This is a genomic window from Acinetobacter sp. 102, from assembly GCF_037028485.1.
GTDB lineage: Bacteria > Pseudomonadota > Gammaproteobacteria > Pseudomonadales > Moraxellaceae > Acinetobacter > Acinetobacter higginsii.
In genome coordinates this window covers 403560-461230 of sequence record NZ_JAZEZK010000001.1, presented here as the reverse complement: position 1 = coordinate 461230, position 57671 = coordinate 403560, and the positions used below count along the sequence as shown (strand labels likewise).

The following is a 57671-nucleotide window of genomic DNA, read 5'->3' as shown; positions in this document are numbered from 1 at the left end:
ACAATGCCAAAGTGCTGTTGTGATCTCATTCAATTGAGCATCAGACAAGCGATTTTTGACTTGACCAATTTTTAAGATCAATAACATCAATGCTGCAAGTTGCGTGGTAAAGGCTTTTGTTGACGCCACCCCAATTTCAGGACCAGCAAGCGTCAGTAAATGATGATCTGTTTCACGAACCATTGATGAGGTTGCAACGTTACAAATCGTCATGGTACTGATGTCAATATTGCTTGCCTTGGCACGTTTTTGGGTTTCACGTAATGCGGCTAAGGTATCAGCTGTTTCACCAGATTGTGAAATACAAATATACAGTGTATTTGCCACAATCACCGGTGTGCGGTAACGGAACTCACTGGCAATCTCAACTTGGCAAGGGACGCCAATCAGTTGTTCAAACCAATATTTAGCAATCATCCCTGCATGGTAGCTGGTCCCACAGGCAATGATCTGGATTTGCTGAATCTTGTCAAAATCGGCATTGGCATGATTGAGGAAATCTTCACGTAAGCTATTGCCGTTCAATGCTTGAGAAATGGTTTGCTGAATCGCTTCAGGCTGCTCATAGATTTCTTTCAGCATGAAGTGCTTATATTCGCCCTTAGATGCATTGCTGACCGTTGCATCTAACTCTTTGACTGGACGTTGTACAGGCTCGCCGTTGACAAAAACTTCAATACTGGTACGGGTTAAACGCGCAATATCACCTTCTTCTAGATAAACGAAGCGATTGGTGACTGGTAATAAAGCCAATTGGTCGGAACTGATAAAGTTTTCACCAATACCGACACCAATCACCAGTGGCGAACCTTCACGAACCGTAATCAGCTCGTCTGGATGTGCTGTGTGCACAATCCCAAGTGCATAAGCACCCTTAAGGCGTGGTGTAATCTTTTGTACCGCTTCCAACAGGCTATCTGTTTGCTTTAGCGCATCGTTAACGAGGTGCGCAACAACTTCAGTGTCGGTCTGCGAGGTAAACACATAACCTAAAGCTTGCAATTCATCTTTAAGGTCTTGGTAGTTTTCAATGATCCCGTTATGAACCACTGCAACATCACCCGAAACGTGCGGGTGTGCATTATTTTCTGTCGGTTTACCGTGAGTTGCCCAACGTGTGTGTGCAATCCCGACATTTCCAGTTAAGTGCTGTTCTGACACGGCTTCAGCTAAGTTGGCAACTTTACCAACACGACGTTCACGTAAGATTTTTTGATTATTGAGTAATGCTAAACCAGCAGAGTCATAGCCACGGTATTCAAGGCGTTTTAGTCCTTCAATCAGAATATCGGTTACACAACGTTCAGCAACGCCACCAACAATACCACACATAATTTTATCCTCTTATTTTTTCAGCTTTTGGGGACGTTGATAATTTGCTTTTTCAAACTGTTTTGATCGTTCGACAGCCAAACTATGCTCAGCTACATCTCGAGTGAGGGTTGATCCTGCACCTGTTGTAGCACCTCGACCAATTTTAATTGGTGCAACCAAGGAGTTATTGGTTCCAATGAATACATTGTCTTCAATAATGGTACGGTGTTTATTGGCACCATCATAATTACAGGTAATGGTACCTGCACCAATATTACAGCCCGCACCAATATCTGCATCACCTAAATAAGTAAAGTGATTGGCTTTTGAGCCTAGACCCATATTTGTATTCTTTACTTCAACGAAGTTGCCGATATGTACGTCATTGGCAAGGTTTGCACCTGGGCGTAAACGTGCGAAAGGCCCAATTTGGGTGTTTTCGCCGACAATCGCATTCTCAAAAATACTATAGGGCTGAACTTTTGTACCAGCAGCAATACGGGTATTTTTTAGAATACAGCCTGCGCCAAGTTGTACGTTATCGCCCAGTTCACAGTCGCCTTCGATGATAACATTGACATCAATTTGTACGTCTTGCCCACAGCTTAAGGTACCACGTAAATCAAAACGATTTGGGTCAATTAAGTGAACACCTTGTAGCATCAATTCTTTGGCTTGCTGCTGTTGGAACTGACGTTCCAAGGTCGCAAGTTGTAAGCGGTTATTCACACCTTCAACCTCAAACGCAAGCTCTGGTTCAACTGAGGCAACTTCTAAGCCATCCGCAATTGCCATCGCGACAATATCAGTGAGGTAATATTCACCTTGCGCATTTTCATTAGAAAGTTGAGGCAACCATTCATGAAGTTTTGCATTGCTGACACAATAAATGCCAGTATTAAATTCTTTAATTTGGCGTTGTGCTTCGTTGGCATCTTTATGTTCAACAATGGCCTGAATTTTACCATCTTGGCGAACAATCCGGCCATAACCTGTTGCATCATCGACTGTGAGTGTCACTAAGCCAATGCCTGTTTGAGTGGATGCATCCAATAATTTTTGTAGCGTATCTGCCTGAATACAAGGTACATCGCCTGATAAAATCAGTGAAACACCTTCTTGTGGTAAAACAGGTAAGGTCATTTGTACTGCATGGCCTGTGCCTAATTGTTCTGCCTGCTCAACCCATTCAATCTGTTCTGCTGCAAAGCTTTTTTTAACCAGCTCACCGCCATGTCCATATATGGTAATAATGTTTTGGGCATTGAGTTTTTTTGCGGTTTGAATCACATGTCCAAGCAGAGGACGACCTGCAAGTGGTTGTAATACTTTTGGTAATTGTGAACGCATCCGCGTTCCTTTCCCAGCTGCAAGAATAATAACAGTTGTTGACATAACTAACTCTAATAGTGGCTTAAGTCAAAAGATAAAAATGAAAAATAAGAATACAGAGTGCTGCCCAAAGGCCAGCAATGATGTCATCCAGCATGATCCCTAAGCCGCCAGACACTTTTTGGTCAGCCCAGCTAATTGGGAATGGTTTCCAGACATCAAATATACGGAATAAGATGAATCCGACAATGACCCACAGCCAATTCATTTGCTGTAAATAGAGCAAAGGCAGGAGGGTAATGGATTGTCCTGCAAACTCATCCCAGACAATGCGACCATCGTCATGCACATTGATGACTTTTGCAGTATGTCCACAGATATAAATGCCAATTAAGGACATTAAAATAACCACAACGATACTGGCCGACAGACCCAAATAGAGCCATAGTGGTACAAATAACAGTGCAAAGGCAGAACCAAAGGTTCCAGGGGCTTTGGGTGCTAAACCAGAACCAAAACCGACACCACAGAATACGATGAAGCGGGCAAACCAAGTCATTTGGCTAAAGTGAATGGGAGGCTTATGCAAAGTGTTGGTATCCATGAACATGTAATGGGTGTGCTTTGCCCATATACTCAAATAACAATCCAGTTTGTTGGGTAATTTCGCCGATTATTGTAAGCGGAACATCTAATTGTTGTCGCGACAGTTCTTTGAAGTTTTGCGGTGATATTGTAAAGCATAATTCGTAATCATCACCACCTGCAAGCGCATAATGCCAAGCTTGTTGCAGATCAAGTTGTTTCAGTGATGCATCTAACGGAAGTTGCTCAAGCTGTAATTTTGCACCGACATTGGATGCTTTTAAAATATGACCTAAGTCTTGCGCCAATCCATCTGAGATATCAATCATACTCGATGCCAACCCTTTGAGCTGTTGACCCAAATGACAACGTGGGGTTGGATAATCTAAGCGTTGTTGTAGTGCATGCCCTAGATGCTGTAATCCAAATGCAGCATCGCCAATCTGTCCACTCACACAAATATAGTCACCAACTTGTGCACCTGCACGGGTAATGGCCTGACCCTGTTCAATCCAGCCTAGTGCAGTCACACTAATCGTGAGTTGAGTACTTTGGGTGGTATCACCACCAATCAGGCTAACACCGAACTGATCGCAGCAATCAAACAAGCCCTGACTAAATCCAGCCAGCCAGTCATGATCAACAGTTGGGAGACTCAGTGCGAGTAAAATACTATGAGGTTTTGCCCCCATTGCTGCCAAGTCAGATAAATTGACTGCAACGCTTTTCCAGCCGATGGCATGGGCAGCGGTGTCTAAGGGGAAATGACGACCAGCAACCAGTGTATCTGCACAGATCACCAGTTGTTGTGAAGAAGGTGGGGTAATAATGGCTGAGTCATCACCGATGCCTAAACTGACATCCGTATTGGATGTGCGTTTAAAGTAATGCTCAATAATTGAAAACTCAGCCATTTAACATAAGCCTATTATTTTGCTTGCTGTTTTTCAGCTTCACGCAGCTTTGATGAAAGACGGTCTAATACACCATTGATGTATTTATGACTGTCTGCACCACCAAAGTGTTTAGCTAGCTCAATCGCTTCATCAAGTACAACGCGGTATGGAACTTCAAGATGATCTCGGAGTTCATACGCACCGAGTCGTAGGGTTGCAAGCTCGACACCATCCAATGCGCTTAATTCACGATCAAGCACTGGAATGAGCAACTCATCTAAAGCTTCATGTTGAGCAATCACTTGAGTAAGTAATTCATGGTAATAGTTAAGGTCAACTTTGTGCATGGCATTTTCTACACGCGTGCGTGCTTCAATTTCATGTACTGGGTTCTGACTCATTTGCCATTCATAAATCCCTTGTACAGCAAAACGACGTGCTTTGCGTTTCGCTGCATAAGCGGCCTGAAGTGTTTGCGACATGCTTTAAATTGCCTTTAATAAGTTAACCATTTCGATTGCAGTCAATGCAGCTTCGCTACCTTTGTTTCCTGCTTTCGTACCAGAACGTTCAATTGCTTGCTCAATGCTGTCTGTAGTTAATACACCATTGATTACAGGCATTGTGCTTTCAAGAGCAACTACGCCTAAGCCTTTTGCACATTCACCTGCAACAAAGTCAAAGTGAGGTGTGCTACCACGAATCACTGCACCTAATGCAATGATGGCATCAAATTTATTTGAAGCTGCTAATTTTTTCGCAACAATCGGCAGTTCCCATGCACCTGGTGCATGAATAACAGTAATCGCTTCTTCTGCAACGCCATGGCGTTTTAAAGTGTCGATTGCGCCTTCAAGTAAATGTTCAACAACGAAGCTGTTGAAACGACCGACTAAGATCGCATAACGACCTTCGCTTGCGAGATGTAATAAACCTTCAATTCGGCGAATTGCCATAGCAACCTCGATTATTTTGCTGTGATTTGATCGGCAGTGATGTATTCCACTACCTCTAAATTGAATCCGGATAAGGCATTGAAACGAAGTGGAGAACTCAACAACTTCATTTTCTCAACGCCTAAATCACGTAAAATCTGTGCACCCACACCAATGGTTTGATATTGGTGAGAAAGTGCGGCATTGGATTTCAGTGGTTTTGGCTGATTTAAATTCTGCAATGCAGGACCAAGATCTTCTAATTGACCCTGACCAATCCATACCAGTACACCGCGATCACTTGCAGCAATCGTTTGCATAGCAAGGTCTAAGTTCCAAGCAGGAGAACCATCGGCTTTATTAAGTTTTAATAAATCACGAATCGGGCTGAAACCATGAACACGTACCGTAGTGACGCCTTGTTTTGGTTCACCTTTAACTAAGGCAACATGAATATCAGGATTGCCGATTTCACGATACTTATACAGCTCAAACGTTCCGTATTCAGTCTCAATGGTTTCTTGAGACAAGCGTTCAACGGTTTGTTCATTGGTCATGCGGTAATGGATCAGGTCCGCGATGGTGCCAATTTTTAAGCCATGTTTTTCTGCAAATACTTCTAAATCAGGACGACGTGCCATTGTACCGTCATCATTAATAATTTCACAGATCACAGACGCTGGCTCTAGACCTGCTAAGCGGGTGAGGTCACAACCTGCTTCGGTATGACCTGCACGGTGTAAAACACCACCTGGTTGTGCCATTAACGGGAAAATATGACCCGGTTGAACAATATCACTTGGTTTGGCATGTGCCGCAACCGCAGTACGAATAGTATGCGCGCGTTCTGCAGCTGAAATACCTGTACTGATGCCTTCTGCAGCTTCAATCGAAAGCGTGAAGTTGGTTGCGTGTTGCGCGCCGTTCTGATCAACCATCAATGGAAGGTTGAGCTGTTTACAGCGGTCGCGACTGAGTGTTAAGCAAACCAAACCACGTGCATGGGTAATCATGAAGTTAATATCTTCAGGGCGAACATGCGTTGCGGCGATGACTAAGTCACCTTCATTTTCACGATCTTCATCATCCATCAGGATGACCATTTTGCCTGCACGAATATCTGCAACAAGCTCTTCAACATGACTCAGCGGCATTCGCTTTCACCTTTTATCTTGCCTTTTTAGGCACTAGTATTCGATAAATCTGGCATAGTTTACCGCATTTTAAAAAATTTCGCCTGTGCTTCTTTATCAATAAAAAGTCAGGCCAAACAAATTATCTTGCAACACATTATCCTGCCCAGCTTTGCCACTTTAAAAGACAGTGTGATGCGATTATAAGCTTTATATCTATGGGCTAAACAAAAAAACACAAGGCTTTGTATCTAGACAAAGCCTTGTGTTTTGAATGACTCTATTCGCGTAGTCTAAATGCTATTTATTCCAGCTCTGTCGATGCTTTGGCTTTTTTACCCATTAAAATTTCTGTACGTAGCGTTTGCGCCAATGTTGCACATTCTTCATTCATGCCATTAATCATAAACGCATGGCGGGTCATGATATTACTTGGGTTTGGCATTGCCACCAATTCATAACTGTTTTGAATGCTTTTGAGCTGCTCATGATTTAAATGCAACGCTGCTTCTTTGGCATGTAAATGTTGTGCCAATCGTTTCGCTGCTTCAACTGCATCTAACTGCATTGCATCGACTGCACTTGCAACCGCACCACGGGTTTGCAAGGCAAAACGTTTATCTTCACGATAACGTTTATACAGTACATCGGCCAATAATTGGAAAACAGCTCCGACCATCATCAGACATTCAAGGGCATGACTGTTTTCAGACGTTGTTGCTAAGCTTGCACCATCAGCATTGAATTCTTGAACCACCTGAATCTGAGCCGCGTCGATCTGGTAATGCTTGGCACAGAGCGCAATACTTTTATCTAAAAATAATTGGCATAGCTTGAAATACGGGACTGAAACAGACTGGTTCACACTATTCAATAACTGCTTAGGATCATAAAACTGAATATTGAGCGCCAAAGCTTGATTATCCAGTGATACGGATTCAGCTGGATTTTTTTCAACACGCGGTTTGGCTTGAACTTGTGCCTGCTGTTGTGCCTGAGTAACCAAAGTCACGGCATTTTGTTTTTCAAGGGCAAGAGCTTGGGTTAAACGTTGAATCTCATGCTTGAGATGATTCTCTTGATTGATACGTGCCAAGTATTCGCTACGTGTTGGGCGTGCGATGGCGCGATAAGCCAACCAAATCAAGCCATGAATGAACAGGGAAACTAAAATCGCTAACCATTGAGTTCGCAAAATCTCACCGATACTTGGTTGGATTAAGGTAATTTCAACGGTACCGACTTTCTTTTCATTTTGTAGCGCATCGCGAACAAATACTTCACCTTGGCGGGTTTTAGCCATCCCACTGGTTGCAAGCACTTGTTTATTGGCATCTAAAATACGAATGGATGCAACACTCGGATTGGTTGCATAACGATTCGCCACCAATGCCAGCGAAACGGTATTGGCTGGTTCCAACTCGGCAAGACTATCTGCCACTAACTGACTGGTCATCAGTTGTCCTTGGCTAGCGCGATTTTCATTGAGTTGATGTGTCGTTGCAATCACCAATAAAAAGGTATGCAATGCAAAACTTACGATCAGTAGGCTAGCAAATAGCCCTTGGCGAGGCGCATTCAAGTTAAATTTCCAAGGCAAATAGATTCATGGGTTATGTTATGATTCTTACAATAGTTGTCGCTCAACCACGAGTCAATTCATGCGAGAAATCATTCTTATATCCTTTCTAGGACCAGATCAACCGAATCAGTTTACTCGATTAATGCAGGTACTATCCGTACATTCTTTGCAAATACTCGATGTGGGGCAGGCAGTTATCCATAATCAACTGACCCTTGGGATCGTTGTTGCATCGGATAATGAGACTGCAACTGCATTAGCAATGAAAGAGATTTTGATTTTAGCACATGATATTGGCTTAACTGTGCGATTTAAACCAATCTCCAACGCAGAATATGATCAATGGGTAAGTGAAGGTGGTCGAACTCGCTATATCGTGACTGCGCTTGCACCTGAACTTACCGCTGCACATCTGCAAGCCGTGACTAAAATTGTGTCAAGTCAAGGCTTTAATATTGAAACGGTCACTCGTTTATCTGGGCGTTTAGATCTGGATGCAGAAAGCCAATTTCCACGTCGTGCCTGTGTGCAGTTTGGCCTCAGCGGACAGATGTTGGATGCTCAAGCGATGCGTGCAGCATGTTTAAGCCTATCTGGCGAGTTAAATATTGATGTCGCTGTACAAGAAGACAATGCATATCGCCGTAATCGTCGTTTAGTTTGTTTTGATATGGACTCCACCTTGATCGAGCAAGAAGTCATTGATGAATTGGCATTAGAAGCAGGCGTTGGCGCTCAAGTTGCTGAAATTACTGAGCGTGCTATGCTGGGTGAACTTGATTTCCAACAAAGTTTCCGTGCCCGTGTGGCGTTATTAAAAGGTTTGGATGCTTCGGTATTGCCGAAAATTGCAGAACGTTTGACGGTGACAGAAGGGGCAGAGCGTTTGATCTCTACCTTGAAGGCCTTGGGGTATAAGACCGCAATCCTCTCTGGCGGTTTCCAGTACTTTGCTGAGTATTTACAAGCAAAACTGGGAATTGATGAAGTACATGCCAACATTTTAGATGTCGAAAATGGTGTGGTGACAGGTGAGGTCAAGGGTGCGATTGTTGATGGTGCTCGTAAAGCAGAATTACTGCGTCAACTGGCGGAAAAAATGGGGATTTCACTAGAACAGGCGATGGCCGTGGGTGATGGTGCCAATGACTTACCGATGCTTTCAATTGCAGGTCTAGGCGTTGCATTCCGTGCTAAACCTTTGGTCCGTCAAAATGCCAATCAGGCAATTTCAAGTGTGGGTTTAGATGGCGTGCTGTACCTATTAGGTATGCATGATAAGGATTTAAACCGCGCTTAGAGTAACATTTATCGCGTTTCAATAAGGTCGCTTTTACTGCGGCCTTATTCATTTTTTGTACGTCATTTATTCGTCATAATTATGTCTAAATGTATAGAAAAACAACGATAAAAAAATTCCGAAAAAAGTTTTTTTGCAGCAAAAAATAGGCATAGTTTTTTGTAATGACACGCTGTAATTGATGCTATATGGACATTCAAGACTTTTATATGTTTTAAAAATGTAATGACAAAAGCATATTGCGACAGCTTGTGTCGTAAGGTTAATTTCAGGCTCTTTTTTTCTAAAAAAAACGCTCCATAATGCATAAAGACGTTAATGCAATACGAAGTACTGTTAGAGATTACAGAACAAATATAGAGGTCTGAATTAAATACAGACCACCCCTTTTAAGACGGAGGTTTCTATGGAAGCAGCGAATTTCACCATGTGGGTTGGATTTGGCTTAATCGCTGTCGCAGTTATTGCTGTTTTCTTTTCTCCTTATCGTCGTTGGTTAGGTTTTATGTTGGCGGGTATGCTGTGCTGGGGACTGTTAGAAGTGGTGCGCTTTGGTGCGCAAACCATATTCGAGATGTCCGTCGCCTATAGTTATTTGACTGCGTTAAGCCTTGCGATGATAACGGTTACATTTATCCTTTTACGTGAAGACAAACAAGCACAAAAACAGCTGGCAAATCGTCAGTATATTGAACATACACCTGTATATAAGGACGACCAGCAGCAATGTTCTAGCAGATAAATTATAATAATTTGAATAACATCAAAGGCATGCTCAGCATGCCTTTTTTGTACTAATTTTCTGCAACAAAGCTTTTACAGACCCATATACAATTGTGCTAGGATACGGTTGTCTTAATTTTCATCATAATACTGTAGGCATAAATGTCATGAAGCTTTCTTCTTTACCTGTGGTTAAGTTACCTATCGTTGATGTAAGCACTGATCCACTTGATTTATTAGTGGCAGGTTTGGCGTTACGTATGAAGCAATTGGCACGTACGAGCCCAAAGTTTATTGAATTGGTTCATGACCGTGAATTTCGTATTCAGATTGGTACAGATTTAGGTTTGGCACGTCAGATCATTGTGAACCGTGGCAAGATCGAGACAGTGGCTGGTAGCCCAGAAAAAGCTGATTTTATTTTACAATTTGCATCGAGTGAGCAAGGTGTAAAAACGTTGCTAAAAGGCGACCCAACTGCATTTATGACCGGTATGCAAGATGGCAGCATCAAAATGGAAGGTGACTTTAGCCTGCTAGTTTGGTTTAACCAAGCGGCGAAGTTGATTCCACCTAAAGTACCAAAACCAGTCAAAGAAAAAATTCGTCAAGCACGTGCCTTTATTAAAGAAAAAACTGGCAAATAAGCTGTCATAAAAAACTCCCAAATCGGGAGTTTTTTATTGCCTAGAATTATTCAATCTCTAAATTGAAAGTGACTGGTCCATCATTAATTAAATGAACTTTCATATCCGCTGCAAAAATACCTGTTTGCACATGGTCGAATTGTTGTTGCGCATATTCAACCAATTGTTCATATAGGGCTTTGGCTTCTGCTGGAGGCATGGCGGGTCCAAAGTCAGGACGTAGGCCTTTTTGAGTTTGTGCCATCAAGGTAAATTGTGAAACCAATAAAACCCCACCATTGGCTTGGCTAACATTCCAGCCCATTTTGCCTTGCTCATCATCAAAAATACGATACTTCAAAATCTTATCAATCAGCTTTTGGCCTTTTTCTAATGTGTCTTCTTTGCCTAGACCTAAAAATACCAATAAGCCGTGTTGAATTTCGCCAGTGATTTGCCCTTCAACCACAACTTTGGCTTCGAGGACACGTTGAATTAATGCGCGCATAAAAATGAAGATCGGTATTGAATCAGCGCAACAGTCTAACAGATTTGGTTGTTCTACACCGACCCCAGCAAGATGCTTGGTTGGCCTTAATCTTATTTTTCGATTTATTTTATTAAAATTATCTTTTTTATCTATTGTTCAAATCTTTGTATAGTCCTCGTGCAGGAAAGGTATTTAGATTTTGGATTTAATAGCATGTTTAAGCGAACTTTTTTATTTACGATAATGGCAGCAACGCTTGGCACCGCGTATGCAGCGCCTTTAACAAAAGACAATGGTGCACCTGTAGGTGATAATCAAAACTCAATGACAGCAGGTGTGAATGGCGCAACGCTACTACAAGATGTACAACTGATTCAAAAATTACAACGTTTTGGTCGTGAACGCATTCCCGAGCGTGTTGTGCATGCACGGGGTACAGGTGTTTATGGTGATTTCGTCGCAACAAAAGATTTGTCTGATTTAACCGTCGCTTCTATGTTTAAGGCAGGTACCACAACCCCTGTTTTTGTTCGCTTTTCAACGGTGATTCATCCTAAAGGTTCTCCAGAAACTGCACGTGATCCGCATGGTTTTGCAGTGAAATTCTATACGCAGCAAGGGAACTGGGATTTGGTCGGCAATAACCTACCCGTATTCTTTATCCGAGATGCGATCAAGTTCCCTGATTTTGTCCATGCGATGAAGCCTGATCCTGTTACCAATGTCCAAGATCCGAACCGAGTTTTTGATTTCTTAAAAAGTCAGCCATGGTCAATCAATATGTTGACCTATGTCTATTCAAACTTGGGCACACCTGAAAGCTACCGTACACTGGATGGCTTTGGCGTGCATGCATTCAAGTTATACAACGAGAAAGGTGAGTATAAGTACGTCAAATTTAACTGGCGTTCGAAACAAGGCGTGAAAGGTCTGAATCTGGATCAGGTACGAGAAGTACAGGGCCGTGACTGGAGCCATTTGACCAATGATATGTACAAAAATGTCTATGCCGGAAACTATCCGAAATGGGACTTATACATTCAGGTGCTTGATTCAAAAGATCTGGACAAATTTGATTTTAATCCATTAGATGCAACCAAAATATGGCCAAATGATCTAGTCCCTGAAGTGAAAGTCGGAACCTTGACACTGAATCGTATGCCGAAAAATTTCTTCCAGGAGACAGAACAATCGGCATTTGCTCCAGGTAACTTAATTCCTGGGATTGAGCCATCGGAAGACCGTTTATTACAAGGTCGTATCTTCTCTTATTCGGATACACAGTTATACCGTCTAGGTGCGAACCATCAGCAGATTCCAGTTAATCGTCCACATGTCGCGGTAAATAACAATAACCAAGAAGGCTTTATGAACATGGGCCAGACTGAATCCCATGTGAATTATGAGCCAAGTACGATTGAGCCTAAACAATCCACTGAGATTGCCAGAGCTGTACAAACGCCGTTGCAAGGTACAGTGATGCAGCATGCGATTCAAAAAGAGCAGCCATTTAAACAGGCAGGCGAGCTTTATCGCAGCTATTCAGCTGTTGAAAAGAATGACTTGATTCGTAATCTTGCTGCAGATTTAGGAGCAGTAAAAGACATTGAAACCAAGACCATTATGCTGTCTTACTTTTATAAGGCCGATGCCGATTATGGGACACGTCTTGCCAAAGTGCTAAATGTGAATCTAAAAAATGTACAGGCCAAAGCATCTCAACTAAAAGACGAATAAACGTTTTCATGATGTGGTAACAGGTGCCTGAATGTTACCCCCAGAAAGTCCTGTAACCTCAATAGCCTTTCCTGCACCTAGGGCGAGTGTTACAGGCATTCCTTTTTAGGCTTTTAATTGGATGTGAATAATGCTTCATTTTCGGTCTTTATTATTTACGATCAGCTTACTTTGTGGCAGTTTCTCTGTTTCTGCCAATACAGACACACCATCTGTCACAGACAAAGGATCAGAGGAGGTGGTTGAGCTATTTTTCTCCGCAGCCAAAGTCGGCAATATCGAGGTCTTGCAAGAGTTTTTAAAGCAAGGGTTCCCCGTTGATATTCAAGATCATTCTGGTTATAGCGCATTGATGATGGCGAGTTATTATGGGCAGAAAGATGCAGTAAAAACATTGTTGCAACACAATGCCAATCGTTGTCTACGAGACAAACGTGGACATACCGCTTTAATGGGGGCGATTGTCAAAGCTGAATGGAGTATTGCCAAACAATTACGTCAGGTCGACTGTGACATTAATGCAGAGAAAACTGGACAGCTCACTGCTGAACAGTTCGCAATTCAATTTGGACAACAGCAACGTTTAAAACAGATTCAGGCTGAGCTATCCAACTAAGCTTTGCTATTACTCTAAACTATTGAATTCTAAAAGACGCTGAATCAAATGATTTCGAGAACAATATCCATCGTCGTAGACAGACTCATTTCTGCGTAAAAGTATGCTTTAATGCTTGAAATAGAATAGATCCTAATTCAGTCATGTCTACACCAATTATTCAATCTTTACTGGATACCGACTTATATAAATTCACCATGTTACAGGTGGTGTTGCATCAGTTTCCGCAAACGCATAGTGTGTATTTATTTCGTTGTCGCAATTTAGAAGATACGGTTTATCCCTTAGTTGATATTTTGGATGACTTGAATCAGCAGCTGGATTTGCTGTGTGAACTACGTTTTGCCGAAGATGAATTACAGTACCTGCGTTCATTGCGTTTTATTAAAAGTGATTTCGTTGATTATCTGGAATTGTTCCAGCTCAAACGTCGTTTTATCCAAGCCAGTATCGATGAGGCTGGGCGCTTAGATATTCGCATTGAAGGCCCGATGGTTCAGGCGATGATGTTTGAGATTTTTGTCTTGGCGATCGTGAATGAATTGTATTTCCGCCGTATCCGTAATGATGAGGTTTGGGTTGAAGGTGAGCGACGATTGCAGCAAAAGCTGGTGCAGTTGCAACAATATGAGCAAGAACAACAAGAAAATGATCCACCATTTTTAGTGTCTGATTTTGGCACCCGTCGTCGCTATAGTTTTGAGTGGCAAAAGCATGTCGTGCAGGCATTTCAGGCCGCTGCACCTAAAGTATTCCGAGGCACCAGTAATGTGCTGTTGGCAAAGCAATTGGGGATTAGCCCGATTGGTACCATGGCACATGAGTTCTTACAGGCTTTTCAAGCACTTGATGTACGTTTGCGTAATTTCCAAAAAGCAGCACTTGAGGCATGGGTACAAGAGTATCGTGGTGATTTAGGTATTGCTTTGACCGATGTGGTGGGAATGGATGCCTTTTTGCGTGATTTCGATTTGTATTTTGCCAAGTTATTTGATGGTTTGCGTCATGACAGTGGCGACCCGTATGAATGGGGTGATAAAGCTTTCGCGCATTATCGCAAACTCAAGATTGATACCAAGACCAAGATGTTGACCTTTAGTGATGGTTTAAATTTAGAAAAAGCATGGTCATTGCATCAGTATTTTAAAGACCGTTTCCAAGTGAGTTTTGGGATTGGCACCAATTTGACCAATGATATGGGGCAGAAGCCGTTGAATATTGTGCTGAAATTGGTGGAGTGTAATCGTCAGTCGGTGGCGAAGATTTCAGATAGTCCAGGTAAGACTATGACGGATAATGATACCTTCTTGGCGTATTTGCGTCAGGTGTTTGATATTGAAGAGAACGAAGTTAGCGTCTAAGCAAACAAGTTTAGAGGATGGTGATGGCGGTATCTTACTGGGCATTTTTTAAATATTAGGTTCAACCTTCGGTTCGACCTACTTTTCTTTCGGGAAAAGTAGGCAAAACCATTGTCATCCACAAAACCTGTTCATTTCTTTCTTCTATTTTATATTTCGCAGAAACAATATCTTGTAGATATTTCGCAGGTTGTGGATGACGTTTTCGAGTATCCAATTTCATGTGATAGCTTATATTAAATCTCAAAAGCATTATGGATATTCGTCAGACGGTATATCTACTTTTCTGCTAAATGAATGCAAAAAATCAGACAAAGATAAAAAGTCGGCTATGTTAATATCATCCCCAATGCGGATGATAAAACAGCATAACCATGACTGACGTAGATTTTAAACTGGGTTTACTGATTGAACCTGAACAACTAGTGCCTTATTTAGGCAGCGAGTTGATTCGTATTGTCGATTTAAGCCGAGCTTCGGTTTATGAACAATTGCATATTCCTCATGCGATTCATTTACAACCTAAATACTTGGTTGCACAACAAGAACAAGCCAATGGGGTATTGCCTGATTTAGCAGGTTTACACGCTTTAATCGAAAAATTAAATATTTCACCTCAGCATCATGTCGTGGTTTATGACGATGAAGGTGGGGCTTGGGCAGGGCGTTTAATCTGGAATTTACATTGCCTTGGTTTTAACCGCACCAGTTTGATTAATGGTGGCATTCATGGCTGGTTGGGGGCAGGTTTGCCGACTACCGCGGAAGTTGATCCCGTAAAACCTGTTGCGGATCTGTTCCAGATCGATTTAGACACGGTACAACAGCATCGAATTGGATATCACGAATTGTTACAACAGGTCGAACAAGACAATATTCAGCTCTGGGATTGCCGTACCAACGAGGAATATACAGGCTTGCGCCTCGCTGCGCGACGCGGCGGTCACATCCCAAATGCACTGCATTTTGAATGGAGTACTGCCCTAAACCGTGAAAATCATCTAAAATTACACCCGCTTGAACGCACACAACAACGTTTAGAACAATTAGGCTTTAATTTACAACAACCTGTAGTGGTGTATTGTCAGTCTCATCACCGTTCTGGCTTGGCGTATATTTTAGCAAGATTGCTCAACTGGCAAGTTAGGGCCTACGATGGTGCGTGGAGTGAATGGGGCAATCGCCTCGATAGTCCTATTATTTCAGGGGAGTCACCGTCTTGAGTTTTGCAGCAGATTTAAAAAAACAATTATTTATCAAAGCACAGAATCTTGTGCCGCAACATCAACTCAGCCGTGTTGTCGGTAAGGTTGCCGCAAGTGAAAATCTTTTGGTAAAAACTGCTGTTATTCAAGCGTTCAAAGCAAAATACGGAATTGATATGAGCATTGCTGAACAAAGCAATGCGCAACACTATAAATCTTTCAACGAATTTTTTACCCGTGCATTGAAAGATGGTGTCCGTGGTATTGATGAGCAAGCGGATAGCATTGTTTGTCCTGCGGATGGTGCGATTTCGCAATTGGGTAAAATCGAAGCGGGTGATATTTTTCAAGCCAAAGGCCAAAGCTTTTCCGCTGAAAAATTGATTGGTGATCCGCAGCTGGCGAAACCATTTATTGATGGTCAATTCGCTACCGTGTATTTATCGCCGAAAGATTATCACCGCGTCCATATGCCATTGGCGGGGACATTGACCGAAACCTTATATATTCCGGGCGAGTTATTCTCAGTCAATCAAACCACGGCTGAAAACGTACCGGGCTTGTTTGCACGTAATGAACGTATGGTGTGCTTGTTTGATACCGAACTGGGTCGTATGGCGGTCGTTCTAGTGGGTGCAATGATCGTGGCTGGTATTGAAACGGTTGCAACGGGCAAAGTAAAGCCTTCTGGCAAAGTTGAATTGCAGCATCACCAAATGAAATTGGATAAAGGTGCCGAGTTAGGTCGTTTCTACCTAGGTTCAACTGCTGTGGTTTTATTTGAAAAAGATAAAATGGTCTGGGAAGAACAGTTTAAAGCCAATTCGACGGTGGTGATGGGTGAGCGTTTAGGTCATTCGGTTTAATTTAGATATGATTTTAAAAAGCTCCAAAATTGGGGCTTTTTATTTATAGTTTAATTCTTATATATTTTGTATGACGTGAAATAGTCTTAGATAATTTAAAATAAAGGCAAATAATGATGAAATTTTTAATACCACAACTCTCATTTTTTGAATTTTTAGGAATGCTTACTTTTGCAACAATATTCAGTAATTATTTTTTGGATCGACCATTGATTAATATGACGGTTTTTATACTGTATTGTATTTTTGCAGGGATATTATCCAGTTTAAATTTGTATATCCGTTATAAAAGAAATACTACTATTTCTGATTAATTACAATTGCTGTGTATGGACTCATCTTCGGTAGATCAAACATATGATTGAAGATATAAGATATTTAATTATTTTTGCAAAAATTGCAGAGTTTGGTTCAATTTCAAAAGGTGCTAAAGCATTAGGCTTATCTACAACGACAGTGAGTATGCATTTAGCCAAGTTAGAAAAGAATTTGGAATGTGCCTTATTTTATCGAAATACACGGAAAATGACCTTAACTCATGATGGTCAAAAACTTTTAGATACCGCCCAAGTCATGTTGGAAACCTATGAATCAGGTATTTTAGATTTTAAGCAACGTTCTATTCTTAGAAAGACACAGCTGCATATTTCTATTCCTGCGGTTTTTATTCACAGTGAGTTGATGCGCTGTATCACGACATTTTGTGAGGCATATCAGGACTTAACTGTGCATATTACTTGTGATGATAGTCGGACAGATTTGATCGCTGAGAATGTGGATATTGCTGTTCGAATTGGTGAGCTTCCAGATAGTTCATTTAAAGCTCGCTATTTATTTCCTTTAGCCCGAAGTATTGTTGCAACACCTGAATTTTTAAGCCAACAGCAATCCATTACTCATCCTAAAGAGCTGATCAATATGAAATGGATTGGTTTGAGTATGAGAAAAAATAAAAGAATATTGCGGCATCAACACACAGGTGAGGAAGTCGAAATTTCCTATCAGCCTCATATTTATGTGAATAATGTTGAAGCCGCGTATCGATTGGCAAAATTAAATGCAGGGTTGGCAGCGCCTCCTGATGAATTAATCCAAGCTGATCTTGAACAGCAAAATATTGTGAAAGTTCTACCGAATTGGACACTTGAGCCATTGAGTGTGTATGCGGTTTGGCCTGCCAATATTCCAATCAATAGTATTGCACATGCTTTGATTGAGCGAATTTATCAATCATTTAACTCCAAAATAGTTTAATGAGCATGTAGCTTGATAGAATGATTAACGACCCACCCATTATGGTATTCAGGATTTTGAGCTGGCGTGAGTTGGTTAATATTTTAGCGAGTTTATGCCCAGAAATTCCCCAAAGCATTAAACAGATATAGCAGGTAATGAAATAGATGAGAGTAAACAGAATCAAGGGATGATAACTCACGGGGGAGGAAAATAATGAGATACCAGAGAGGCAGGCAATCCATGCTTTGGGATTGAGCCACTGTAAGAGAAATCCATCCATAAAATTGCCTGCCGCAATATTGTTTGATATTTCAACTTCTGCTTTTGAACATATAATTTTTTGCCCGATATAGAAAATAAATAAGCTGCCTAAAACCTCAATGATCATAAAAAATGTCGGGTAATGCATGATGGTTTTAGATATCCCAAAGCCTAAAAATATAAGCAGTAAACTAAAGCCAATGCTTGCACCTGAGATAAAGGGCAGTGTTTTTCTAAATCCATAGATTAAGCTGGATGAGAGAATGGAGATATTGATGGGTCCTGGTGAGATGGACATCGTGAATGAAAAGATAAACATACTGAAAAGAATGGAAAGCTGCATTGTTATGGTCTTTTGAGATCAATCTTAAAAGAAGATGATACAGCGTGGTTTAAATAAGATTAGTCTGGTTTTATCAAAAGCAGATTTTGATTTTTTGAAGGTTTAAAGCCAATTCGACGGTGGTGATGGGTGAGCGTTTAGGTCATTCTGTTTAATTTAGATATGATTTTAAAAAGCTCCAAAATAGGGGCTTTTTTTATCACTGTGAATAGTGTAGTAGGTTCATTAGATCTTTATCTAAATCCTTTAGAAAAGATATTCCATATCTATTTTCTTTTAGCATTTCAAAAAGATGATTTGGCAAATCATCTTTGTATTCTTTAAAACAAGTAGCTAGACCTATAGCTATAGACGCAACACTATCCGTATCTCCACCTAATTCAATACATGCTTTCAAAAGAGAACTCATTGAGTTATGTTTTACTAAACAACTAAATGAGGCACTAACGGTATCATATGCACTTAAAGAAACTCTTTCTTGCCAGTTAAAATTCCATCCATTAAAGCCTTCATTTCCTAAAAAGCTTTCCAATTCTGCTAATGTGCCTCTCTCTTGTAAGCCATAATATGCGGCTAAAGCTACAGCACAACTTGAGGCTACCCCTAAGCTACTATTATGCGTTATTTGTGCTTGTAGTGTGGCAAAAGCAACAACATCATTTTTATTTTTTAAAAATCCGATAGGTACTGAACGCATAGCAGCACCATTTCTTTCACTAGTTGATATCAGCGTCTTAACTAACTCTTTCCCTGAGCTAACTTGGGTTAACAAATTATAAAAACCTTCGGAATATCCAAGCCTAATATCTCTTTGGAAACACTCTAAGAACTTAGCTGCTATATTTTCTTTATTCCATTCTGCTCCAGACAAGATAAATTCAGCTATAGCAATTGACATTTGAGTATCATCTGTATATTTACCTGAAATATCATATAGCTCATGTTTACAATATGATTCTAAGTTATTATGAAGACTAATTTTTTCTATAGCACAAAATTCGAATCCTGCACCATATACATCTGCAATAGCTATTTCAGTTAACATGCAAATGTACCCTCTTTTAAACATGTTTTAATCAGTTATTAGAATCTACGCATGCAACTCCATTTACAGTATTTTATTTAAATATATGGAGTTAAAAAATACATTTCTAAAACTTACCTTGAAAAAGCATGTTGAATAATTTTTGAGATCAAATGAATCTATAGAAAAATGACTTGATTAAGAATCAGATAAAGAAACTTTTCTAAGTCTAATTACTTTATCATTAAATAAACTAATCCGAGTACATATTTTAAAAGTATTCTTATTTTGTATAAGTAATTTTCATTTAATTAATAAACTAAAAAGTCATGTACGTTTTTGCTTACATCGATTAGGGGCAATGTCCCATTTTCAGCCAAGGCTGAATTGCCTAATATGAACTCATCAGGAACAGGAAGTTCCAAAACATAAAACAAGAATGATAAGTTTGCGCATCAGGATGTGAGATATGACAGGAGTTGTATCTAGTGAAAGGAATACGAAAAAGCCCGACAGGATGTCGGGCTTTTTTTCATTTGAGCTGAAACATAGTCAATTCTTTAGTTTATTTGTTTGGCACTGTAATAGGCATGAATCGATGCTGCACAACGCTCAACGATTAGATCATCATCCTTTTTCCAGATGAGCTTCACTTCACTGAGGGTATTCTCGTCCTGAATTGGAATCAGTCTGACATTGCTGGGCAAAATCACTTTAAACTCTTCAGGCACAATACAAATGCCAAAACCATTAGCGACCAGTTCCAGTTGAGATCTTTTCCTTGAGTAGATTCTGGTTCTTTTGGGACTAAAACCATTCACCAAACATAAATTGGCGGCCAAATAGCTTAAACCACCACGGGCTTTATGTGGTACGGAAACAAAATTTAAAGGTTCTAACTCACGGATCGATATACTTTCTTTTTCACTTAATAATGGGTCTGAAATATGGGCAGCAACATATAAAGGGGCAGTGTATAAACTGATCGAATTGACATCATTTAAATTGTGATAAATCGGGGGGCGAATAAAACCCAGATCAATTGTCCCATTCAATAAATATTCGAGCTGTAATTCAGAAGATAGAGTGTTCATTTCGATATCAATGTTATGGGTATCACAGAGTTGCTCAAAGATTTCCAACTTGTTTTGATCCAACACAATACTACTGGAATGGGCAATTTTAATGATTCGACCTTCACCACGGCTGATGCTTTGGGCACTGACAATTGAACTTCTTAAATGATCGATATTGGTTTTTAAACTTTTATACAGTGCTTCCCCTGCAGGTGTGAGTCTAATTTTCTTCTCAGATCGATCAAAAATTTCAAAACCTATTTCTTCTTCTAAATTTTTAATTTGTCTGCTTAGGGCGGATTGAGCAATAAATAGCTTTTCCGAGGCAGCAATAAAGCCCCCAGTTTCAACAATTGTGATTAGATAATTGAATTGTTTGAATGTCCACATATCTCAAAATTAGATCAGTGCTTGTTTTTTATATATTAGATTAGATGGAAGAAATCTTATACCTTTTTTTATAGATCCTCGATTTAGGTAGCTGAACATGACTATGAAAAACAAGATGTTGACCTTGATTGCTGCTGTAGTGATTTGTTTACTGGCTCAAAGCTACGATCAGTATATGGGCGTGATGACAAAAGAGCAGACTATTGATTTATTGGGAGATTGATAAATTCATCCTACTTAGTTTCATACGATTACTGACTTTTTAAGGGTGAGAAGGCTCAGCGATGTACGCTTTTTCTTACACCGATCAACGGCAATGTCCCATTTCCAGCCTCAGTCGAATTGCCTAATATGAACTCATCAGGAACAGGACGTTCCAAAACATAAAACAAGAATGATAAGTTTGCGCATCAGGATGTGAGATATGACAGGAGTTGTATCTAGTGAAAGGAATACGAAAAAGCCCGACTTGGATGTCGGGCTTTTTTATTGCAAATCTAACAAGTGATTGAGTGTGTTGGCTTATTGTTTTATAACCAACAGAATTGGAGTGAATAGGTGTATCACTGAACCTAAGGCTTAAGATTGAATCTTATGTCTTTTACCTTAGCCACATAATGTTAATTTAATCAACAATGAGTAATTTAGCTCCATTCAAACTGAAGGATTGGTGTGGTTCAGCATGATCACCAACCTGATAGCTCATTCCTTGGGTTAAAATAAACGTCCTTCCATCTTTTAATCTGCTTTCAAGTTCGCCTTCTAAACAAAATAGAATATGTCCTTTTTCACACCAATGATCAGCTAAGTAATTAGCTGAGTATTCTACAATTCTTACTCTAATTCTATTTCCTTCTTCACCAAAGTATTGTGTTTTCCAATACGCATTTCCAGTTTCTCCACGGTATTCTACTGTTTCTATTTTATTCCAGTCAGTTACTTGAAATGGAAAAGGGAAAATATTCATATACTGTTCCAAAACTTTAGATTTATTCTATAAATATAGATAAATTTAGTTTTTGCAATACTCTTATTTAAGCGAAGAGCTGTAATGCGAAGGAAAATTAATTAAAAAATTTAAATACTTACTTGGATCATATTAAGAAAATTAAAGAAGCCATTGATTTAAAATAAGATAGCTTCTTTGTGAATAGCTTAGATATTTCTTGTCAGATTTTTAAACATAAACCATGTACGCTTTTACTTACACCAATTCAGGGCAATGTCCCATTTTCAATCAAGGCTGAATTGCCTAATATGAACTCATCAGGAACAGGAAGTTCCAAAACATAAAACAAGAATGATAAGTTTGCGCATCAGGACGTGAGATATGACAGGAGTTGTATCTAGTGAAAGGAATACGAAAAAGCCCGACTTGGATGTCGGGCTTTTTTTATGTGCGATGGATTTGTTTTTCCCACAGTTCAATCAAGAGTTGCATGGATTTGCTCAGTGGCTTATAAGCTGGCCAAATGGCATGAATCGGCATATCCAGCCCATTGGTGGTATCGAGAAAGGCCAAGCGCACCAGGCTTTGTTTGGCAAAATGTGTTTGTACGACGGAAAGGGGGAAATTACCCCAACCCAGACCTTGTTCCACCATATCAATGGCCATAGATAAATTGTCGCTATACCAATAAGAATCCGAGACCAAAACCCGACTGTCAGGTAGAGGGTAATGTTTGCTTGCAACAATAATCTGTCTGAGTTCAGATAACATGGTGAGTTCATTCTTATTATGTGCTTTGAGCTGTTGTGCATCTTTCGGTGAAACCGCAGCAACGAATTGTTCCATCCCCAGTAAGCGGAAACGCTCATTGTTATCGAGTTGTGATGAGCTATACGCGATATAGAGATCAATTTCGTTATTGTGTAGCCGTGTTTTGAGCTCTTGTTGTGGTGCACTGACTATTTCAATATTTAACAAGGGATAGCGTTGAGTCAGCTGTTCAATCCCTGCCAATAAAAACTTTTGATTCACATCTGCAGCGATGCCAATGCAAAGACTAGTTTCTAATCCCGTTGAAAGTTCGGTCAAATGCAGGTCGAGCTGACGTAATTTGGTCACAATCAGTCGGGCATGTGGTTCGATTGAAAGCGCGACTTCTGTCGGGGCGAGATGATTTTTACTACGTTCAAACAGTTTTAAATTTAACTCTGCTTCTAGGTTGGCAATCGCCATGCTGACTGCTGAAGGCACTCGATTTAGTGCGCGTGCTGCTGCGGAAAAATTACCACGATCAATAATTTCAAGAATCAGTTCAAGCTGTTCGCTACTGAGTTTCATGGTCATTCCCTTGTCAGTAAATCTGATGACGATTGACTTTTTTTATCAAATTTAAGGCGTAAAATCCACTCATTATTGATTTTAAGGTGTGGTCATGCAAGGAACCAAGAGAAGAGTCACTTACGTATTTTTCTATGAAGTTTTGAGCTTTTTTATCTGTGCGATGGTGTTGGCGGTGCTTTCAGGCACGACCATCAGTCATACAGGACCTTTGTCGATCTTGATTGCTGTGATCGCAGTGACAGTCAATTTCTTTTATAACTATGTGTTTGAGATGTGGGAAAAGAAGCAGACATCAAAAAAACGTACGGTACTCAGACGTGTGGCACATGCGATTGGCTTTCAAATTGTCTTGGTGATGATTTTGATTCCTTTGATTGCTTGGTGGATGCAGATCAGTTTAGTTAAAGCCTTCTTGCTAGATTTTAGTTTGATGGTGCTGATTCCATGTTATACCTTTGTTTATAATTACTTTTTTGATCATATTTTTGGTTTGCCTAGTCATTTGCTTGAGCCAGCAGCGATGAGTGCCAAAACCAGCTCTTAATTGACAGTCTTATGCTTAAATTTATAAAAAAGAGTGCATAAAATGCACTCTTTTTTATGTGAAATTTAAATAATTAAAGTCGAATCCAAGTCATATTACGGAAACTATTATTGCTTGGATTTTTGGCATTGATACTCAACATTTTACCTGTTTTGCTGAGGCGTCCATTTAGGTTGTATTTGTGACCATCATAAGGATTGAGCCAAACACCTTGTCCAAATTCTTCATTTTGACTCAACATCTTTAGACCAGTTAGCACTTCCATACCGATAATCTGCTGGTTTTTAAAAGTACCTGTACATGCTGTACATAAGGTTGGCGCAGCCTCCTTGGCAGAAGGATACATTTTGACAATCACCGCACTGTATTGCTCGGTCGCAGAATGTTTGCGAATGACGATATCAGACAGATACGAGCCCGTACGCTCATCGACGACTTTCCACGTCCCAATCAGTGGATCTGTTGGAGCAGCATGAATCGCCAAAGGGGTATTGAGTCCAAGTAAGAGAATACAAGCACGAAGAAAAGGGGTATTGAGCATGAGGAATACATCGAGAAATATAAATAATGAAATGAAACAAAAATTTATTATATTATTTTAGTGGAATGATCACATCATATTTAAGGGAACTTAGCAGTTCCCTTCAGGTTTAAATCATGCGGTATAAGCGTTCTTTCGGGAACACCGCAGTAAAGGTCGAACCTTCATTTTCTTTAGAGGTAATTTCCAAGTGCGCACCGTGTTGCATCAACACGTGTTTCACAATCGCAAGCCCTAATCCTGTTCCACCAGTCTGACGGCTACGTGCGCTATCGACACGGTAGAAACGTTCTGTTAGGCGCGGCAAATGTTTTGGGTTAATCCCGATGCCATTATCCTGAACGGTAAAGTAGGCATGGTCACCATCTTCATGCCAGCCAATGGTGATGATGCCACCTGCAGGCGTGTATTTAATCGCATTGGTAATTAAATTGCTGAATGCACTGGCAATTTCGATATCAGAACCAATCAGGTCGCAATGGCTATCAATATCCAGATTGAGGGTATGACCATAATCGAGATTGTAGGCACGGGCATCATCAAAGATTTGGTTCATCAGATTGGCCATATCAATAATCTGATTCTTTGCGACTTTTTTATTATTTTCTAAATTTGATAATAATAAGAGGTCATTGACCAAAGCATTCATCCGTTTGGTCTGAGATTGCATCTGGGTGAAAGCACGTTTCCAACGCGGGGTAATATCATCTTGATCGGTAAAGGTTTCGATATAGCCACTGAGCACGGTCAATGGTGTGCGTAACTCATGTGAAATATTATCGACAAAGTCTTTACGCATTTGTTCCAGATTATGCACCCGTGTGGTGTCATACGCGACCAGCAGACGGCTTTCTCCACCAAAACGGGTGAGTTTGACCTGTACATAACGTTCTTCATCCATCTGCGCCTGTAAACGGATACCATCAGGAGATTGATCGCTATGGTTGAAATATTCAATAAAATTGGGTTGGCGCAGAATCGACAATAAGTTGCGGCCACGATCCAAAGGGCTAATCCCTAACAATTTTTCAGCGGCAGGATTCCACCATTCGATTTGATGTTGATCATCAATTAAAACCACCGCTTCGGCCAATGCCACCAGAGAGGATTGCGCCCGATCAATCAATCCGACCATCTCCGCTTGAACAATGCGTTCTTGACGTTGTGCACGGTAAACATTGAACAGCAAAGCGCCCCAAATCCCGTTCAGATTGGGTGGGACATCATAAGGGCGATTGGAAATCCATTCATTGACCAGATAAAGCGAGCGTAGCTGTAGGAAAAAAAACAGCACGAAGGCAATAAAAATACAGCTCCAGAAGTAACCCACCCCGAATCCGACTAAGCTTGCAATCAATAAGAAAAAAAGTAACAGTCTTAAATCTTGTTTTGCAAAGGTCCATAAACTGCTGTAGCGAAAACGTTGGTGTTCACGTGCCAGTTCAGGGACGGGGTAAGGCTCATACATAAAGGATTTTTAACCTACTGCTAAATCTGCTCGTGTCGAAAAACGGTAACCTGTGCCACGAACGGTTTGTACAAAACGGTCGACACCAAAAGGCTCTAACACTTTGCGTAAACGACGGATATGCACATCAATAGTACGGTCTTCAATATAGACATTGCCACCCCAGACCTGATCTAGGAGTTGAGCACGGGTATAGGCGCGCTCAGGATGGGTCATGAAGAAGGCCAATAAACGATATTCGGTTGGGCCCATATCTAAAATACTGTTGCCGAAACTCACGCGCTGGCTGACAGGATCAAGTAATAAACCATTGGCATCAATCACTTTTTCACCGCTCAATGCATTGGCACGACGTAATACCGCTTTGATGCGAGAGACCAGTTCACGGGTTGAAAATGGCTTGGTCATGTAATCATCGGCACCTGCGTCCAGACCTTGTACTTTGTGGTCTTCTTCACCACGTGCAGTCAGCATGATCACAGGAATCTCGGCCAAGTTTTCATCGCGTTTGAGGCGACGGCATAAATCCACACCGCTCACGCCACCAGGTAGCATCCAATCCAGCAAAATAAGCGCAGGACGCTGATCAACGATAATCTGATGCGCTTGTTTGGCATCCTCAGCTTGTAAACATTGGAAGCCTGCCATATCCAAAGAGGTATGGATCATTTCGCGGATCGGTAGCTCATCATCGACAATTAAAATATAGTCATCTTTCACAGCGCAATACCCTTAAAATCTGTAACGGTTTAACCGTTTTGTTGTTATGACAGGCTTATTACAAAGATTAATTATGACAATATCATTGCAAAAGAATTAATAAAGTCGAATTTAGCAATAAATTGTGACAAGCATGGGGCAGAGTCGTGACGGATTGATGACAATTTGCCTAGCAATAAAGCAAATGAATTCATTTGCTTAACTTAACTGTAGTTTAACAGCTTTGCGTGTCACAAAACTGTAAAACGATTTTAATTTTTTTGCGAGGTGGTTTCGATAAAAGACAAAAAGACAGCACAGCAGGCGGACAGAACATCTTCCAGAGGCTGTTTGAAGCCTTCCGAGACCCAACGAATAATAATATGGGTGACATAACCATTTAGGCCAGTTGCCATCAACGAGACTTCTTCAGTGCTATGTGGGGCATTGGGCATGGTGATCATCACGAAGCCCTGAATAATGCGATCGAATTGGGTCAGCGTTTCTTGAATGGTGGCTTGATTATGTAAATCCTGCACTAGCATCGCATCAATATAAATAATCCGTGCCATACGAGGATCATCTTTAATCGCGCTCAATAACGCTGACAAACCTGCAGTCACCATATTCTTGGGTTCAGGTGCTGCCATGAGGACAGCTTGGGTTAAGCAGGTTTGCATTTTTTCAATCATTTTTAAGAATACGGTTTGAAATAGTTCTTCACTTTTCTTAAATGATTCATAAAAATAGCGTTCAGTCAGCTTGGCTTCATTACAGACATCTTTGACCGTGACTGAGAAAAAGCCTTGTGTACCGTAGGTTGCAATACCTGCTTCAATCAATTTTTCACGACGTGCTTCTTTGCGCTCAGTTAAAGACAGACCTTTGAATTGCCGTTCTTTCGCTTCTGTATTGTTTTTCTTGCGTGTCGCTTGATCTTGAGTTGCCATTGAGAAAACCGTTCCCTAAAAAGTCTTTAAATCGTATGTCTAAGTCTAATATGTGCATTTCAACCTTGTTGTGCTGCTAGCATAACCATATTTTGAAAATATACCTTGTCTCTTTTAAACATCATCGGTCATGAAATGTAAATAGGCCTATTATGACATGTAGGATGTTGGTTATTGCCATTTGTCTTAAAGCTGTAGTGTACTATATTGACAACACGTATTGTCAAAATTATATTGGTTACAGGTTAAACAGGCCCTTACACAAAGGATAGGCAATGAAAAATTTTAAAAATAAAGTCGCAGCGATCACCGGTGCAGGTTCTGGGATTGGACAACAACTGGCTGTTTTATTGGCGAAACAAGGCTGTCATTTGTCATTGAGTGATATCAATGAAAAAGGCCTGACGCAAACTGTCGAATTAGTGAAGCAGTACCCTGTGACAGTGACCACCAAAGTCCTCGATGTTTCAAACCGTGATGCGGTGAAACAGTGGGCGCAAGAGACTGTACAGGATCATGGCTCAGTCAATTTGATCTTCAATAACGCAGGCGTAGCACTTGGTTCGACAGTGGAAGGCGCAAGCTATGAAGATTTAGAATGGATCGTTGGGATTAATTTCTGGGGTGTGGTCTATGGCACCAAAGAATTCCTGCCATTCATCAAACAAACCAAAGATGGTCATATCATCAACATCTCCAGTATTTTTGGTTTAACCTCGCAACCAACCCAATCGGCGTATAACGCAACTAAATTTGCGGTACGCGGTTTTACTGAATCATTACGTCAGGAATTGGACATTGAGAAGGGTGGTGTCAGCTCACTTTGCGTACATCCGGGCGGGATTCGTACCAATATCGCCAAAGCAGCGAAAATGAATGACAGTTTGAAGAGCTTGGGCATGGACCCAAACAAATCAATCAAGCAATTTGATAAGTTCCTGCGTACCCCACCAGAAGAAGCTGCACGTCAAATTTTAAATGCAGTATTGAAAGATAAACGCCGTTTATTGATTGGGACCGATGCGCGTATTGTGGATTCGTTCCAACGTTTATTCCCGACGGGTTATCAGCGTATTGCAGCGCTTGCAACCAAGATGATGTAAGTCGTTAGCATGAAAAAAGCCATTCTCTGTGAATGGCTTTTTTATATCCGTCAGAAGGTGGTTTTAGATCAGTACCTTAATCTTGGTCTTCTTCCAAAAGAATTGATAATAAAAGGCTTGGAACAGACATAGGCAAACAAAGGACAGCGCATAGGCAATCCAGATGCCTGTTAAGCCCCACAATGAGCTAAACCAATACGCGCACGGCACTTCGATTAGAACAATCGTGAAAATATTGATCAACATTGGAATATTGACCGCACCACTGGCACGCATAATCGATGCAAAAATGGCACTGGCACCAAAGAACAAAATCGACCACAGCACAATAAATAACAGTTGCTGACCCAGTTCAATCACACTGTGATCGGTAATAAACAGCGCCATCAGATATTTTGAGAACAAATAAGCGAGGGCAATTAAACTACCGGTAAATAAGAAGTTCATACCTAGAGCGGTACGGGTGACCTTGGCCAATAAATCAGGTTTACCTGCGCCAATTGCTTGTGCTGCAAAAATCGAAGCGGCAATTGAAATCGACAAGGCTGGAAATTGAATGTAGTTCAGTACCTGATTGACTGCGCCGTAGGCAGCGGTGGCATGCGCACCATAATGGTTAATCAAGCCAATAATCACCAAACCCGCTAAGGAGGTGGTGACCATTTGAATCCCTGTTGGAATACCAAGTTTTAAAATTAATTTACTCAGTTCTGCATCATGGCGAATATGTTGCAGCAATAGACCATCAATTTTCAGCGGATGGTTTTTATAATTTAGATAAATGGCTAAAAAAATCAGCACCGCAGCATAACCGATAATGGTTGCAATCGCAGGGGCAACAATACCTAACGCTGGAAAACCAAAATAACCTTTCAGTAAAACGGGGGTTACGCCCAAACCAATCAAGCTGGTGAGGCTCAGGGCAATCAGTGGCGTCACACTATCACCGACACCGCGCAAGATCGAGGTATAAATAATATAGACGAACAGTAAGGGACTGCCCACCAACATCCATTGCACATAAGGCAAGGACAGGTGCATCACTTTAGGATCGGTACCCAGCAACTCCAAAATATGTTTGGCGAAGATCAGACCCAAGACCGCAATAATGCTGCCGCCGATTAAGGTCATAAAGACGGTAGAACCAATCACTGAGCGAACTTTTTCTAGATTCTGCGCACCCCATGCCTGCCCAATCAACACTGTGGAGCCTGCGGAAATCCCGATTACAAAAGCCAGTAAAAAGAACAGGATGGGGAAGAATACTGATACTGCGGCAATTGCATTGACTCCCATCATTTGACCGACAAAGATAGTATTAATGGTTCCTGACAGGTTTTGTAAAATATTGGTGGCAATCAACGGTACCAGAAACACAAAAAAGGTTTTCCAGAGATTTGGTTGCATGACCAAGGGTTGGCGTGGTGTCATTCAATTTCCTTCACGCTTCATCCTGAAACGATTGTATTTTTGTCAACATAACATTCTCAGTTGTGTTGAAGATGAGGGTTCAGTTTCTTTTTGTTGATCAACATTGTACGAGGATTTCACCTGCACGTTGCAGTGTTTGATCTGTTTTGGCAAAACAGAAACGAATCAGGCGTAATGAGGCTGGTGCTTGTTGATAGAACACCGAAATTGGAATTGCCACAATTTTATGTTGCTCCGCAAGGAATTGGCACATCTCGACATCATTAAGATCAGGGCGAATAGCACTGTAATCCAGATTTTGAAAATAGGTGCCTTGAGATGGGATGAAGTCGAAACGTGAATCTTGAATTTGGGCGTTGAACAGATCACGTTTCGCCTGATAAAAACTTGGCAATTCTTGAATATGCTCAGGGTGTTGTTGCATATAGTTGGCCAGTGCAATCTGGCATGGAGTGGTGCCACAGAAATTGGCAAATTGATAGATCTGGCGGAATAAGCGCATGAGTTGTGGTGCAGCAACACAATAGCCGGTTTTCCAACCAGTGACATGATAGGTTTTGCCGAAAGAACCAATCACAAAACTGCGTTCACGCAATGCTGGAAATTGCAGTGCGCTATAGTGTTTTTGCCCATCAAAAATCAGATGTTCATAGACTTCATCTGAGAGCACCACGATATTTTTATCTTGAATCAAATCAATTAACTGACGCCAATCCTGTTCTGACCAAATTGCACCTGTTGGATTGTGTGGGGTGTTGACAATGATCATGCGGGTATTGGCATTGATACTGTCTTTGACCTTTTGCCAATTCACCTGAAAGCTGGGTGCATCTAAATGGATATGTACTGATTTTCCACCTGCTAATTGAACCGCAGGGGCATAGCTGTCATAGCTTGGATCGAAAATAATCACTTCATCGCCAGCGTGGATACAGGCTTGAATGGCACAGAAAATTGCAATGGTTGCGCCAGGGGTGATGGTGATTTCAGTGACTGGATCGAGTTGCAACTGATCACGTGCCAAGAATTGTGTGGCCAGTTGTTGTCTTAAAGCCAGTACGCCGTCACCCGCAGGGTATTGGTTATAACCTGAAAGTGTCGCTTGGCTGAGGGCTTCGAGCAATGCAGGTGGCGCAGGGAAATCGGGGAAACCTTGGGATAAGTTCAGGGCATTGAGTCGGTGTGCGAGTTCAGTCATGACACTAAAAATGGTGACGCCTTGGCTTGGGAGTTTTGACTGAAGTTGCAACATCGGATGTCCTTTTTAATATCTAATTTCTTTTTTACGATGACTCTGCACAGCCTCGTATGCTGTGAGAAATTATATGTAATTTGCATAGGCATGTTTTACTTTTCAAGGATGAAAAGTAACAAAAATCCTTTGTAGTGCTGATGGCCCATCCTTGAGGCCGCAGCACTACGGGCGGCATCCATGCCGCCGTCACGATAGTTGATCCCAACTTAAATTGAGCTAGAGAACTTTACGATGTGATTTATTTACAAAACATTTTCAACAATGGCACGAATCACACCGAGTGCTAAACCAATAAACGCACCGACAATCACACCATTGACGCGGATCATATGCAAATCACCGCCAACTTCACTTTCAATTTTGGCGATCATTTCCCGAGAATCCCATTCATGAATGCGCTCACTGATATAACGAATGATCTTGTCGCTATATTGCTCACTGAAATTGGTGGCTAAACCGACCATTTTTTCATTCAGTACCTGACGCACTTTTTCATTTTGAATCAGGCTCTCACCCAACTGTTGAATGGCGGCTTGTAAATTGGTAGCAATGCCTGAATCTTCCTGCATTAAATCAGTTTTAATCGCATCACATAGAATGGCCACAGCGCCACTGATAAAGTTCAGCACTTGTGGGCTATCGAGCAGGGCATCTTTGCCACGGTTTAAGCGTTGGCTGGCGTCACTGTCTGTTTCTGCCAGTTCCAGCATCAGGTTATGCGTGGTGGCTTCAATATCTTGACGCCAAGGATGGTCAGGATTGGCCAGCATCGATTCAACTTTTTCAATGAGTGAATCAATAGTGCGTTGCTGTACATCAATGCCGATCCAGCTTGCGCCTTTAGCCAGCTTCCAAACACCGAGTTCTTGGAATAATTTACGTGACAAATCACGTGCTTCTTCAGGGTGAGATACCATCCATTCATGTGCCAGATCCAGTCCACGTTGTAATACATCTTGATGGAAATCATTTTCCAGCACCGCACGCAGCATTTCACTGGCCAGTTTATTGACTTTGGTACTTCTGACCCATTGCACACTGTTATTTTGGACAAAGTGTGCAATCTGATCTTGGCTGACAAATTCAAAGATTCTCGGCACAGCATGCTGAATCATCTGTACCACTTGCTGATTGTTCTTTGGACTGGCCAACCATTGACCCACTGCCAAACTGATATCGGCATTTTGTAAGCTACGTTCCACAATTTGTGGTGATAAGAAATTTTCCTGTACAAAGCGTCCCATTGATTCGGCAATACGCGCTTTATTACGTGGAATAATTTCAGTGTGGTCACGCAACAGTTTGGGTAAGGGCATTCTGCCGAAAGGGTTGCGGAATAAGACGGTGACTGCATACCAATCGGCTAAGCCACCAACCACGCCTGCTTCTGCACCGAGCATGAAAATATGGATGAGCCATTTATATTCAGGCAGAAAATGTGCCGCGACCATTAAAGCGACCCATGACACCACTGCAATAATCAGTGCCATGGTGGCGAAGTATTTACTTCGTTGTAAGCTTGGGACGTGGATTTCTTCGACTGAACTCATTGAGTCATCCTTTTAATTTCATTTCTTGTTTTGAGGTGGTGCAGGCGGCTGCAACACATCTCCTGATGGACTCAAGCCATATTTAGGCCCTAGGGATTGCAAAATCAGTTGTGCATCAAAGGCATCTGGTGATTGCTGTTGTGTCTTAAAGCACTCGATAGTATACGACACTTGAATCGGATCAATATTGACCACTTGTGGGGTATCGTAGAATGGATCAGGCCAAAAGGCAGGATGACGACGATAATAACCATAAGGATAATAAGATGGTGTCGGATAAATTACCGCCTGACGAGGTGTTTTATGACGGGCATTACTTGGATCGTCCACCACACTAAAATAACGGAAACCATTTTTGACCGTGGTTTGCGCTGCTTTGAGCAAGGTAATTTCCTCAGCCGTACCATAACTCAAATTATTATCCGCTTGGAAACCAACGCGGTAAGTTTTGTTATTTAACGGATAAGCGGTGAATTGTCCGAGTTGATCAAAGGTTCTGGGTTTGGAGGGAACCGTTGCACATCCTGCAAATGTCAGTGCGACAAGGAGCGGGGTGCATATTAATAAAGCTTTCATATGCCATTCCTTTATTCAGTGTCGAGGGAGGTCGACTTAAAAACTACTATTCGGTTGAGTTAAAAATTCCAGTTCTTCAGCGCTTGAGCTGCGACCCAAGATTGCATTGCGATGTGGATAACGCCCAAAACGATCAATGATCACTTTATGCTTTTTCTCAAAGTTTAAATTAATTTCATTGCCTAAGCGTTGAAACAATTTTAGGGCAAATTCATGTATGAGTTTGGATTCGCTATGCATAAATGGCATATAAAGAAAGGAACGTTGCTCGGGACTGAGTTGTGCATCCAGCTGCAAGCTAATCGCTTCTTGTGACAGGGTTAAAGCCAAGCTGTCGTAGGCAAAGGCCTGTGCCTGATCTCGATATAAATTTCGTGAGAACTGATCGAGGATAATAATTTCAGCCAAACGTCCTTCAGGTGTTTGGCGCCATGACCACAGCTCTGCCTGAGCAGCTTGTTGATGAATCTCTGCAAAGGACGCACGAATTTTTGCATCAAAATCATCACTTTTGGCAAACCAAAGTGCACGATGATCAGGGTCAAACCAAAAATTAAGAATGTCTTGCGCTTGCATGGTCGAGTATCCATTGGAAGATTTATTTTTCAATAAAATCACAATTTTTGCGTGTCTTATGTAACAAGATTGTGATAAAAATTGCCAAACTAAATCAGATGACTAGATTGTAATTGTCGTTATAATTGGCTGAGTCGAAGGGATTGGCATGCACAGCATGTCTGTAGAATCGACGATGTCGCTACCATGCATGTGGTCGGCTGATCTTGAATAAGCGAGCATAGAATATGAATCAACCCAGCCTTACTTCCTCTGTGATACCAACTTGGGTAGATGCCTCGCTATTAAAGGGGATGTTACGTGGGATTGAGCGTGAAAGCCTACGCATGCAAAGCAATGGATTTTTATCACAACAAAATCACCCAATCGCTTTAGGTTCGGCTCTCACACATCCGCATATCACCACTGATTATTCAGAAGCGTTGATGGAGTTTATTACCACGCCACAAACGACCATTGCTGCCGCTTTAAATGAGTTGAGTGATATCCATAGTGTTGTACATCAGCAGCTTGAAGAGGGTGAGAAACTCTGGCCTTTGTCGATGCCGTGTATGCTGGATGATAATGAAGAAAATATTAAACTGGCACAATATGGCAGTTCCAATATTGGCCGCTTTAAAACCTTATACCGTCGTGGTTTAGGGGTACGTTATGGCCGCCGTATGCAGACCATTTCTGGGGTACATTATAATTTATCCTTTCCAGAACAACTGTTTGCTGTTTTGCAGCAGCATGAAAGCAGTCCAGAATTAAAACAACTCAGCCTACAAGATTATCGTAGTCACCGTTATTTTGGCTTGATCCGTAATTTTATTCGCCTGATTCCTTTAGTGATGTATATGCTAGGCGCAAGTCCATCGGTCTGTCGTTGCTTCCTGACCGGTCGCCAGCATCATTTACAGCCTTTAGTCAAAGGCACGCTCTATTTACCTGAAGCAACAGCATTGCGGATGGGGCGTTTGGGCTATCAAAACTCAGCACAAAAAGAACTTGGTATTCATTATAACGACCTGCACGATTACTTGGATGGCTTACAAAAAGCCGTGCATACCCCCTATCCAGAATTTACTCAGCTCGGTTTAAATGATGAACAGGGCGAGCCGATTCAGATCAATGATCATGTGCTACAGATTGAAAATGAATACTACAGTCTGGTGCGTCCTAAACAGGTGCCACAAGCGGGTGAAACGCCTTCACAAGCCTTAAAAAATCGTGGCGTCGGCTATGTCGAATTGCGTGCAGTGGATGTGAATCCGTATAGCGCGATTGGGATTGATGAGATTTCGGCAGGCTTCCTTGAAAGTTTAGCCTTGTACTGCTTACTCAAAGACAGTCCAGATCTCTTTGCTGAAGAACAAGAACAGATTGATCGTAACCAAACTGAAGTGGTGAATCGTGGTCGTGCAGCAGATGCCAAGATTGAAGCGGGAGACCAGTCGATTGCTTTAAAAGACTGGGCACAAACTCATTTAAATGCAATTCAAGCCTGTGCCAAGGTTCTAGACCAAATGGATGGTACCCAGCTATATCAAGATGCCATTCAAGTGATGCAACAACGCCTAGACCATGTTGAAAACACACCTTCGGCGCACGTCATTGCAGATACCTTGCAACATGGTGGCACATGGAACTTTGGTAGTGTCATGGCGCAGCAACATGTTGATCATTATGACCAGCATCCACTCAGTGAAGAACGCAAACACTATTTTGAACAATTGGCGCAAACTTCGTTGCAAAAACAGGCGCAACTTGAACAAGATAACGACATGAGTTTTGAACAATATCTTGCACAATACCGTTAAAATTTTAGAGGACTTCCCATGCGATGGAATTACCGCTTAGTCAGTGCAGTACTGGTACTGACCAGCATTATTGGTATCTCATTTGCGTTGTATTTAGAGCATGTGCAGGGCTTGGATCCTTGTCCACTCTGTATTTTCCAACGCCTTGGCTTAATTGGGATGGGTTTAATTGCACTTGTGGCATTTATCCATAATCCAGTTTCAAACGGATTTAAACGTTTTTATGCCTTCTTGGCGACTTTATCCATTGGTTGGTCGGTTGGTGTTGCGGCTCGTCATGTTTGGTTGCAAAGCCTACCGCCCGATAAAGTGCCGAGTTGTGGACCTGGCTTAAACTATCTGGTAGATGCTTTACCGATGAAAACCGTACTGCAAGAAGTACTTTCGGGTTCAGGTGAATGCGCCGCGATAGATTGGACTTTTCTCGGTCAATCGCTACCCGTTTGGTCTCTGGTTTATTTCAGTTTGATTTTATTGATCTGCTTATGGCAATTATTTAGAAGCTATCGCGTTACACAAAAATAAGCGAATCGTTGTTCTAAATCCTTTTAAAACCCGAAATATGAATGCATGTTTCGGGTTTAATTTTCTTAAGACTGGATTAGTTCGTATTAAACTAATCCAGAAAGTGATTAGATAAAAATTATTAACGAGATAAATTGGTTTTAAAGGAATTTACGATGAATTTTTCTTATAAAAAATATACATATATTTTCGGCTTGGCAAGTTTGAGCCTCTTACTTTCTTCATGCATGAATACTTTGCAAAAGAGTAGCGAGTCTAATCGTCACAGCCAAACAAAAAACACTATCCCAACATCTATCAAGATAAAAAATGATGATGGTTTCCTGATCACTTCACTTCCTTATAACTCAAATGCACATCTGAATTGTATTTTATCTGCACAGAGAATGAATTGTGGCTCAATTAACTTAATTGATAGTGTTGGTTTGATCAAAGTTTATAAATTTATGAACCCAAGCTATGGCGATTCGGTTGTTTTCCCAGAAACAAGTGCGGGTGTTTTATTGATCGCGTCCCCCTCAACAAGTGAAAGGGAAACGCCAGAAATAAATCTGACGACGGTCAACAGGTTTGGCTTGGTTAAAAGTATTACCTTAGACGCATCTCAAAATATTGTTATTAACCAGAAGTATGAGGTTTTATATAAAGAATATGGAAAAGATCTAAAACTGAAATTAAATGACCAAGGTGAATTTGTTCAGTAAGGGTATTTCTAAGCTGATGAAGTTTGTCACGGATTTTGATCGATAAAAGCTCAGCTAGAACCTAACTGAGCTTTTATCTTTTAGGTCTCAACAATGCCTTCTAAATCATCAAAGGTATAGTTCTGAGGTACGTTGATCATATGGGTTTGTACACCAGCTTCAACTTTCTCTTTAGCATCTGGATATAACCAGCGTGTGATTTGTTCGGCCACACTGGAATGATACTGAATTTCAAAATGATTCAGCCCATAGAAAACCGCTTTATGGGTGTCAGGTAATTTCAATTGAAAACGCGGATTTTGATGTTCACCTAAGGCACTTTTCACACTGACCAGATAATCCCCAATCACAGACAGTGCTTTATTACGTAACTTCTCAAATTCTAAAGTTCCTGCAATCAAGAAGGTATTGATATGGGACGGTAACGGAGCGGGTTTCCGATTGTCGTCGGCAAAACCGATGCGAGCATCATTATGTTCCCAGTCATCATCACGGACACTGCCATAACGTAGATCGAGTATGCCGTTACTACGCACATTCACCAACTGACCAAGCAAGTTGATAAACGGGAATCCACCAAGTTTGTCTTGCAATACAAAACCAAAGCGTTCAAGTACTGCACCATGATGTGGCGAACCGATACAAACCAAATTCTCGACCATATGCACCCATTGATACAGATTCTGTTTGCCATAAAACAGGGCACTACGCGAAACCAAGCCACCCATACTGTGCCCGATCAGGTCAATACTGGTGATGCGTGGATTACGCTGTACCAAATCTTCTAAGGTATTGGCAAAACTACGACCATTGGCGGAAATTCGGCGACCAGTGTTGTAATTCAAATACAGCATGGTGTTGTTATCACGTTGCGCGAGCAAACGCTCACCAATCCCGCCATAACGATGATTAGACCAGGTTAAATGGTTCATACATAAACCATGGGCAAGAATCACCACACGGCCTGTTAGCTCGCCTTGCTGTAAAGAACCATAGTGATCATAAAGCACCATTGGCAAAGCCATTGGATTGTGTTGCTTTAAAAAGAAATCACCAAAAATCCCATTCAACGCACCCACCAAAAAATGTAGAGTTGGGGTTAAGGGCTTGTCATGCAAGACTGGAAATTTTTCAATAATGCGACGTAAATTTGGCGCAAGAAAATGACTGCCATATTTCTGCAGTGCCACATATGAAAACTGATAAAACTTTTGCAGTTGCGGGTGCTTTTGTAATTGTTTGGCTTTTTGTGCACTTAAACCGAGCGTTGTCCTTAATACCTCAGTCTGTACCACTTGAATCAGTTCATGTACACCACTGAGGCTGGTACTGACCAGCTGTGCCAAACCCTCCAAAACATCTGCCTGACTCGGGGGCGTGCGATCCCACTTACAATAGGTTTCATGCAGAGGTGTTAAACTTGGCATATTGATTTCCCCATCCTTGATATATACCGAAGGTTTGAAGTGTTTTTTCTGAATATTGTTTAGATAAACTACAACAAACGCTTACATCTTATGTCTTTCATACGTAATTTTTTTAGAATACTGATGAACGGAGTACAGTATCGTTTTTTGTGTCAGACAATATCTAGCTTAAATGTAATTTATATTGTTATTTGTTTAACTATTAATCAAAATAATGTGATTTATTTCACTTTATGTCAAGTCATTGCCTATTTTGGTGCGTATGCAAATTATCTATCTACATGGTTTTCGAAGCAGTCCGATGTCGATAAAAGGGCAGCAGTTGCAACAATATTGTGCACAGCATGAGGCGATACAGGTGCATTTACCTGATTTAAATCAGCCACCCAATCAAGTGCTGGAACAACTCTCTCAGCTTATCGAAAATTTAGCACAGGATAAAGTAGTTTTAGTGGGAAGCAGTCTCGGTGGTTTCTATGCGACATATCTTGTCGCAAAATATGGCTGTGCTGCTGTATTGATTAATCCTGCTATGCGACCATGGCAATTATTCGAAGATTTATTTGGGGTTGAGCAAATCCCGCTCAAAGTCACTGCATCATGGACGCTTGATGCCGATCAACTGCAGCAATTACAATCGATTGCTGACACGAAGCTCGTTCATGCTGATAAAATTCTGGTGCTGTTGCAACAAGGCGACGAAGTTTTGGATTATCGTGAAGCTCAACGCTATTATAGTGCAGTTCATCCATCCTCATTGATTTTAACCGACGCTAATGGTAATCATGCAATGGATGATTTTGAAGAAAAATTACCTTTAGTTCTCGAATTTTTATCGGCAGCCATCCAATAAGGAAGTCAGACCAAGTGACACAATACACGGCACAATCTCTTGAAGTTCTTTCTGGTTTAGATCCAGTGCGTCGTCGACCGGGCATGTATACCGATACCTCACGTCCAAACCATTTGGCGCAAGAGGTGATTGATAATGCAGTCGATGAAGCGCTTGCAGGTCACGCCAACCAGATTTGTGTCACGGTCTATGAAGACGGTTCATTGTCAGTCGAAGATAATGGACGCGGAATGCCAGTCGATATTCATCCAGAATATGGACAAAGCGGTATCGAAATTATTTTGACCAAGCTGCATGCGGGTGGGAAATTCAGTACCGATAATTATCAGTTCTCAGGTGGTTTGCATGGCGTTGGGATTTCGGTGGTCAATGCCTTGTCGACCCGTGTTGAAGTGGCAGTACAGCGTCAAGGTAATCTGTATCAAATGGCCTTTGAACAAGGCGAGCCAGTTGCACCTTTGTCGGTCTTAGAAGGTAAGGTCGCTAAGCGGGCGACAGGCACCACAGTACGTTTCTGGCCTGAAACCAAATATTTTGATAGCCCTAAATTTGCGCTTAAAGCACTGAAACATAATTTAAAAGCCAAGGCGGTTTTAGCTGCGGGCTTAAAAATAATTTATGACGATAAAATCAATAATGAAAAGATCGAGTGGCAGTTTGAAAATGGTCTGGTCGACTATTTAATGGATGAACTGCAAGATCGAGACATCTTGCCAGATCCCGCTTTTGTCAGTAGTGGACAAGCAGACCGCGCAGCCTGTGAATTTGCAATTTGCTGGAATGTGGAGGGTGGCGAGCAGATTCAGGAAAGCTACGTCAACTTGATTCCGACTGCGCAAGGCGGTACTCATGTCAATGGTCTGCGTTCAGGTGTGACTGAGGCGTTACGTGAGTTTTGTGAATTACGCAATTTATTGCCGCGTAATATGAAGCTTTCTGCGGAAGACGTTTGGGATGGCGTAAACTTTATTCTATCGCTGAAATTCCAAGAACCACAATTTTCAGGCCAAACCAAAGAACGTTTATCCAGTCGTGAAGCCTCTAATATTGTGCTGAACATCGCCAAAGATGCATTTGCTTTATGGTTAAACCAGCATGCCGAGATTGCGACACAACTGGCGGAAATGGCGATTGCCAAAGCAGGACGTCGTTTAAAAGCAGCGAAAAAAGTTGAACGTAAGAAGATTGTCGCAGGCCCTGCGCTGCCTGGAAAACTGGCAGACTGTGTTGGTTTAACCCGTGAAGATAGTGAGCTGTTTATTGTCGAAGGGGATTCTGCGGGCGGTAGTGCCAAACAGGCACGTGACAAGAATTTCCAAGCGATTATGCCGATTCGCGGAAAAATCCTGAATACTTGGGAAGTCTCTTCAGATGAAGTGTTGGCGTCTCAAGAAGTGCATGATATTGCCATCGCAATTGGGGTCGATCCAGGCAGTGATGATCTGTCTGAATTACGTTATGGCAAGATCTGTATCCTTGCCGATGCGGACTCGGATGGTCTGCATATCGCAACCTTATTATGCGCTTTATTCGTGAAACATTTCCCGACCTTGGTTGAGGAAGGTCATTTGTTCGTCGCTATGCCACCGCTCTATCGTATTGATATTGGTAAAGAGGTGTACTATGCCTTGGATGATGACGAGCTTGAAAGCATCCTGAAAAAAGTCAAAGGCAACAAAAATCCTCAGATCACCCGATTTAAAGGTTTGGGCGAGATGAACGCCAGTCAATTGCGTGAAACCACCATGGACCCGAATACCCGTCGTTTGGTGCAGTTGGACTTAGATGATGCGCATTTAACCGCAGGTTTATTGGATAAATTACTTGCGAAAAAGCGGTCGGCGGACCGTAAACATTGGTTAGAACAAAAGGGTAATTTAGCGGATATTACCGTCTAAGCACTTCATCAAATGCATAGATCAAAGCCAAGCGAATGCTTGGCTTTTTTCTTTGACTGAGTTTTTGATCTTTGAGTTGAGCAAATTTGCATCATTTTAGGTCAGCACGTATTTTTTGTATGCAATGTTGTATACAAGATGAAAGAATTAAGACTTAAATTTTATTTAAATTAATTAAAAACAATATCTTATTGTGTTGGCACAGAAATTGAATAACTCCACCCAGTAAAAATCACAATTATTGATGGGTGGAGAAACAAGATGCAAAACAAATTGATGTCGATGTCAGTGCTCATGGCAGCCATGATGGGGATCGGTCTAGTAGGCTGTTCAAAACCAGCAGAAAAAACAGAACAGACCAAAACAGAAGCTAAAACTGCACCTGCAGCGAGTGGCGATACCATTAAAGTCGGAATTCTGCATTCGCTTTCAGGCACCATGGCGATTTCTGAAACGTCACTGAAAGACACTGCCTTGATGACCATTAATGAGATTAATGCCAATGGTGGGGTACTGGGTAAAAAATTAGAGCCTGTGATTGTTGACCCTGCATCGGATTGGCCATTATTTGCAGAAAAAGCCCGTCAGTTGATTACCCAAGATAAAGTGGCTGTTATTTTTGGCTGTTGGACATCCGTTTCGCGTAAATCAGTGTTACCTGTGGTGGAAGAGCTAAATGGCTTATTGTTCTATCCAGTGCAATATGAAGGTCAGGAACAGTCTAAAAACATCTTCTACACGGGTGCAGCACCAAATCAACAAGCGATTCCTGCGGTTGAATACTTGATGGGGGATGAGGGCGGTAAAGCAGAACGTTTTGTGTTACTCGGCACAGATTATGTCTATCCACGGACCACCAATAAAATTCTTCGTGCTTTCTTGAAATCGAAAGGTGTTGCCGATGCCGATATCATGGAAGAGTACACACCATTTGGTCACAGCAATTATCAAACTATTGTTTCTAATATTAAGAAGTTCTCTGCGGGTAAAAAGACTGCAGTGATTTCGACCATCAATGGTGACTCCAATGTACCGTTCTATCGTGAGCTAGGTAACCAAGGCATCAAAGCGTCCGATATTCCGGTGATGGCCTTCTCGGTGGGTGAGGAAGAATTACGTGGGATCGATACCAAACCATTGGTGGGTCATTTAGCGGCATGGAATTACTTCATGTCGGTGAAAAATCCGAAGAACACTGAGTTTGTGAATAAGTTCAAACAATATGCGGTGCAATACAAGCTTCCAAATGCTGACAAAGTAGTGACCAATGATCCGATGGAAGCAACCTATGTCGGTATCAATATGTGGAAGCAAGCAGTTGAAAAAGCGGGCTCTACAGAAGTCGACAAAGTACGTGATGCGATGGCAGGTCAGACTTTTGCTGCGCCATCAGGCTATACCTTAAAAATGGATGAAACTAATCACCATCTACATAAACCTGTGATGATTGGACAGATCCGCGGCGATGGTCAATTCGACGTGGTTTATAAAACTGCACAAACCATCAAGGCAGAGCCTTGGAGCCCGTATATCCCGAAATAATTGACTTTTAGCCTGCTGTATTCACAGCAGGCTTTTCTATTCTGATTTTTTTTGATCTATTTAAAACCGTAATAATAAGGGGAGTTCTATGGCGAAACACTATGTTTTGGCACTGCTCTGCATCATGGCACAGATGATTTTTAGTCCAGCATGGGCAGAAGCCACATCCGCAACAACCGTGACGTCTACAGCTTCTCAAGATGCCATTCAGACCTTTGTGAAGTCCGATTTTGCGACGCGTCGTGCCATGCTCAATCAATGGCCTGCCAGTATTGAACAACTGGATCAACTGGTGGCCTATATTGATCAAAATGAGCTATATACCGATAGCGCAGGCAATACCTATCTGTTAAAAAATGATGACAAGCTGTTTAGTTATCCTGAGCAGCAAGCGCTGGAACAATGGCCAGCAGATTTATCCCAAGTGACTTTGGTGAATACCTTACGCAAGGCGCTGAATTTTGGTCAAGCCAAAGCCAAACTAGATTCTACAGATGCTTCTCAACGTTTAGCTGCAGTTGATATTTTAGAAAATAACTTGGCTGAACTTGATGTCGCGATGGCGAAGCAGCTTTATCTGAATGAAAAAAATGATCAGGTCAAAGCACGTTTAGCACAGCTCAAAGCTCGTCTGGATTTTAACAGTGCTGATGAGTTTACCAAGCTTGAAGCAGTGAAAGTCTTGGCCGATTCAAATCGTCCTGACGTATTCGCCTTAATCAACCAAACTTTAGAACAACCACAAACTAATCCTGCATTGAAGGCAGCGTTGCTGGATGCACACAATCAAATTAAAACCCGCCTACAAATCAGTGAGTGGTCAGGCCATGTCTTTTCAGGCTTAAGTACCGCCAGCATTTTGCTGCTTGCAGCGCTTGGCTTAGCCATTACCTATGGTCTGCTAGGGGTAATTAACATGGCACATGGTGAGCTCATCATGATTGGCGCCTATACCACCTATGTAATCCAGAGCTTTTTTAAGACCCATTTTGCTGGATTAGTCGATTGGTATTTATTGGCAGCAATTCCTGCGGCATTCCTGGTCAGTGCCTTGATGGGCATGTTGATTGAACGCACCGTGATTCGCCCGCTGTATGGCCGTCAATTGGAAACTTTACTTGCCACCTTTGGTGTGAGTCTGATTCTGATGCAATTGGTGCGTATGGTGTTCGGTGCGCAAAATGTCGAGGTTTCTAATGTGGCATGGTTGAGCGGCGGAATTGCGCTAACACCGAGCCTGATGTTGCCTTATAACCGGATCGCCATTATCGGCTTTACTGTTGCGGTGCTACTACTGTTGCTGTTCCTACTCAATAAAACCCGTTTTGGTTTATTTGTACGTGCGGTAACGCAAAACCGTCAAATGGCACGTGCTGTTGGTATCCGTTCTGCACGGATTGACATGATGGCTTTTGGTCTGGGTTCAGGCTTGGCGGGTTTGGCAGGTTGTGCCTTGGCGCAGGTGGGTAATGTTGGACCTGACCTTGGACAAAACTACATTATCGATGCCTTCCTTGTCGTTGTTGTGGGTGGTGTCGGTCAAGTTTGGGGGGCGGTATTGGCGGCACTCGGACTGGGGATTAGCGGTACAGTTTTAGAGATTGGTTTAGGCGCAGTGCTCGCAAAAATTATTCTCTTGGTTCTTGTGATTTTGTTTATCCAAAAGCGTCCACAAGGTTTGTTTGCCATCAAAGGCCGTTTTGTGGAGTAAGCCAATGAAAATCACTTCTTTATTTGCCGACAAGCCCTATAGCGCGGTGGCGATTGCGCTTTGTTTCGGCGTGCTGTTGTTGTTGCCATGGTTACACCTGTTGTCTCCTGACTCGGCATTTTATCTGTCTGCTTATTGGATCACCTTGATTGGCAAGATCATGTGTTTGGCCTTGGTGGCTTTGGCACTGGATTTGGTCTGGGGCTATGCCGGCATTCTAAGTTTGGGACATGGTTTGTATTTTGCTTTGGGGGGGTATGCCTTTGGTATGTACCTGATGCGCCAATCCGCAGGTGATGGGCTGCCTGATTTTATGCGCTTCCTGAGTTGGACCGAGTTACCTTGGTACTGGATCGGCACGGAGCATATTGCGTGGGCCTTGGCTTTAGTCATTCTTGTACCGGGTTTGATTGCATTTATCTTTGGCTTTTTTGCCTTTCGCTCCAAAATCAAAGGCGTGTATTTTTCCATCATTACTCAAGCCATGACCTTTGCTGCAGCGTTACTGTTCTTCCGTAATGAAACAGGTTTTGGCGGGAATAATGGTTTTACGGGTTTTAAAACTATTTTGGGTTTTGATATTACCTCTGCACCGATGCGTGCAACCTTATGCTTTGTCACAGCGTTAATGTTGATGTTGTGCTTCCTTGGCCTGCGTCAACTGATGAATCGTCCTTATGGTCGTGTGTTGGGTGCAATTCGCGACAGTGAAAATCGCCTGCAATATCTTGGCTATCGCACGTTGTGGTACAAGTTATCTGCATGGGTATTGTCTGCGGTGATTGCAGGCATTGCAGGGGCATTGTATGTGCCGCAGGCAGGCATCATTAACCCAAGTGAAATGAACCCAGTCAACTCGATTGAAATGGCGGTGTGGGTGGCTGCGGGTGGACGTGGCACTTTGATTGGCCCGATTTTAGGGGCAGGTTTAATCAATGCAGTGAAAACCTATTTCACTGTGGCTGCACCAGAAGCATGGTTATTGATCCTAGGTGCGTTGTTCATTGTCGTGACCTTGTTCTTACCAAAAGGTGTGATTGGTTTATTTGACCGTTTTAAAAAGGAGCGTGATTAAATGAGTGATGTATTAATAGACTCAGCTCAACATGGCGGTCAACTGGGTGAGGGCTATGGTCGTGCCAAGCCCCAAGGTGCGGATTTTAGCCATGGTATTGCCTTATATCTGGAAAAAGTCAGTGTCTGGTTTGACTCATTTCGAGCCCTCAATGATTTGTCGTTGTACATTGCCGAGGGTGAATTACGCTGCATCATCGGACCGAATGGAGCGGGTAAAACCACCTTGATGGATGTGATTACTGGTAAAACGCGTCCAACCACAGGTACGGCATTTTTTGGGCAAAACTATGATCTTGCCAAAATGAGTACCGAGCAAATTGCCGAAGCGGGCATCGGTCGAAAATTCCAAAAACCAACGGTGTTTGAAAATTTTACTGTCATGGAAAATCTACTGTTGGCAGCACCACGAGATAAACGGGTGAAGAAAAGCTTCTTTTCTCGTTTAGACCCAGAAGCGCAATTGGCTTTGGATGAAAGTCTGGAACAGATTCGTTTAAAGGAGTTTGTACACAAGCCAGCAGGTCTGCTGTCACATGGACAAAAACAGTGGTTGGAAATCGGCATGTTGCTGATGCAACGGCCGAAGTTGATTTTATTGGATGAGCCTGTTGCAGGCATGACCGATGCTGAAACCGAGCGCACCGCTGAACTGTGTCTGGAACTGAAAAAAAATCACACCCTTGTGGTGGTCGAACATGACATGAGTTTTATTGATACCATCAGTGAAAAAGTCACGGTATTGGCGCAAGGGGCGATTTTGGCAGAAGGTACATTGGCAGAAGTTCAGGCCAATGAAGATGTGATCGAAAAGTATTTAGGACGTTAGGAGACGCGCATGTTAGAAGTGAAACAAATTAATCAATTCTATGGTGGCAGTCATATTCTGCGTGATGTGTCTTTTAATGCGCCTGTGGGTGAATGTAGTGTGGTGCTAGGCCGTAATGGCGTGGGCAAAACCACCTTACTGAAATGCCTGATGGGGATACTACCGATTAAATCAGGACAGATTCTGTTAGATGGTAAAGACATTGCCAAGATGTCTCCTGAGCAACGGGTGCGTGCGGGGTTGGCTTATGTGCCGCAAGGTCGCGATATCTTTTCGACTTTAACGGTAGAAGAAAATATTTTAATTGGCATGGCGAAATTTTCAGGGGCTAAGACGCGTAAGGTGCCAAGCCATTTGTATGAAATTTTCCCTGTGCTGGATGAAATGAAACATCGCCGTGGCGGAGATTTATCCGGTGGTCAGCAACAACAGCTTGCGATTGCCCGAGCGTTGGCTTCAGAGCCGAGTGTTTTGATTTTAGATGAACCGACTGAAGGGATTCAGCCCTCGATTATTAAAGATATTGGTCGAGTGATTCGTAAACTGGCGGATCAAGGTGAGATGGCGATTATTTTGGTGGAGCAGTTTTATGATTTTGCTGAAGAGTTGGCGGATGCGTATACCGTGATGGCGCGTGGGCAGGTGATTGCACAAGGGCGGGGGGAGGATATGCCTGAGAAGGGAATTCGGGAGTTGGTGGCGATTTAAAACACTCGAAAGAGATTTTCCATCTACGGCCTGCTTAAATAGTGATCATTGTGGAATCTTATTGTTTTATATCTAATATTAGGATAAACCTGCGGTTCGCCCTACTTTGGTTTCGCCCTGAGAAGCGTTTGAAGCTTCGTAAGGGCAAAGGCATTCTTTATTGCAACCTTTCTTGCGCTTCGCTAAAGCTTTAGTCGCTTTAGCTTGCTCAGGTTGTAGATGACATTTCCGAGTATCATATTTGAGGCTGAATTTTGATGGTTTGTTAACCTTCAACCTTATAAAATGTTCCGCCTGCATAGACATTATGTCCAAAGCCACATGAAGATTCGCCATTTAGCTGTTCAACCTCAATTTTTTGTCCAAGATTCGCATCATTGGCGAATTGAAGTTTGATTTGGCAATCTTCATAGCGATAGCTGGCTTGTTTTGACTTGATTGGCATGCTGGTTTCAAACTGTCCCATATTGGGTCCATAGATCAGGCCACGTTGTCCGAAGTAATAACCATCAAATGCAATCACATATTTATTTTGCTTTTTACTAACCTTGAGGTAATCCCATTGCCCAAAACCGTTGGCGCGGACATAAGTCCCTTGTAGATCAGAAGATAGTTTTGGCTTGGGCAACTGTTTTAAGTTGTATTGACTGGTTTTCGAGTCTTTGTCTCGAAGAAACCAGACTCTGGCCCATTGTGGTTTGTCCAGTTTGGCATAACTCAAGCCGACATTGTTGTTGGCAATTTCAATGTCTCGGTCACTGACCCGAATGCCGCTTTCAGCTGCATTGGCCTGACAGAAATGCGCCCAAGCAGCCTGTTCTTCAAATTGATTGGCGGCATTGAAATATTGCTTTTGATCGTAAAACTTTTTACCTGCTTGTGCATATTGTTTTACTTTGGCACAGCCCTGTTGCAACTCTTGTTCAAAAGAAACTTCGGCAAAGCTCGCGCTTGAAGCGATTGCGATGGAAAGGCACAGACCGAGTTGAGATGTTTTAATCATTTTGGCTATTTTTGAAATCAAGTATTGCTTTCATTCTAAGCCACAATTCAGTCGTAGGACAGTAGGGTAAAAGTGAGCTTTTTATTGAGATTCTGTGAGTTGCAGTTGCATCCAGACCAAATCTCGCCATGTCCCAAACTTTTGTCCCACTTGAGGCATATAACCTGTTTGAATAAAGCCAAGCTGTTCATGTAGCACAATCGAGCCCTTATTTTCACTATCAATCGCAGCTACCATGATATGCATGTTTTGCTGTTTGGCCAGATGAATCAGTTGTTGCATCAACGCTTTGCCCAGACCTTGGCGAGCGTAGCTTGGATCAACAAAAACAGAATGTTCAATACTTTGGCGATAACCACTGATGGTTCGAAATGCGGAGTAATAGGCATAGCCTGCCACTTGATGATTATTCAGGTTTTCAACCACGATCATGGGGAAGTGCTGTTGCTGCATGTCGTGAAAACGTTGCTGATAATCAGCTAAGGAAACCGCCTGATCATTCCAGTTGGCTGTGCCATTCAGGATCTCTGCATTATAGATCGCGAGGATTTGTTCGAGGTCATCGACTGTGGCAAAACGCATGTGGAAATGTGCGGCTAAGGCAGAAGCAGTAAGCGCAAGATGTTCAGACATATGTGCAGGTCATCAAATTGGACAAAATAAACAGATATGATGCTGATCGGACAACAGATCAACAGGCATTTATATTCGGTGATACCAACAAAAACAGCAAGGAAATCCTTGCTGTTTTTTAACATTCTAATCCAATTAGAAGTGGTATTTGATCAAAGCGCTGACGTTGTTTTCGTCACGGTTTTTCATACCAAATTTGTTATTCCAAACAGAATGCTCAACACCTAAATAGAGGCGAGTGTCTGGTGAAATGTGTTTACCCAAGTTCCACTTGTATTGTGTGGTCCAGTTGAGTTCACTGGCGTGATCTTTTTCGCCTGTTGACCAGTCAAGGAAACCGTCCACCAAGAAATCTTCGTTTGATACTTTAAATGGCAAAGCATAAGCAATGGTCATTTGATAGTCATCAGCAGTATTTTCGTTGTTGGCACGGTAGAAGTTTACATTCGCATATTGGAAATATGGAATCGCAAGATCGAAACCTACACCATACAAGAAGTTGTCAAAACTAGCGAAGTCATCATTGTTGCTTTCCCAAGTAGTTGAGATCAGCACATCTTTGATTGGACCAAACGCAAGTTTTTGACCTGAAATTTCACCCAAGCTTAAACGTGGAGAAAGCTCGAAATAAGTGCTTTTATGGTCATCGCTGCCACGCATACGGTCCATAAAGAAGAATACATCGGCATATTTTACTTTTGCCGCATATTCAACGGTGATGGTTGTTTGCTTTTCATCAACAACTTCGTAGTTCTCGCCATACAAACCGGTCAAGCTGAAATCTTGCCAAATCGGCTTCGCTTGAGTGAAAGCTGCTGTAGATACCAATAAACATGTTGCTGCAAGTTGCTTCAATTGCATTTAAAAAATCTCCCCCCAAAAGGCGTGTAAAGGATACAAGGTATTAAGCAAAAATAAAGCCAAATTTGACCAAATGAACAAAAGAATTGTATATGCCAGAAGCCGTCTAAGCGGATGCTAAAGTTGGTCATCTTTTTGTTGAAGATTTCATCAAAATGTCAAAAATCAGCTTGCATATTTTGGAGGAAAGTCAGATATTGGAACTATAGAAGATCTTCTTACATACTGAAAAACAACAGATGCAAAGCGAGGAGACAACACGCATTTACACAATCAGAATATACAACTGCACTGAATGACTGCATGCTCAAAGTGTGCAAAGAAAAAAGTTTTGTAGCACCGTCTCACAGAAAAGAGAGGAAGATATTTATGAATATTGAAATCCGTACAGATAAAAACATTCAAGGTAGTGAACGCTTAAACAGTTATGTTCGTGCAGAACTTACACAAGAATTCCAACGTTATAGCGAGCGTATTACACATTTTTCGGTTCATATTAGTGATGAGAATGGGGACAAAACGGGCGATCATGACAAACGATGTATGATTGAAGCTCGCCCAGCAGGAATGAAACCTGTCGCAGTGACACATAAAGCAGCAAATATTGATAACTCGATTCATGGTGCGATTGATAAATTGAAACGTAGTCTGGAGCATCTTTATGAGAAAAAAGAGCACCATCGTGGCGGTTTACCCGAATTTGTTGATGTCGATGATGACGTAAAAGTGGATGATGAAGCATAAAAATCGACGCATAAAAAAAGCCCTGTTCGGGGCTTTTTTTATGCGTGTATCAAATTTATACATGATTTTTTAGATGGTTTTATAAAATCCTGTCAGGATATTCGGCATAATAGACATATTAAAAAATATTGTGAGAATTGGTCATGTTAAATAAGCAACAGCAGGCCTTGGTGCAAGCCATACAACAACTCGATTTGGACCAAGTGCAATCTTTACTTGCTGAAGGACTCGACCCGAATTTTATTGACCCTGAACAAGGTCCGCCTGTCTCTGTGATTTGCGATGGTTTGTTCGTATGGTGGGAACGAATTTGTGAAGCTTATGAAGCAGGGAAGCCTTTCACTGATGAAGAAAAGCAACAACAACTTAAAGTTTATTTAGATATTTTAGATGTATTGATTCAAGCCAAAGCCAATCTGCATTTATGGGATTCAGAAGAGTTTTATGGTCCATTGTGGGATGCGGCAAGTTCTGCTTGCGTGCCTGTGGTAGAACGGTTATTGGTTGAAAAAGTAGATCCAAATACCCGTGATGAAGAAGGTTTAACGGTTTTATCATCAATCAGCCAATTGTTCTTTGATTGTGAATTTGATGAAATTGATTGGTCGGAGTCATTACCAGAAGAGCGTGCAACACTGGAATTGCTACGTGAACATGGTGCAAAAATGTCAAAAGAGCTCAGCGCATAAGCCAAGCTATTAGAAATAGAACGAGGAATAGAATGAAAACATTGCAAACATTGAGCTTAATTGCTGCATCTATGCTGACAAGTACCGTTTTTGCGGCTGACTTTTCTTTTGACCGCCCTGGTACGGGGATAGGGACTGGTATTACCCCTGTGGGACAGTTGGCATGGGAACAAGGTTTACCGAGTATCAACTACCAAGAAGGTAAGGTAGATGGTGTCAAAGACAAAACCTTAACCCTTAACGGTGACATGTTATTGCGTACCGGTTTGGCCGATGGTTTGGAACTGCAATTGGGTTGGCAAGGTCCAGTGTGGCAGCAATACAAACGTGCAGGTACGAAAAAAGAGACCAATGGTCTGGGCGATGTCAGCATTGGTTTGAAAAAAGCCATTGATCTAAAAGATGATCGTTTATCCATGGCATTGTTGGCTGAAGCGATCATTGCAACGGGGAATGATGAATTCACCAACCATGATGATATCTATAGTCTTACTTCAGCAGTTGCTTACGAATTTAGTGACTTGATTGGAACTTCGATCACGATGCGTTATGAAGCGCAGAACAGTAATTGGGCCGTGACTGCAATTCCAACCATTGACTATAAAATTGCAGGTAAATTATCGGGTTATTCAGAGTTTGTTTATCGTAAAGCCGAGAGCCAAGACTATGAATATGGTCTCGGTACAGGTCTGATTTATGCTTTGAATAATCGCACGCAATTGGATGCCAGCATTGGTGTAGACCTGAATGGCGATCAAAAAGGTTATAACGGTGGCTTCGGCGTATCGGTTTTATTCTAACAATAATGAATACTCCTGAATTCTCTTAAATTCACTTCTGCATAAGTGGGAGGGAGGTTCAGGAGATTGATAGTGAGATAATCATGCAAATGTCTGTTCAGGCTGGGAAATCTTTCCCGCTGATGCGTTACTTTCTTGGGACTTTATTGTTGTTATGTGGGTCTTTGACTTACGCCCAAGAGAATTCATCGGCGCCATTACTTAGCCCCGAACAGGCTTTTGCATTTACGGTTGAGTCGACTGCACAGAATCAAGCACGTTTGCATTGGTCGATCCAGCCAAATTATTATCTCTATCAGCATAAGTTTGAAGTACAGCAGGGCAATCAGCCCGTCGCATTGACTTTACCGAAAGCGGTAGAGCAGTATGATGAGAATTATGGTCACAGCCAAGTTTATTATCAGCAAGCTGAATTTAGTATTCCAACCCAAGCTTCTCAGCATTATCGTGTGACTTGGCAGGGCTGCGCCAAAGACCGGATTTGTTATCCTCCACAGAATATTGAATTTCAGACCGATGCCGATGGTCTAGTCAGTGCTCAGAATGTCAGTGCAAACTCACAAAAAAGCTTTTTAGATGTGGCGCGTGCATCCAATGCCTTAAATACCCAAACGGCAACAAATGATGAAGTGCAAGCCGAGCCAACGGCAAAAAATTCAAATGTGATGGCACAAGACCAAAAGTGGTCAAGTGCACTCGAACAGCATTCGCTGGCTTATAGCATCTTATTATTCTTGGGCCTAGGAATTTTACTGGCGTTTACACCGTGTTCCTTACCAATGTTACCGATTCTGACTTCATTAATTGTACGTGACAATAAAGGCGTCAAAGCTTGGTCAATTGCACTGACTTTTGTCGTGAGTATGGCTTTGGTCTATGCGGTATTAGGTTTGATTGCTTCTGCAGCAGGGCTGAATTTCCAACGCTGGTTACAACAACCCGCAACATTGATCGCATTTAGCTTATTGTTCGTGGTGTTTGCCCTCAATCTATTTGGCTTGTTCGAGTTGAAACTACCACAGAACTGGGTCAATCGACTGGATCAACTGCAGTCCAATCAAAAAGGCGGTACTTTGGTTGGTGCCAGTGTCATGGGTATGATCTCTGCATTGTTGGTTGGGCCTTGTATGACCGCACCTCTGGCAGGGGTATTACTGTTTATCTCGCAAACACAGAGTCAATGGCAAGGTGGGTTGTTGCTGTTTACACTCGGTTTTGGCATGGGTATTCCATTGCTATTGGCCAGCGTTCTGGGGGCAAAAGCTTTACCCAAAGCAGGCGACTGGATGAACCAAATCAAGGTGATTTTTGCCTTTTTAATGCTGGCCTTGAGCATTTACTTTATCCGTCCTTTATTGCCAGAACTCGCGATTCAAATTCTCAGTTTAATTCTTGGTTTGGCCTTTATTATTTATGCAGCATATCGTCTGTTTGCACAGAAAAGTAAGCTGCAATGGCTCTATGCGATCTTACTGATTTTAGCGATTCCAGCATTGGCCTTTAATCAATATCAGCATTTTCAAAGTCTCAGTTCAGTTCAGGCAGATAAGCTGGCCGAATGGCATGTGGCAAAAACAGCAGATGAATTTCAGCAGATCTTAGCCAATGCGCCCAAAGACCGTGGCATTGTGATTGATGTCTATGCGGATTGGTGTGTGGCTTGTCAGCCGATTGAGCATCGCATTCTAAAAGATGCAGAGGTGCAACAGGCCTTGTCTGGTTATTATCTGATTAAAATGGATTTAAGCCACTATGATGCGTCACACCAAGCATTGTTAGCACAGTGGGATATTTTAGGGCCACCGACCTACTTATTCTTAGATCAGCAACAACAAGAAATTCGCTCGCTACGCTTAACGGGTGCATTCCAAAAAGCTGAGCTATTACAGCAATTGGCTTTATTTAAAGGGAAACAATAACAATGTATCAACTCTTTATCGGCAATAAAAATTACTCCACGTGGTCGATGCGCCCATGGATTTTACTTACACAAGCGGGGATTTCCTTTCAGGAGCATGTGATTCGGTTTGATAGTTTTGAACCTGAAAGTGAATTTAAAACAGAGATTCTAAAGCTCAACCCAACGGGTAAAGTCCCCGCGCTTGTGAATGGCGAACTGGTAGTCTGGGATAGCTTGGCGATTTGTGAATATATTGCGGAACAGCATCCTGAGCTTGATTTGTGGCCACAGGAGAAGACATGGCGTGCTCGAGCACGTTGTATTAGTGCAGAGATGCATAGCAGCTTTCAAAGCTTACGTAATCTTTGCCCCATGAATGTGGAAGCGGATCTAGGTCATATTGGTAAACAACTCTGGGCCGAACATGCGCAGTTACGTGCCGATGTGGCTCGAATTGATCAGATCTGGTCTGAACGTCCGAGCGAAGACGGTTTTTTATGTGGCGAGTTTAGTATTGCCGATGCATTCTATGCACCGGTGGTGATGCGTTTTGAATGCTATCAATTGCCACTCTCCGCATCCAGCCAAGCCTATGTGCAAAAAATCTTGTCTTTACCATCGGTACAGCAATGGATTGACGAAGCCAAACAAGAGCAGATGTTTGTGCCTTTTGATGAACCTTATCGTCAACATCGAGAAGAATTTTTGAAAGGCTAATCAACATTGCAATGAAGGCATATTGTGCCTTCATTGTTCTAGCTTGTTGCAAGATCAGTAAATATTTTCACTTGATTACGCCCCGCAGCTTTGACTGCATACAGGGCTTGATCGGCCTGACTGATGATCAAATGTGGCTCATCGGCACTGAGCGAACTACTAATCCCAAAGCTGGCACTCACGCTAAATTCCTGCTTATATTCTGTAATAAAGCGCAGTTGTGATACTGCATGACGACAGCGTTCAGCTACGTTCTGTGCTTGCATCGTCGGCGTGTTGGGCAGCAATAAAATAAACTCCTCGCCACCAAAACGACCAATGATATCCTGATCACGTAGATTACTTGCCAAGCATCGTGCGACTTGGATCAGCACTTGATCGCCCATGCTATGCCCATATTGATCATTAATCGTTTTAAAATGATCGAGATCAAGCAGAATAATCGAATAGAGTGGGTGGGGGTGTTGATGCAACTTATTTAAATAACTACTGATACTACGTCGATTGAGTACATTGGTCAGAGGGTCGAGACGGCTGAGAATCTGAATGGTCATTTCCCGCGTTCGCCATTGCGTCAGTAAAATTTCAAATAAGAATAAACACGCCAATAAAATCGGCAATAAGAAAAATACCATACTGCCGACCCAGAATGGATGCATCGGTACTTCATTTAGGCGCTGCATATTAAACAGAGGCGCATAAGTCAGCATCCCAATCATGCTCAGGTAGTTGCATAGCAATAAGGCAAGTGTTGCTGGAATCAAAGCGCAATACACCATCCTGCGGTCAAACAGCACTAAACCCACACCTACTACACTGACATAACCCACCATAGTCGCTGGGCTAAAACTGCCTGCTAAATAGCCTTTATGGCATAGCATTGCAGTAAAAATCTGCACACTGAGGATAGGTAAAACATTCTGTGCCCAAGTTCGATCCTTAAATACATGGCAAGGAATAATAAGCAGCAACATCACGGTCAGCGTAATCAGGCTGGTCATTAAGTGCGAGCGCACGATCCCAAGATTAACCCATTCAGAATACTGTGGATGTATCAGGACAAAAATATCCCAACTGATCCAAAATAGGCTCATAAATGCAGCAAGTATCAGTAATAAAATACTTTTTTTGAGTATGGTCCAATTGACTACAATATGATGTTCCCAAGAAAGCTTAAAGCCCCATCCTTTTGTGTCAGTTGACCGATTAAAACGAATCTTCACCATTGGCATGCATCCTTTTATGCAATGAGATTCCTAGCAACTGTAGATCTGTCGTCAAAATACCGAAGAACGATTATTGAAATAACAATAACATCTTTAGAATGAGAAAAAAGTCTAGCTCTGGGCTTTTTAATGCAAATCAGGACGGGAAAAATTCTTTGATAAATCAGCTCTTATCAGAATATCCAATCAATTTTATTTTATGATGACCAAAGGGAATTAAGAATGACAATGGTCAGACATAGCTGACCATTTTTTACACGATTTTATGTGGTTCAGTCACGATCGAGTGCATGTGCAAACTCTGCGATATCTGCCAAAGCTTGCTTTGCTTCAGGGAACCAAGCATTAAACATCTGGAAATTATGCCACATGCCGGTATACAGCTTGAACTGAACTTTGACATCGGCTTTTTCCGCTTTTTCTCTAAAGCGTTTTGAATCATCCAATAGAATTTCTTTAGAGCCGACTTGTACCAAGGTGGGTGGTAGCCCTTTTAAATCATCAAACAACGGTGAAACACGTGGATCATCGGTTTGAATATTATCGGTAAGATAATGATTGATGCCTGCCTGTAAGGCCTCAATCGACAACAAGGCATCATGTTTCTGGTTAAAGCGTAGCGATTCACTGGTCAAGGTGAGATCAAGATAAGGCGACATCAGAATCAAGCCGCTTGGCATCAGTTCAGGTTGCTGTTTGAGACGTAAACACAGCGCCAAGGCAAGGTTAGCACCGCAAGAATCACCTGAGATAATAATATCTTTCGGTTTAATGCCTTGTACCAGCAGCGCTTGATAGACATCGAAAATCGCATCAATCGCTTCAGGATATGGATGTTCAGGTGCAAGTGGATAATCGACATGAATCACTTGCATTTGAGTACGTGCAGCAATATCTGTCATCAAAGCACGATGAGTATTTAAACTACCGAGGAAAAAAGCACCACCGTGAATATGGAAAATAAGTTGTGTAGCCGCGGCTTGGGCTTTGATTTCTTCACCACGTACACCCGCTAGACGGATTGGGCGGACTTGTACTGTTGAATCTTGTGGAAATAGACGACACAGTTGATCGAGCAACGGACGTAATGCATTTGGGGCCAAGTTAAATTGACTAGGTGTCCGAATCGTCGCTTTAAGTAAGGATTCAGTAAAATAATATTTCCAAACAGTAGCAAATTTCATAATTTTTCCATATTGTTAGATCAGTATAGCAATAAGAAAGTTCTTGAAAATAAGCTATGTCTAAGCACGACGATAAAATCTGAAAAAATGTGCACTATGACACCCTTACTCAGGTTATACCAAATAGTCATAATCAAGAATTGCAATATTGATTGAAGTTCTCAATACTTTCAGTTTGAAAGACCCCTTAAGGATATTACAAAAATGAAGAAAATTGCTTTAGCATTTGGATTGCTCGGTTTGACAACTTTTGCCAATGCAGCGGATGCGCTGAATGGCACTGTTTGGCAGACAATTGATGATGAAACAAAACAGCCAAAGGCGATCGTGAAGTTCACGGAGCAAAAGGATGGAACGTTAACGGCGTCGATTCAAAAATATTTAGTAGCAGGTCAGGAAAATGCTTGTTCTAAATGTGAAGGAACTTACCATAACAAACCACTGAAAGGCGTGACTATCGTAAATGGCCTGAAAAATGTCGGTGGTGTGAACTACGATGGTGGTTCAATTATCGATCCTAAAAATGGTAAAACCTATAAATTGAAAGCTGAAATCATCGAAGGTGGTAAAAAGCTGAAATTACGTGGCTATATTGGTGTCGCTGCTTTAGGTCGTAACCAAACTTGGATTCGTACCAACTAAGCCAGATTTAAATAATAAAAACCGAGTCGTGAGACTCGGTTTTTATTGCTGCTGATTGATAAAATTTAAGCGGATAGAGCTTGATAGGTGGCTTCATCAAAGCCAATCACAAAACCTTGTGGAGTTTGCAGTACAGGACGCTTAATCAGGCTAGGTTGCGCAATTAGGGCTTCAATCAGGTTCTG

Annotated in this window: 58 protein-coding genes (2 of these 58 cut by a window edge); 28 read left to right on the top strand and 30 right to left on the bottom strand. The window is 41.9% G+C overall.

What is annotated here, in order from left to right; translation table 11 throughout:
* The 8 genes from glmS to WA352_RS02190 form a co-directional block, all read right to left on the bottom strand.
* On the bottom strand, positions 1-1332 hold the 5' portion of the coding sequence (gene glmS / locus WA352_RS02225) for a glutamine--fructose-6-phosphate transaminase (isomerizing) (RefSeq protein WP_005317212.1). It extends 507 nt beyond the left edge of the window; 1332 of the gene's 1839 nt are visible here — the first part of the coding sequence; the start codon lies at positions 1330-1332; its stop codon lies off the left edge, out of view.
* Positions 1333-1344: 12 nt separating this feature from the next.
* On the bottom strand, positions 1345-2709 hold the full coding sequence (gene glmU / locus WA352_RS02220; RefSeq protein WP_005317216.1) for a bifunctional UDP-N-acetylglucosamine diphosphorylase/glucosamine-1-phosphate N-acetyltransferase GlmU: 1365 nt from the start codon (positions 2707-2709) through the stop codon (positions 1345-1347).
* Between the two features lie 19 nt (positions 2710-2728).
* Positions 2729-3250, bottom strand: a complete 522-nt coding sequence (locus tag WA352_RS02215) for a phosphatidylglycerophosphatase A family protein (RefSeq protein ID WP_005317219.1) — start codon at positions 3248-3250, stop codon at positions 2729-2731.
* Complete coding sequence (gene thiL, locus WA352_RS02210; protein WP_005317222.1) at positions 3228-4145, bottom strand: thiamine-phosphate kinase; 918 nt, start codon at positions 4143-4145, stop codon at positions 3228-3230. The genes WA352_RS02215 and thiL overlap by 23 nt, the downstream gene beginning before the upstream one ends.
* Positions 4146-4159: 14 nt before the next feature.
* Positions 4160-4609 (bottom strand): transcription antitermination factor NusB, encoded by a 450-nt coding sequence (gene nusB, locus WA352_RS02205; protein ID WP_004803459.1) that lies wholly within the window; start codon positions 4607-4609, stop codon positions 4160-4162.
* A 3-nt stretch (positions 4610-4612) separates the two neighbouring features.
* Positions 4613-5083 (bottom strand): 6,7-dimethyl-8-ribityllumazine synthase, encoded by a 471-nt coding sequence (gene ribH / locus WA352_RS02200; protein WP_004803462.1) that lies wholly within the window; start codon positions 5081-5083, stop codon positions 4613-4615.
* A gap of 11 nt (positions 5084-5094) precedes the next feature.
* On the bottom strand, positions 5095-6216 hold the full coding sequence (gene ribBA, locus WA352_RS02195; protein ID WP_004803465.1) for a bifunctional 3,4-dihydroxy-2-butanone-4-phosphate synthase/GTP cyclohydrolase II: 1122 nt from the start codon (positions 6214-6216) through the stop codon (positions 5095-5097).
* Between the two features lie 283 nt (positions 6217-6499).
* Complete coding sequence (locus tag WA352_RS02190) at positions 6500-7795, bottom strand: hypothetical protein (RefSeq protein WP_171068211.1); 1296 nt, start codon at positions 7793-7795, stop codon at positions 6500-6502.
* A gap of 61 nt (positions 7796-7856) precedes the next feature.
* Between WA352_RS02190 and serB the strand changes: the two genes are divergently transcribed.
* From serB to WA352_RS02175, 3 genes are all read left to right on the top strand, one after another.
* Positions 7857-9077 carry a phosphoserine phosphatase SerB gene (serB, locus tag WA352_RS02185; protein WP_005317229.1) on the top strand — a complete coding sequence of 407 codons (1221 nt, stop codon included), beginning with the start codon at positions 7857-7859 and terminating at the stop codon, positions 9075-9077.
* A 406-nt stretch (positions 9078-9483) separates the two neighbouring features.
* Complete coding sequence (aciT, locus tag WA352_RS02180; RefSeq protein ID WP_004803470.1) at positions 9484-9819, top strand: ciprofloxacin tolerance protein AciT; 336 nt, start codon at positions 9484-9486, stop codon at positions 9817-9819.
* 148 nt (positions 9820-9967) lie between these two features.
* Positions 9968-10447: a hypothetical protein gene (locus tag WA352_RS02175; protein ID WP_005186060.1), complete on the top strand. Its 480-nt coding sequence runs from the start codon at positions 9968-9970 to the stop codon at positions 10445-10447.
* Positions 10448-10493: 46 nt separating this feature from the next.
* Here WA352_RS02175 and dtd read toward each other — a convergent pair whose 3' ends face one another.
* Positions 10494-10934, bottom strand: a complete 441-nt coding sequence (gene dtd, locus WA352_RS02170) for a D-aminoacyl-tRNA deacylase (protein WP_005317234.1) — start codon at positions 10932-10934, stop codon at positions 10494-10496.
* A 195-nt stretch (positions 10935-11129) separates the two neighbouring features.
* Here dtd and WA352_RS02165 point away from each other — a divergent pair, with 195 nt between their 5' ends.
* The 6 genes from WA352_RS02165 to WA352_RS02140 all read left to right on the top strand — a co-directional run bounded on the left by WA352_RS02165 (position 11130) and on the right by WA352_RS02140 (position 17955).
* Complete coding sequence (locus WA352_RS02165; RefSeq protein WP_005317236.1) at positions 11130-12653, top strand: catalase; 1524 nt, start codon at positions 11130-11132, stop codon at positions 12651-12653.
* Between the two features lie 130 nt (positions 12654-12783).
* Entirely contained in the window at positions 12784-13269 is a 486-nt protein-coding gene (locus WA352_RS02160) for an ankyrin repeat domain-containing protein (RefSeq protein WP_005317238.1), read from the top strand.
* A 143-nt stretch (positions 13270-13412) separates the two neighbouring features.
* Positions 13413-14630: a nicotinate phosphoribosyltransferase gene (pncB, locus tag WA352_RS02155; RefSeq protein ID WP_005317241.1), complete on the top strand. Its 1218-nt coding sequence runs from the start codon at positions 13413-13415 to the stop codon at positions 14628-14630.
* 374 nt (positions 14631-15004) lie between these two features.
* Positions 15005-15853 (top strand): sulfurtransferase, encoded by an 849-nt coding sequence (locus WA352_RS02150; RefSeq protein ID WP_005317246.1) that lies wholly within the window; start codon positions 15005-15007, stop codon positions 15851-15853.
* A complete protein-coding gene (asd, locus tag WA352_RS02145; protein ID WP_005209584.1) occupies positions 15850-16701 on the top strand; it encodes an archaetidylserine decarboxylase in 852 nt (283 codons plus the stop codon). The genes WA352_RS02150 and asd overlap by 4 nt, the downstream gene beginning before the upstream one ends.
* Positions 16702-17058: 357 nt before the next feature.
* Positions 17059-17955, top strand: coding sequence for a LysR family transcriptional regulator (locus WA352_RS02140; RefSeq protein WP_005317252.1), 897 nt, complete (start codon positions 17059-17061; stop codon positions 17953-17955).
* Here the strand turns inward: WA352_RS02140 and WA352_RS02135 are convergent.
* The 3 genes from WA352_RS02135 to WA352_RS02125 form a co-directional block, all read right to left on the bottom strand.
* Entirely contained in the window at positions 17936-18541 is a 606-nt protein-coding gene (locus WA352_RS02135) for a LysE family translocator (protein WP_005317256.1), read from the bottom strand. The two genes, WA352_RS02140 and WA352_RS02135, sit on opposite strands and share 20 nt — an antisense overlap.
* Positions 18542-18740: 199 nt before the next feature.
* The gene (locus tag WA352_RS02130; protein ID WP_005317258.1) at positions 18741-19586 is read right to left on the bottom strand and encodes an ADP-ribosylglycohydrolase family protein; all 846 of its coding nucleotides are present in this window, start codon (positions 19584-19586) and stop codon (positions 18741-18743) included.
* 539 nt (positions 19587-20125) lie between these two features.
* Positions 20126-21031, bottom strand: a complete 906-nt coding sequence (locus WA352_RS02125) for a LysR family transcriptional regulator (protein WP_005317261.1) — start codon at positions 21029-21031, stop codon at positions 20126-20128.
* 97 nt (positions 21032-21128) lie between these two features.
* On the opposite strand from WA352_RS02125, the gene WA352_RS02120 reads away from it, so the two are divergent.
* Positions 21129-21254 (top strand): hypothetical protein, encoded by a 126-nt coding sequence (locus WA352_RS02120; protein ID WP_005201657.1) that lies wholly within the window; start codon positions 21129-21131, stop codon positions 21252-21254.
* Positions 21255-21656: 402 nt separating this feature from the next.
* Here WA352_RS02120 and WA352_RS02115 read toward each other — a convergent pair whose 3' ends face one another.
* Positions 21657-21998 (bottom strand): DHCW motif cupin fold protein, encoded by a 342-nt coding sequence (locus tag WA352_RS02115; protein WP_005317264.1) that lies wholly within the window; start codon positions 21996-21998, stop codon positions 21657-21659.
* 426 nt (positions 21999-22424) lie between these two features.
* The gene (locus WA352_RS02110) at positions 22425-23318 is read right to left on the bottom strand and encodes a LysR family transcriptional regulator (RefSeq protein ID WP_225761769.1); all 894 of its coding nucleotides are present in this window, start codon (positions 23316-23318) and stop codon (positions 22425-22427) included.
* Between the two features lie 94 nt (positions 23319-23412).
* On the opposite strand from WA352_RS02110, the gene WA352_RS02105 reads away from it, so the two are divergent.
* The gene (locus WA352_RS02105) at positions 23413-23865 is read left to right on the top strand and encodes a PACE efflux transporter (RefSeq protein WP_005317269.1); all 453 of its coding nucleotides are present in this window, start codon (positions 23413-23415) and stop codon (positions 23863-23865) included.
* Positions 23866-23938: 73 nt separating this feature from the next.
* Here the strand turns inward: WA352_RS02105 and WA352_RS02100 are convergent, their stop codons facing one another.
* From WA352_RS02100 to WA352_RS02085, 4 genes are all read right to left on the bottom strand, one after another.
* Positions 23939-24406 (bottom strand): DUF2147 domain-containing protein, encoded by a 468-nt coding sequence (locus WA352_RS02100; protein ID WP_005317271.1) that lies wholly within the window; start codon positions 24404-24406, stop codon positions 23939-23941.
* A 109-nt stretch (positions 24407-24515) separates the two neighbouring features.
* Positions 24516-25874 (bottom strand): phosphate regulon sensor histidine kinase PhoR, encoded by a 1359-nt coding sequence (gene phoR, locus WA352_RS02095; protein ID WP_005317273.1) that lies wholly within the window; start codon positions 25872-25874, stop codon positions 24516-24518.
* A gap of 9 nt (positions 25875-25883) precedes the next feature.
* Positions 25884-26594 carry a phosphate regulon transcriptional regulator PhoB gene (phoB, locus tag WA352_RS02090; RefSeq protein WP_004657056.1) on the bottom strand — a complete coding sequence of 237 codons (711 nt, stop codon included), beginning with the start codon at positions 26592-26594 and terminating at the stop codon, positions 25884-25886.
* A 251-nt stretch (positions 26595-26845) separates the two neighbouring features.
* A complete protein-coding gene (locus WA352_RS02085) occupies positions 26846-27523 on the bottom strand; it encodes a TetR/AcrR family transcriptional regulator (protein ID WP_005317275.1) in 678 nt (225 codons plus the stop codon).
* 275 nt (positions 27524-27798) lie between these two features.
* Here WA352_RS02085 and WA352_RS02080 point away from each other — a divergent pair, with 275 nt between their 5' ends.
* On the top strand, positions 27799-28626 hold the full coding sequence (locus WA352_RS02080) for an SDR family NAD(P)-dependent oxidoreductase (RefSeq protein WP_004657060.1): 828 nt from the start codon (positions 27799-27801) through the stop codon (positions 28624-28626).
* A 63-nt stretch (positions 28627-28689) separates the two neighbouring features.
* Here the strand turns inward: WA352_RS02080 and WA352_RS02075 are convergent, their stop codons facing one another.
* From WA352_RS02075 to WA352_RS02055, 5 genes are all read right to left on the bottom strand, one after another.
* Positions 28690-30057, bottom strand: coding sequence for an MATE family efflux transporter (locus WA352_RS02075; RefSeq protein WP_004803509.1), 1368 nt, complete (start codon positions 30055-30057; stop codon positions 28690-28692).
* Positions 30058-30154: 97 nt separating this feature from the next.
* A complete protein-coding gene (locus tag WA352_RS02070) occupies positions 30155-31309 on the bottom strand; it encodes a pyridoxal phosphate-dependent aminotransferase (RefSeq protein WP_005317277.1) in 1155 nt (384 codons plus the stop codon).
* A 245-nt stretch (positions 31310-31554) separates the two neighbouring features.
* Positions 31555-32862: a DUF445 domain-containing protein gene (locus WA352_RS02065; protein ID WP_005317279.1), complete on the bottom strand. Its 1308-nt coding sequence runs from the start codon at positions 32860-32862 to the stop codon at positions 31555-31557.
* A gap of 18 nt (positions 32863-32880) precedes the next feature.
* Entirely contained in the window at positions 32881-33438 is a 558-nt protein-coding gene (locus tag WA352_RS02060) for a CC0125/CC1285 family lipoprotein (RefSeq protein WP_005317281.1), read from the bottom strand.
* A 36-nt stretch (positions 33439-33474) separates the two neighbouring features.
* Positions 33475-34014: a DUF924 family protein gene (locus WA352_RS02055; protein WP_005317283.1), complete on the bottom strand. Its 540-nt coding sequence runs from the start codon at positions 34012-34014 to the stop codon at positions 33475-33477.
* Between the two features lie 227 nt (positions 34015-34241).
* On the opposite strand from WA352_RS02055, the gene gshA reads away from it, so the two are divergent.
* The 3 genes from gshA (at position 34242) to WA352_RS02040 (ending at position 37045) form a co-directional block, all read left to right on the top strand.
* Positions 34242-35816, top strand: coding sequence for a glutamate--cysteine ligase (gene gshA / locus WA352_RS02050; RefSeq protein WP_005317285.1), 1575 nt, complete (start codon positions 34242-34244; stop codon positions 35814-35816).
* Positions 35817-35834: 18 nt separating this feature from the next.
* Positions 35835-36341: a disulfide bond formation protein B gene (locus WA352_RS02045; protein ID WP_005317288.1), complete on the top strand. Its 507-nt coding sequence runs from the start codon at positions 35835-35837 to the stop codon at positions 36339-36341.
* A gap of 155 nt (positions 36342-36496) precedes the next feature.
* Positions 36497-37045 carry a hypothetical protein gene (locus WA352_RS02040; RefSeq protein WP_005317291.1) on the top strand — a complete coding sequence of 183 codons (549 nt, stop codon included), beginning with the start codon at positions 36497-36499 and terminating at the stop codon, positions 37043-37045.
* 80 nt (positions 37046-37125) lie between these two features.
* Here WA352_RS02040 and WA352_RS02035 read toward each other — a convergent pair whose 3' ends face one another.
* Positions 37126-38472: a PGAP1-like alpha/beta domain-containing protein gene (locus WA352_RS02035; RefSeq protein ID WP_004803536.1), complete on the bottom strand. Its 1347-nt coding sequence runs from the start codon at positions 38470-38472 to the stop codon at positions 37126-37128.
* A gap of 262 nt (positions 38473-38734) precedes the next feature.
* Here WA352_RS02035 and WA352_RS02030 point away from each other — a divergent pair, with 262 nt between their 5' ends.
* The 7 genes from WA352_RS02030 to urtE all read left to right on the top strand — a co-directional run bounded on the left by WA352_RS02030 (position 38735) and on the right by urtE (position 47087).
* Positions 38735-39325 (top strand): YqiA/YcfP family alpha/beta fold hydrolase, encoded by a 591-nt coding sequence (locus WA352_RS02030; RefSeq protein WP_005317294.1) that lies wholly within the window; start codon positions 38735-38737, stop codon positions 39323-39325.
* A 14-nt stretch (positions 39326-39339) separates the two neighbouring features.
* The gene (gene parE, locus WA352_RS02025) at positions 39340-41223 is read left to right on the top strand and encodes a DNA topoisomerase IV subunit B (RefSeq protein ID WP_004803540.1); all 1884 of its coding nucleotides are present in this window, start codon (positions 39340-39342) and stop codon (positions 41221-41223) included.
* A 261-nt stretch (positions 41224-41484) separates the two neighbouring features.
* Positions 41485-42765, top strand: coding sequence for an urea ABC transporter substrate-binding protein (gene urtA, locus WA352_RS02020; RefSeq protein ID WP_005317301.1), 1281 nt, complete (start codon positions 41485-41487; stop codon positions 42763-42765).
* An 88-nt stretch (positions 42766-42853) separates the two neighbouring features.
* Positions 42854-44476: an urea ABC transporter permease subunit UrtB gene (gene urtB / locus WA352_RS02015; RefSeq protein WP_005317303.1), complete on the top strand. Its 1623-nt coding sequence runs from the start codon at positions 42854-42856 to the stop codon at positions 44474-44476.
* Between the two features lie 4 nt (positions 44477-44480).
* Positions 44481-45551: an urea ABC transporter permease subunit UrtC gene (urtC, locus tag WA352_RS02010; protein WP_004803546.1), complete on the top strand. Its 1071-nt coding sequence runs from the start codon at positions 44481-44483 to the stop codon at positions 45549-45551.
* A complete protein-coding gene (urtD, locus tag WA352_RS02005; protein ID WP_004657105.1) occupies positions 45552-46379 on the top strand; it encodes an urea ABC transporter ATP-binding protein UrtD in 828 nt (275 codons plus the stop codon). It abuts the gene before it with no gap.
* A 9-nt stretch (positions 46380-46388) separates the two neighbouring features.
* Positions 46389-47087: an urea ABC transporter ATP-binding subunit UrtE gene (gene urtE / locus WA352_RS02000; RefSeq protein WP_004657106.1), complete on the top strand. Its 699-nt coding sequence runs from the start codon at positions 46389-46391 to the stop codon at positions 47085-47087.
* A gap of 265 nt (positions 47088-47352) precedes the next feature.
* Here urtE and WA352_RS01995 read toward each other — a convergent pair whose 3' ends face one another.
* From WA352_RS01995 to WA352_RS01985, 3 genes are all read right to left on the bottom strand, one after another.
* The gene (locus tag WA352_RS01995; protein ID WP_005317307.1) at positions 47353-48090 is read right to left on the bottom strand and encodes a hypothetical protein; all 738 of its coding nucleotides are present in this window, start codon (positions 48088-48090) and stop codon (positions 47353-47355) included.
* Positions 48091-48171: 81 nt separating this feature from the next.
* Positions 48172-48723 carry a GNAT family N-acetyltransferase gene (locus WA352_RS01990; RefSeq protein WP_005317309.1) on the bottom strand — a complete coding sequence of 184 codons (552 nt, stop codon included), beginning with the start codon at positions 48721-48723 and terminating at the stop codon, positions 48172-48174.
* Between the two features lie 135 nt (positions 48724-48858).
* A complete protein-coding gene (locus WA352_RS01985) occupies positions 48859-49584 on the bottom strand; it encodes an outer membrane protein OmpK (protein WP_005201617.1) in 726 nt (241 codons plus the stop codon).
* A gap of 369 nt (positions 49585-49953) precedes the next feature.
* Between WA352_RS01985 and WA352_RS01980 the strand changes: the two genes are divergently transcribed.
* The 5 genes from WA352_RS01980 (at position 49954) to WA352_RS01960 (ending at position 54434) form a co-directional block, all read left to right on the top strand.
* Positions 49954-50328 (top strand): HPF/RaiA family ribosome-associated protein, encoded by a 375-nt coding sequence (locus WA352_RS01980; protein ID WP_005317311.1) that lies wholly within the window; start codon positions 49954-49956, stop codon positions 50326-50328.
* A 143-nt stretch (positions 50329-50471) separates the two neighbouring features.
* The gene (locus WA352_RS01975) at positions 50472-51017 is read left to right on the top strand and encodes an ankyrin repeat domain-containing protein (protein WP_004803559.1); all 546 of its coding nucleotides are present in this window, start codon (positions 50472-50474) and stop codon (positions 51015-51017) included.
* Between the two features lie 32 nt (positions 51018-51049).
* Entirely contained in the window at positions 51050-51817 is a 768-nt protein-coding gene (locus tag WA352_RS01970) for a transporter (RefSeq protein WP_005201616.1), read from the top strand.
* Positions 51818-51900: 83 nt separating this feature from the next.
* Positions 51901-53736 (top strand): protein-disulfide reductase DsbD, encoded by a 1836-nt coding sequence (gene dsbD, locus WA352_RS01965; protein ID WP_005317315.1) that lies wholly within the window; start codon positions 51901-51903, stop codon positions 53734-53736.
* Between the two features lie 2 nt (positions 53737-53738).
* Entirely contained in the window at positions 53739-54434 is a 696-nt protein-coding gene (locus tag WA352_RS01960) for a glutathione S-transferase family protein (RefSeq protein WP_005317326.1), read from the top strand.
* Between the two features lie 38 nt (positions 54435-54472).
* Here the strand turns inward: WA352_RS01960 and WA352_RS01955 are convergent, their stop codons facing one another.
* Together WA352_RS01955 and WA352_RS01950 are read right to left on the bottom strand one after the other, a co-directional pair.
* Complete coding sequence (locus tag WA352_RS01955) at positions 54473-55660, bottom strand: GGDEF domain-containing protein (protein ID WP_005317330.1); 1188 nt, start codon at positions 55658-55660, stop codon at positions 54473-54475.
* A gap of 272 nt (positions 55661-55932) precedes the next feature.
* Positions 55933-56844: an alpha/beta hydrolase gene (locus WA352_RS01950; RefSeq protein ID WP_005317333.1), complete on the bottom strand. Its 912-nt coding sequence runs from the start codon at positions 56842-56844 to the stop codon at positions 55933-55935.
* A 204-nt stretch (positions 56845-57048) separates the two neighbouring features.
* On the opposite strand from WA352_RS01950, the gene WA352_RS01945 reads away from it, so the two are divergent.
* Positions 57049-57486, top strand: coding sequence for a DUF2147 domain-containing protein (locus tag WA352_RS01945; RefSeq protein WP_004803572.1), 438 nt, complete (start codon positions 57049-57051; stop codon positions 57484-57486).
* 65 nt (positions 57487-57551) lie between these two features.
* Here the strand turns inward: WA352_RS01945 and WA352_RS01940 are convergent, their stop codons facing one another.
* Positions 57552-57671, bottom strand: partial view of an arsenate reductase gene (locus tag WA352_RS01940; RefSeq protein WP_032859429.1) — the 3' portion only. 231 nt of this gene lie beyond the right edge of the window; only the last 120 of its 351 coding nucleotides appear in the window; its start codon lies off the right edge, out of view — the gene reads right to left on this strand; its stop codon occupies positions 57552-57554.

What these genes read in the sequence shown, in the direction of transcription:
- glmU (WP_005317216.1), bottom strand. Translation starts at nt 2,709, where the DNA reads ATGTCAACAACTGTTATTATTCTTGCAGCTGGGAAAGGAACGCGGATG.
- WA352_RS02215 (WP_005317219.1), bottom strand. Translation starts at nt 3,250, where the DNA reads ATGGATACCAACACTTTGCATAAGCCTCCCATTCACTTTAGCCAAATG.
- thiL (WP_005317222.1), bottom strand. Translation starts at nt 4,145, where the DNA reads ATGGCTGAGTTTTCAATTATTGAGCATTACTTTAAACGCACATCCAAT.
- nusB (WP_004803459.1), bottom strand. Translation starts at nt 4,609, where the DNA reads ATGTCGCAAACACTTCAGGCCGCTTATGCAGCGAAACGCAAAGCACGT.
- ribH (WP_004803462.1), bottom strand. Translation starts at nt 5,083, where the DNA reads ATGGCAATTCGCCGAATTGAAGGTTTATTACATCTCGCAAGCGAAGGT.
- ribBA (WP_004803465.1), bottom strand. Translation starts at nt 6,216, where the DNA reads ATGCCGCTGAGTCATGTTGAAGAGCTTGTTGCAGATATTCGTGCAGGC.
- serB (WP_005317229.1), top strand. Translation starts at nt 7,857, where the DNA reads ATGCGAGAAATCATTCTTATATCCTTTCTAGGACCAGATCAACCGAAT.
- aciT (WP_004803470.1), top strand. Translation starts at nt 9,484, where the DNA reads ATGGAAGCAGCGAATTTCACCATGTGGGTTGGATTTGGCTTAATCGCT.
- WA352_RS02175 (WP_005186060.1), top strand. Translation starts at nt 9,968, where the DNA reads ATGAAGCTTTCTTCTTTACCTGTGGTTAAGTTACCTATCGTTGATGTA.
- dtd (WP_005317234.1), bottom strand. Translation starts at nt 10,934, where the DNA reads ATGCGCGCATTAATTCAACGTGTCCTCGAAGCCAAAGTTGTGGTTGAA.
- WA352_RS02165 (WP_005317236.1), top strand. Translation starts at nt 11,130, where the DNA reads ATGTTTAAGCGAACTTTTTTATTTACGATAATGGCAGCAACGCTTGGC.
- WA352_RS02160 (WP_005317238.1), top strand. Translation starts at nt 12,784, where the DNA reads ATGCTTCATTTTCGGTCTTTATTATTTACGATCAGCTTACTTTGTGGC.
- pncB (WP_005317241.1), top strand. Translation starts at nt 13,413, where the DNA reads ATGTCTACACCAATTATTCAATCTTTACTGGATACCGACTTATATAAA.
- WA352_RS02150 (WP_005317246.1), top strand. Translation starts at nt 15,005, where the DNA reads ATGACTGACGTAGATTTTAAACTGGGTTTACTGATTGAACCTGAACAA.
- WA352_RS02140 (WP_005317252.1), top strand. Translation starts at nt 17,059, where the DNA reads ATGATTGAAGATATAAGATATTTAATTATTTTTGCAAAAATTGCAGAG.
- WA352_RS02135 (WP_005317256.1), bottom strand. Translation starts at nt 18,541, where the DNA reads ATGCAGCTTTCCATTCTTTTCAGTATGTTTATCTTTTCATTCACGATG.
- WA352_RS02130 (WP_005317258.1), bottom strand. Translation starts at nt 19,586, where the DNA reads ATGTTAACTGAAATAGCTATTGCAGATGTATATGGTGCAGGATTCGAA.
- WA352_RS02125 (WP_005317261.1), bottom strand. Translation starts at nt 21,031, where the DNA reads ATGTGGACATTCAAACAATTCAATTATCTAATCACAATTGTTGAAACT.
- WA352_RS02120 (WP_005201657.1), top strand. Translation starts at nt 21,129, where the DNA reads ATGACTATGAAAAACAAGATGTTGACCTTGATTGCTGCTGTAGTGATT.
- WA352_RS02115 (WP_005317264.1), bottom strand. Translation starts at nt 21,998, where the DNA reads ATGAATATTTTCCCTTTTCCATTTCAAGTAACTGACTGGAATAAAATA.
- WA352_RS02110 (WP_225761769.1), bottom strand. Translation starts at nt 23,318, where the DNA reads ATGAAACTCAGTAGCGAACAGCTTGAACTGATTCTTGAAATTATTGAT.
- WA352_RS02105 (WP_005317269.1), top strand. Translation starts at nt 23,413, where the DNA reads ATGCAAGGAACCAAGAGAAGAGTCACTTACGTATTTTTCTATGAAGTT.
- WA352_RS02100 (WP_005317271.1), bottom strand. Translation starts at nt 24,406, where the DNA reads ATGCTCAATACCCCTTTTCTTCGTGCTTGTATTCTCTTACTTGGACTC.
- phoR (WP_005317273.1), bottom strand. Translation starts at nt 25,874, where the DNA reads ATGTATGAGCCTTACCCCGTCCCTGAACTGGCACGTGAACACCAACGT.
- WA352_RS02085 (WP_005317275.1), bottom strand. Translation starts at nt 27,523, where the DNA reads ATGGCAACTCAAGATCAAGCGACACGCAAGAAAAACAATACAGAAGCG.
- WA352_RS02080 (WP_004657060.1), top strand. Translation starts at nt 27,799, where the DNA reads ATGAAAAATTTTAAAAATAAAGTCGCAGCGATCACCGGTGCAGGTTCT.
- WA352_RS02075 (WP_004803509.1), bottom strand. Translation starts at nt 30,057, where the DNA reads ATGACACCACGCCAACCCTTGGTCATGCAACCAAATCTCTGGAAAACC.
- WA352_RS02070 (WP_005317277.1), bottom strand. Translation starts at nt 31,309, where the DNA reads ATGTTGCAACTTCAGTCAAAACTCCCAAGCCAAGGCGTCACCATTTTT.
- WA352_RS02065 (WP_005317279.1), bottom strand. Translation starts at nt 32,862, where the DNA reads ATGAGTTCAGTCGAAGAAATCCACGTCCCAAGCTTACAACGAAGTAAA.
- WA352_RS02060 (WP_005317281.1), bottom strand. Translation starts at nt 33,438, where the DNA reads ATGAAAGCTTTATTAATATGCACCCCGCTCCTTGTCGCACTGACATTT.
- WA352_RS02055 (WP_005317283.1), bottom strand. Translation starts at nt 34,014, where the DNA reads ATGCAAGCGCAAGACATTCTTAATTTTTGGTTTGACCCTGATCATCGT.
- gshA (WP_005317285.1), top strand. Translation starts at nt 34,242, where the DNA reads ATGAATCAACCCAGCCTTACTTCCTCTGTGATACCAACTTGGGTAGAT.
- WA352_RS02045 (WP_005317288.1), top strand. Translation starts at nt 35,835, where the DNA reads ATGCGATGGAATTACCGCTTAGTCAGTGCAGTACTGGTACTGACCAGC.
- WA352_RS02040 (WP_005317291.1), top strand. Translation starts at nt 36,497, where the DNA reads ATGAATTTTTCTTATAAAAAATATACATATATTTTCGGCTTGGCAAGT.
- WA352_RS02035 (WP_004803536.1), bottom strand. Translation starts at nt 38,472, where the DNA reads ATGCCAAGTTTAACACCTCTGCATGAAACCTATTGTAAGTGGGATCGC.
- WA352_RS02030 (WP_005317294.1), top strand. Translation starts at nt 38,735, where the DNA reads ATGCAAATTATCTATCTACATGGTTTTCGAAGCAGTCCGATGTCGATA.
- urtA (WP_005317301.1), top strand. Translation starts at nt 41,485, where the DNA reads ATGCAAAACAAATTGATGTCGATGTCAGTGCTCATGGCAGCCATGATG.
- urtB (WP_005317303.1), top strand. Translation starts at nt 42,854, where the DNA reads ATGGCGAAACACTATGTTTTGGCACTGCTCTGCATCATGGCACAGATG.
- urtC (WP_004803546.1), top strand. Translation starts at nt 44,481, where the DNA reads ATGAAAATCACTTCTTTATTTGCCGACAAGCCCTATAGCGCGGTGGCG.
- urtD (WP_004657105.1), top strand. Translation starts at nt 45,552, where the DNA reads ATGAGTGATGTATTAATAGACTCAGCTCAACATGGCGGTCAACTGGGT.
- urtE (WP_004657106.1), top strand. Translation starts at nt 46,389, where the DNA reads ATGTTAGAAGTGAAACAAATTAATCAATTCTATGGTGGCAGTCATATT.
- WA352_RS01995 (WP_005317307.1), bottom strand. Translation starts at nt 48,090, where the DNA reads ATGATTAAAACATCTCAACTCGGTCTGTGCCTTTCCATCGCAATCGCT.
- WA352_RS01990 (WP_005317309.1), bottom strand. Translation starts at nt 48,723, where the DNA reads ATGTCTGAACATCTTGCGCTTACTGCTTCTGCCTTAGCCGCACATTTC.
- WA352_RS01985 (WP_005201617.1), bottom strand. Translation starts at nt 49,584, where the DNA reads ATGCAATTGAAGCAACTTGCAGCAACATGTTTATTGGTATCTACAGCA.
- WA352_RS01980 (WP_005317311.1), top strand. Translation starts at nt 49,954, where the DNA reads ATGAATATTGAAATCCGTACAGATAAAAACATTCAAGGTAGTGAACGC.
- WA352_RS01975 (WP_004803559.1), top strand. Translation starts at nt 50,472, where the DNA reads ATGTTAAATAAGCAACAGCAGGCCTTGGTGCAAGCCATACAACAACTC.
- WA352_RS01970 (WP_005201616.1), top strand. Translation starts at nt 51,050, where the DNA reads ATGAAAACATTGCAAACATTGAGCTTAATTGCTGCATCTATGCTGACA.
- dsbD (WP_005317315.1), top strand. Translation starts at nt 51,901, where the DNA reads ATGCAAATGTCTGTTCAGGCTGGGAAATCTTTCCCGCTGATGCGTTAC.
- WA352_RS01960 (WP_005317326.1), top strand. Translation starts at nt 53,739, where the DNA reads ATGTATCAACTCTTTATCGGCAATAAAAATTACTCCACGTGGTCGATG.
- WA352_RS01955 (WP_005317330.1), bottom strand. Translation starts at nt 55,660, where the DNA reads ATGGTGAAGATTCGTTTTAATCGGTCAACTGACACAAAAGGATGGGGC.
- WA352_RS01950 (WP_005317333.1), bottom strand. Translation starts at nt 56,844, where the DNA reads ATGAAATTTGCTACTGTTTGGAAATATTATTTTACTGAATCCTTACTT.
- WA352_RS01945 (WP_004803572.1), top strand. Translation starts at nt 57,049, where the DNA reads ATGAAGAAAATTGCTTTAGCATTTGGATTGCTCGGTTTGACAACTTTT.